This is a genomic window from Alteromonas sp. I10 (assembly GCF_003201515.1).
GTDB classification, from domain to species: domain Bacteria; phylum Pseudomonadota; class Gammaproteobacteria; order Enterobacterales; family Alteromonadaceae; genus Alteromonas; species Alteromonas macleodii.
The window spans coordinates 796,500-854,170 of the sequence record NZ_QJJN01000001.1; the positions used below are offsets into that span (position 1 = coordinate 796,500).

The window sequence follows — 57,671 nt, forward strand, 5'->3', positions numbered from 1 at the left end:
TCGCTGATCTAGGTAAAAACCGGTTTTATGGCCGTTCTCGATATCAACCACTATGTTGATGCCGTTTTCTTTTACTGTAACTTGCATAGGTGGTTCACCATGCAGTACACCAGTTACAGGCTCTAAACCTTCTTTCTTGCGCACGTCCACGTCGCTTCGCTCGTATATGTGTACATTAGGCATTAGCTTAGTAATTGCCCACACTATCTTATCTCTGTGTTTTTCGCCGCCCGCGCTCAAAAGCTGAAGTACTGCAACATTGTCGTACAGGTCTATAGTGATCCCTGGAAGGCCATCACTTTCAGACGCTATCCAGCGAAACGCGTTGGTTTTGTTTGGGTCAAACAAGCGTTTGCGAAGGGCTAGTGCAGTTTCTAAACGGCGTAGGAAAAATCCGTTATCAATGCTTTCGTCTTTCTTGAATGTCCACATACGAACGCGAATTTTTGAATTTGGAGAGTAAGCGCCTCGCCCTAACCAGTCGCCTTCAGAGTCAAATACGTCTACCGTATCGCCAACTCGCGCGCGGCCCTTTAGTTCAGCCACAGCGCTTTCGAATACCCAAGGGTGTTTGCGGCGAAGTGATTTGTCTCTGGATGGCTGTAATATGACCTGTGCTGACATGAAGGCTCTCGTACTAATTTAATAAATGTGAAACAGAGTTAAGCGATTTTACTCGCTTATGAGAATGGTCGCGATTATACGCAATTTCATAAGTTCTGTGTTAATAATACCAATCTGCATAGATAATTACCCACTCAGCGAGAGTTAAAATGCTCTATCCGGACTGGTATAAACACAAAACAAACCCAAACTGTTTGATATAAAAGTACGTAGCCAAATTACGATTAAAATTTAAGACTAGGATTGGATGTAAATTATGCGATATGTCGATTTTGAAAAAGGATGCGGCCCAAGCGAACTTGTTGTAAAGGAATGTGAAGGGCTGTCGCTAGCACCAGGGAAAGTAAAAGTTGACGTAAAAGCGTTTGGGGTGAATCGTGCGGATACCTTGCAACGCCAGGGGAATTACCCACCTCCACCAGGCGAGAGCGGTATTCTTGGATTAGAGGTAGCTGGCGTGGTGTCAGAGGTTGCCAGTGACGTCACTGCATTTAAAGAAGGTGACGAAGTATTTGGTTTGGTTGCAGGTGGCGGCTATGCCACTGAAGTGATGGTTAATCCAGCCCATTTAATGCCCATTCCCAAAGGCATGCCGTTTTTTGAAGCCGCGGGTTTGGCCGAAGTGTTTCTTACGGCATTTCAGTGTTTGCGTACAATCGCGCATGTAAAGCCGGCTGAACGGGCGTTAATTCATGGCGGTGCAAGCGGTGTAGGGCTGGCTGCCACGCAACTTTGTCGATATTGGGGCGTACACAGTGCGGTAACGGCTTCAAGTCAAGATAAGCTTTCGTTGTGTGAAAGCAATGGCGCAGAGCATCTTATCAATTATAAGCAGCAACAGTTTGATGATGTGCTTAAAAAAGTCTGGCCTGAAGGGGTTGATATGGTGCTTGATATGGTAGGTGGCGACTACCTCAACCGTAACCTTAAAATACTGAAGCAAGATGGAAAAGTGGTTTACTTAGCGATGCTGGCAGGGAGATATGCTGATAACCTCGATATGGCTATGCTGTTAGGTAAAAGGGCGTCCATTATTGGCACGACACTTAGAAATCGAAGCGACGATTATAAAGCTGATCTAATTCGTGACTTTACTACCGTATGCTTGCCCGCTTTTGAGAATAAAGAGCTTAGGGTAAATATCGATACTCACTATAGCATTGAAGATATCGGCGAACCCCACGTGCGTTTGGAAAACAACGATACGCAGGGCAAGTTGGTTCTTTCTTGGTAAATGAGCTTTGCAGTAAGCTTATCTAATTGCCAACGAAGCCTTCGTCGGGTTTCGTTGGATTGGCTTCTGCCGCATTGCGGGCCAAGTCGTCACAGCGCTCATTTTCAGGGTGCCCCGAATGGCCTTTTACCCAATGCCAGTTTACCTGATGCTTTTTTACCGCTTCATCTAGTCGCTTCCACAAATCTGCGTTCTTGACGGGTTTTTTATCTGCCGTGCGCCAACCGTTCTTGCGCCAGTTATGGATCCACTGATTAATACCGTTTTTTACGTACTGGCTGTCGGTAGTTAATTCAACGTTGCACGGTTCGTTTAAACTATTAAGCGCTTCGATAGGGGCTAATAGTTCCATACGGTTATTAGTTGTGTGGGCAAAGCCGTCGCTCAACTCTTTTCTATGCTGCTTGTAAATCAGTACAGCTCCGTACCCGCCCGGTCCAGGGTTGCCTAAGCACGAGCCGTCGGTGTATATATGAATGGTCTTTTGAGCCACAGCGTTTCCTTTGATTTAACTGGCTTAATTTATATTGTCTTTTCCCTTAGCGGATTGCGAAGGGGTTGATATACTATCAAAAAATGAAAGTGTAATTATAGTAGAGGTTCCATGCGCCAAATTGTTCTCGATACTGAAACCACAGGTATTGACCCCAAAGAAGGCCACCGCATTATCGAAATAGGGTGTGTTGAAGTTGTTAACCGCCGATTGACGGGGAATCACTTTCACGTTTACATCAATCCGGGCCGTCACATTGAACAAGAGGCAATTGAAGTCCACGGTATAACCAATGAATTTCTTGCCGACAAGCCTACATTTTCTCAAGTGGCTCAGGAGTTTGTGAGCTTTATCAAAGGGGCACAGTTAGTCATTCACAACGCGCCCTTCGACGTTGGGTTTATGGATCACGAGTTTGGCATGGAAGCGTCTACCAAAGGCGTTATTACTAACCAAATTTGCGATGTTCTAGATACACTTACTCTTGCTCGCCAAATGCACCCAGGCCAAAAGAACAACCTTGATGCCTTGTGTAAGCGTTATGGTATAGACAATAGTCATCGTACCCTTCACGGCGCTTTGCTGGATGCGGAAATCCTGGCAGATGTTTACCTGTTGATGACCGGTGGGCAAACTAAGCTAAAATTGGCATCTAGTTCGGGCAGCGACGCAGACTCCACGGCAATTCGCAGGATTCAGCGAAGCGCAAATAAATTAAAGGTTATTAAAGCTACCGCCGATGAGATAACACAGCATGAGGCTCGCCTGGATATTGTTGAAAAGGCAGGAGGCAAATGCTTATGGCGCCCTCAACCTGAAGAGGTGTCTTAGCAGAACATAATCAAACAGAACTAAAATAGCCAAACAATGCAGGAGCAGCGTAGCGTGAGAGTGTGGTTTTATTGGGTAATTTTTTTATCATTGTTTATACACTTAAGCGCTGGCGCTCAGTCGCAAGAAGACGAACGCGACGCTGCAAGGCAGCTTGCTGATAGCGCTGTACAAAATGCTCAATCAAGCAACACAACAATAGATACATCTCCTCTTACAGAGCTTGGTGATGAATACACCAACTCCATTCAACTGTTACAAAACCGCTTTCGCGTTGACTATAACGTTAAAGAAATCACCATGGTTTTCTTTAGGGAGTACGGTTCTGCCCCTGTAGTGCTGGTTAGACCCGATGGTTCAAAGCTATTTCAAGGGCGCGTCGACGAAGAAAAGGTGCAGTGGTACGACGCTGATACCTTTGACATGATCACCATCAAAGATCCTGTGCCAGGGCCTTGGCAAGCTGTAGGTCAAGTATTACCGCAAAGCCGTGTAATGGTTTTGTCTAATGTTGAACTTCATGCTGAGCCGTTACCGAATGTGCTGTTTGCAGGCGAAATACTTAAATCCACAGCCTATTTAACCAACAACGGCAAGCCTATAGAAAACAAACAGTTCAGAGATGTCGTTGACTTAGAAATTGAGTTTAAGAGTACCAATAACCCTAACTACGGCAACTTTGGTACAAATGACCAGCGCATAGCGACATTTAAAGACGATGGGCGAGGGATGGATGAGCGACCAGCAGACGGCGTTTTTACTGGCCAGTTTAACTTGAAAATACCGGCTGGTGAATGGAAGCCTATTTTTCGCGTAAGCACACCAATGTACACCCGCGAGCAAATAGGCGAACTTATTGTCTTACATGAAAATCCCGTGTCTATTGATGTTGAAATGGATGGAGGCGGAGAGGGCTATCATAAAATTATTATTGATGTAGACCGTGAATTAGTCGACATCGAGTCACTGCTAGTCGATGGCAAAGTGAAGTTTCCTAATTCCGATATGCAGAATTTTTCGCTAACAGAAGGCGGTGTGGATCCTCGAGAGCACTTAATTGTCGCCTACGAAGAAGGAATTTTTAGGGTAAAACTCACTGCTTACGGCACGACAATGGATGGGCGCGATTTTATATTAGATGTCCCCGAATATAGTTTTGTGGCAGAGGGACCAGCCGAGCCTGAGGTTGAAGACCCTTTAATCAATGGAAAAGATCCTATCGTTGATGGCAGTGCACCCTTAATAACGCAATCTGAAGTGCCACAAGACGATATGCAGCCAAATTCGGTAGAAGATGAAATGGATGATGGGACGCTAACCCTCATTCTGGTGGCCGTAAATGGGTCTATAGTGCTCATCGGAGTAATCGCTGCTGCTGTAATTATTATTATGCGAAAAAAGGCGTCTGCGCCTAAGCAAGCAAATAGTACTGCAAAGCCATCGGGAGAAACCACCGATGCTGACCTTACTATGGAATCTGAACCTAAGGGGTTTAAAAAACTGCTAGGGCTATTCAAAAAGCGTGAAAAAGCTGACAAGGAATAGCAGGGAGACCAGCGCTTCAGTTTAAGGCGTCGCTAATTTGTTCAGTTTGAATTTTATTTCGACATAATGCCTATTTAACAGGCAAACAAACCGCAGATGACAATTTTATTAATAAAAAGCGTTGACTCCACATAGGGGAATACGTATTATCTGCGCCGCAGTCAGGGGACAGGGCAACAACAGTCAAGTCAACTCACTGATAACATTGAAGATGTGGAGCGGTAGTTCAGTTGGTTAGAATACCGGCCTGTCACGCCGGGGGTCGCGGGTTCGAGTCCCGTCCGCTCCGCCACTCTTTCAATGGTATAACTAAAAGGTCTTCGGAGCGGTAGTTCAGTTGGTTAGAATACCGGCCTGTCACGCCGGGGGTCGCGGGTTCGAGTCCCGTCCGCTCCGCCATTTAGTTATACAGCGCAATCTCGATTATGTGGAGCGGTAGTTCAGTTGGTTAGAATACCGGCCTGTCACGCCGGGGGTCGCGGGTTCGAGTCCCGTCCGCTCCGCCATTAATCGAATAAAGCGCGCTTCCCATTATGCGGAGCGGTAGTTCAGTTGGTTAGAATACCGGCCTGTCACGCCGGGGGTCGCGGGTTCGAGTCCCGTCCGCTCCGCCATTAATGATAAGCTTTTCTTCTTAGATAATTCCCCCTTCTGGGGACACTCAAAAAGTTCTTTTTTACTCTGCAGTTAAAATTGCTGTTCTCGCAATCGCACTTTATTTATTCTTACCCTCTTGTCAGTTAGCCATTCAAGAAATTGCTCCATTTCCCAATTGCACAATGTGACACTAGAAACATTATTCCTCTTCGATTAATAGTCTTCTATAAAGTAAAAAACACCCAACAAACAGTAACATGCCCTAAAGTCGTAGTGTCTTTTTTTTAATTTGTACTAAAGTTAGGTCGTTCACGCTAAAAAAACACGGAAATTATGAATAAAAGCGACCAAAAACAGTACTTTCTTGCTGATAATTTAAAAGCAATTGGTGTGTCATTGCTAAGCGTAGTGGGTGTGACCCTATTACTCGCTATCGTTATGTTTGTGTTTATTCGAGAACAAGAGGAGAGTCGCGCTACAGAAATACTAGATAATGTGCGCGTAGTATTTAGAGATGCAGAGATCACGCTCGATTACCTAAATGCGCTGCCGTATCAAACCTGTGAAATGGATAACTTAGCGGAAATGCGAAAAACCTTGTTTCGCTCTCGATTTGTAAAAGAGATAGGTTTTTATCAAAATAACGAGCTATTGTGCAGTACTTATTTGGGCATTCTAGAAGAGCCCATGAAAGAGGTTAAGCCTGATTTTTATACTCAGCTTGGCGACGCTTTTTGGATAAATACCCCTCTTCAGCTTTTCGATAAACAAGCTACCGGTACTATAGTACAGCGCGGACGTTACAACGCTGTATTGGATATGGATAGCGTCATTGGTTACAGCTACACGCAAGATTGGCAGCTGTTCTACAATGGCGATCAGTTTTATCATATGGCAGGTAATCCTAGCCTTGTCGGTTCTACCCTCAGCCAAGATGACATGGACGCACGCACTGGCTACTTTTCCTTACAATTTATCCAGTGTGATGAACGCTACAATCATACCTGCCTAAAAGTGAAATCTGATCACGGTCGCGTATTAGATTTGCACATGGGCAAGCTGGTGTTGTTTGTGTTTGCTATGTTAATGACAGCAGCGTTGACGCATATGCTTACCTTTAACTATTTAAGACGACGACGTTCACTTGAGTCTCGCGTCAGTAAAGGGCTAAAAGAACATAAGTTCTATTGCTTGTACCAACCTTTTGTAAACTTGGAATCGGGAAAGGTCATTGGGTGCGAAGTATTGAGTCGATTTGAGGATGAATTTGGGCCGATTTACCCTGACGAATTTATTCCTCAGGTAAAAGAGCAGGATATGACCTGGGAATTTACGGTTGATATGATTACCACCGCCATGAGAGAACTCAACGAAAACCCAGAGATCCCCGAAGGCTTTAAGGTATCGTTTAATCTATTCCCCTTCGATTTTACCCGCGAAGGTTGTTTGGACCTAGACTTTGTACTAGATATGAACGTAAAGAACTTCAAGTTAGTTTTAGAGATCACTGAAGATGAGCAAATCGCCACTCATAGTGCGGTGAAGCATATTAAGTCACTGAAGAGCAAAGGCTTCTTATTTGCAATTGACGACTTTGGAGTGGGTTATTCAAATTTAAGCCAGCTTAAAACGCTAAACTGTGATTACCTTAAAATTGACCGCAGCTTTGTTATGGATATGGAAGATAACAGCATTCGTTCATCACTCATCCCTCACATTGTGAGTATTGCCGAAGGACTTAATGTTGATTTGATTGCAGAAGGGGTTGAAAACATTGATCAATGCAATGAACTGAAAGGATTAACCATCGGCTTTGGTCAAGGGTGGTTATTTGGCAAGCCACAGTCTGCGGATGCGTTGGCCAAAAGCGTTCAAGGCACGCAATAATACAGATTGATATTTACGTTTTAGCGCTGTTATTTTTCAGTTGGTGTTGGTAGTGTTTAACGCTACCATTCACCGTCTGGAAATTAAAGAAGAATACTCGCATGCAGGACGTGCTAATTTGCCGCAATATTAATAAAACCTATCAAGATGGCAGTAATGCTACCCCCGTTTTACACGATGTCTCTCTTTCAATAAAAGCTGGCGAACATGTTGCTATTTTAGGTAGCTCCGGCTCAGGTAAAAGCACCCTTTTACATATTCTTGGAGGGTTAGATAAACCTTCTAGTGGTGAAGTCGAATTCAATGGAAAATCACTCGGTCAATTATCTGGAAATGCATTAGCAAAGCTTCGCAATGACGAAATGGGCTTTATCTATCAATTTCATCATTTACTCGGTGAATTCACAGCGTTAGAAAATGTAGCAATGCCGCTAAGAATTAGAGGGCTCTCGACCAAATTGGCCCACGGCAAGGCTCGTGAAATGTTAGATGAAGTTGGGCTTTCTCACCGCGTCGACCATTTACCATCGACCATGTCAGGCGGTGAACGACAGCGTGTGGCAATAGCACGAGCTTTAGTTACCGAGCCATCAGTGGTACTGGCCGACGAACCTACAGGAAATCTTGATGACTCGACGGGTGAGCAAATTTATAAACTGCTTACTAGCTTAAGTGATAAAAAAGGGACAGCGTTTGTTGTCGTTACCCATGATATTACCTTGGCCGGGAAAATGGACAGGGTACTGAAGATAAAGGACGGCAGATTAGCGAGCGATACGTTATTCAAGGAGAACCAAGATGCTCGCCTTTGAATTGGCCCAACGCTTCAGAAAAACACGTTCAGAACAGCGTTTCATCTCTTTTATTTCTATGTCATCCACCATTGGGATTGCCCTTGGTTGCTTTGTACTAATTGTGTTGCTGAGCGTAATGAACGGGTTTGAAAAAGAGCTTACAAGTCGTATTTTGAGTGTGGTCCCTCATGGTGAATTATATAGCAAGAGCGAAAGCGGAATAGAAAATTTAGACGCGCAGCTCTATCGTTTGTCTCAAGATAGCCGTATTGCCTCTGTCACGCCATACACAGGGATAACCGGAATGTTGCAGTCAAAGGGGGAGTTGAAGGCGATTAGCGTTACTGGTATTCCGGTAAACAGTGTTAGAGACAAATATGCTGAAAGAGTCACAAGTGACGATTGGCAACGTTTTTCGATGCAAAAAAATGGTCTCATCGTAGGAAAGGGTATTTTCGCTTCCATGGACCTTAATATTGGTGACATTGTTCAAATACTCATTCCCCAAACAACACAGGATCTAACCTTCAAAGCCCCACGTTCAATTACGCTTTCTATTTCTGGAGTGCTATCTGTTGGCGGTGAACTCGATAACCAACTGGGTTTAATGCACTTGGAAACAGCGTCTGAAGCTATTGGTATTTCATCTAAGTCACAAGGAATTCAGTTTACACTTAACGACCCATTTTCATCTTACGACACGATGCGAGATATAGGTTACAGCTACCCACAGGGTGTTTACATGTCTGACTGGACACGTACCCAGGGCCACTTATATAAAGATATTCAGCTAGTTAGAGCTGTGGTGTATATCGCCTTGACGCTGGTCATTGCCGTTGCTTGTTTTAACATTGTGTCGTCACTGGTTATGGCGGTTAGAGACAAACAGGCTGCCATCGCAATATTAAAAACCATGGGAGCGACGGATCGTTTAATTCGCAATACCTTCGTGTTGCAGGGCGTTATCAATGGCGTTATAGGCATTACTGTAGGTGTGGTTTTAGCGCTACTGGTAGCACCTAACCTCTCTGAGATTGTTCGCTTTATTGAGGTGGCGATAGGCATAGAAATTCTATCAGGCGATATATATTTCATCGATTTCCTACCATCTGATCTACATTGGCAAGACGTTGTTGTAACCGTGGTTGTTGCTATGTTCTTGAGTGTGGGCGCTACTATTTATCCAGCGCAAAAGGCAGCCAAAGTATCACCTTCATCAGCGCTTCACTAACTTTAAGCTCAATAGGGTAAGCAATACCAATCCGCATAGATCATTACCCACTCAGCGAGAGTTAAAATGTTCGTAATCGCGGCGTGTTACCGCAGGTATAGTGGTTCTACATCAAGGTGACACAACAAAGAGTACGGACATTTTAAACTCGCCCTTCGGGAAGCTTGCCAGCGCCTTCTGAGTGGGCAATTATCTATGCGGATTGGTATAACGGAGCAAGCAACTAACTAAAAAGGCCAGCAATTGATGCTGGCCTTTTTTAGTATGCGACTGCTTCTGTAAACTCATATGTAAATCGAGCTAAAGAAGCTTTTGTAGTCGTTATTTATTCTTTTCAAAATGTTCGAAATCCACATCTTCCTGCTTCAAACCGGCTTTAGGATCGTTATAAACGCTTTCGTCCAATGCTCCTTCGCTTTTAGCTACAATGCACGACACCATACAGTCGCCTGTAATGTTTACCGCAGTGCGTGTCATATCCAGCAGTCTGTCTACACCGATAATAAGTGCGATCCCTTCAACCGGTAGGTTCACTTGCTGCAATACCATAGCTAGCATGATAAGCCCCACACCTGGCACACCGGCGGTTCCGATAGAAGCAAGGGTGGCGGTAAGTACTACCATCATATAGTCGCCAAGGCTTAAATCGACAGCGTAAACCTGAGCAATAAAGACCGTGGCAACACCTTGCATTATGGCCGTGCCGTCCATGTTAATTGTTGCGCCTAGCGGCAGGGTGAACGACGATACCGAGTTACCTACGCCAAGCTTGTTTTTCGCCGTTTCCATAGTGACGGGCAAGGTAGCGCTACTGCTTGAGGTACTAAATGCGAATAGCGCAGCGTCACGCATTTTTTTCATTAAGATAACAGGGTTTAATCCCGATAAAGCTTTTAGCAGCACTGAGTAGGTTACCAGGCCGTGAAGGATTAACACGCCAAATACTAAGAAGAAATATTTCGCCAGGCTCAGAATTGTTTCGCCACCAATAGTGGAGAAGAGTTTCGCCATCAACACGTACACGCCGTATGGCGCTAAGTTCATGATGATGGTAACAAGACGCATGATTACCGTATTAATATCTTCAAAGATAGCGGTAAGACGCTTGCCCGCATCACCTGTCATCGCCATAGCTATACCAAACAGTACGGCAAACACAATGATCTGTAGCATGTTGCCCTGTGCCATTGAGTTAATTGGGTTGCTTGGGAACATGTTAACGATAACGTCAGACAGGCTAGGGGCCTCTTTCGCTTGGAAGGTAGTTTCTGTTGTTAGATTTAGCCCGTCACCCGGAGACACCACTAAAGCTATACTCATGGCTAGTGTTATGGCAATGGCGGTTGTGACAACATAGAGTCCGACTGACTTTGCGCCAAGTCTTCCCAATTTACTAGGGTCAGACAGTGTGCTGGTTCCGCAAATTAAGGAAACAAACACAAGAGGAACCACAAGCATTTTTAAGCTGGCAATAAATATTTGGCCGAGAGTGGAAAATATACCTTCTACAAGAATGTTATACGTTGAGAACTCTAAACCGAATATCGAAAAAGTAAAATCTCCGCTATCATCAAACAATAATTGGAGAAAGACACCAGTCAAGATACCGGCAGCCATGCCGATAAAGATGCGGGCGGTTAAACTATATTTATGTGCAGATGAAGACATTAATGTTCCCTGTGCATTTTTATATTTTTAATCTTTCGTAGTGTGCCAGATTCAGTTGATTTTTAAACATAAAAAACGACGCAATTGTCAATAAAAGAGGTTCAGGAACGAATTATGTCGACATTAGCGAAAACGCTAAGCCTAATTAGCGCATTATTTATGCTAACAGCATGTGGTGGGGGCGGTTCATCAGTCTCTCGAGATAACACGGATAACGGAAGCGGAGACGGCGGTACCACATCACCAACCTATTCAATCGCTTTAACACTGGAAAATGAAAGTGGAGCAAGCGACAACAGCCTTTCTGAAGACAATAGTCTGTTTGTTGTTGCGACCGTGTCAGATCAAGATGGCAATCCGCATGCAGACGCGTTACTAACCTTTACGCTAAGCAACGAACAACTAGCCGAGTTTGGCAACGACACGGGAACGGCGCGTACAAATTCAAATGGTGTAGCCCGATTACGCCTTAATGCCAGCACGGCTTCTGGAGATGGCGAAATTACCGCTGCGCTCGGTAGCGGCGAAACGGGAACTACCACGTTTTCAGCCACAGCGGTGACAAGCACCGACCCAACAACAATAAGTGTATCGCTAGCCCTACAAAATGCAGCTGGGGAAGCAGATAACAGCTTATCTTCTAGCAACGCATTGGTTGCGCTGGCAACCGTGACTAATTCTGAGGGTGAGCCTCAGGCCGATTTGCTCCTAACTTTCTCATTGAGCAATGATGATTTAGCGACGTTTTCTAACGATACTGCCACTGCACTGACTAATGCAGAAGGCGTAGCGTCGATCGGTATGTCGGTGGGAAGCGCATCAGGGGATGGTGAAGTAACGGCTACTTTGTCAACGGGTGAAGCGGATTCAACTACATTCAGCTCTACGGGCAGTACAACGGTAAGTGAAGAGCCCGCGTCACTGGAGCTTTATGCTAACAGCATTCAGCTCGCCTCAAGCGGTAGTGATGAAGTTGAGTTGATAGCACTGGTTAAAAATGAACAAAGTGTGCTGATGGAAGGGGTAGAAGTAAGCTTCTCTGCCGCATCAGGCGATGGGGTTGAACTTCAATTAACTCAACCAGAAACCGCCGCAGATGGTACAGCGCGCGCAATATTAACGTCTCAAAACGATGCGTCAAACCGCACCGTCACCATTACAGCAGGTGCAGGCAGCCTTACGCAAACAGTTGAAATTACCATTGCTGGTACAGAAGTCACCATCAACGGTGCATCGTCAGTTATTTTGAACGACAGCGTAGATTATACAATTCGTGTTCAGGACTCTGACGGAACATCAATTCTCAACCAAGACCTAGTGCTAAGTGCGGTTAACGGAACGCTTAGCAGCACGACTGTTAATACGGGCGCAAACGGACAAGCGACAGTGTCTTACACTGCATCAACGTCTGGCGAAGATACTATCACTGCGGCAGCACTTAACGCTGAGACAAGCTTTACGGTGCAAGTTCAGCAAGACGAATTTAACTTTGTCAACTTGCCTACAGAGGAAGTGCCGCTAGGGCAGCCTCAAACTATTACGGTCCAGTGGCGTCAAGACAACACGCCTGTGGTAGGTCAAAATGTTACCTTTAGCGCGTCACGTGGTGTTATTGCGGGCAACGCAACTGTAGTGACCGATGCAGAAGGGCAAGCGAGTATTGATATCAGTGCGAATAATGCTGGTATCTCTTCAATCACTGCATCAGCGAGTGACGGAAGTGGGAATGTGTTGGTTTCAGCACTCACTCAGATTGAGTTTATTGCTACCACACCTCACACACTGATTGCCGATGCATCACCTGATATCATTGGCCCTGACGGTCAAACCAGTACCATCAGTGCAGTTGTTCGCGACGTTGATGGAAACTTGGTGAAGAACAGTGTGGTTAACTTCTCTGTATCTGACGTATCGACCGGATTTGTATCACCTTCTCAGGCAACCACCGACAGCAAGGGGATAGCGACCACCGTCTTTACTTCAGGATCGGTATCGACTCAAGACGCGGTAGTGGTTACTGCTTTTGTTGCTGACGACCCAGCCATTGACGACGAGGTTGTGTTAACAGTGGGCGCACGTGCTTTTGATATCTCGCTAGGAACGGGTAATGAGCTAGAAGAAGCCACTTCGACTTCTTACCTAAAGCGCTTTGGTGTGTTTGTATCAGATTCTGCAGGTCAACCAGTCAGTGGCGTTAACCTGACTGCGTCAGTTGCGCCGGTAAAATACGTAAATGGCGGTGAGTATAGAACCGGCTTTTGGGTATTCGACGATGATGCTTCTCAATGGGTTGCAATAGTAAATCAAAACTGTGAAACCGAAGACGTTAACGACAATGGTATTTTGGATACAACACCAAGAGATGAAGATACTAATGAAGATGGTATGTTAACTCCTGGATTAATTGGGACCATCGCGTTTGCCAACGGTGCAGCGGTGACAGATGAGAATGGCTACGCGGAATTGGAATACCGTTATCCTCGCAGCTATGCAATCTGGTATGACGCTGTCATTTCAGTGTTCGGACAGTCTACAGGCAGTGAAGCAAGTGCGAAGATGCGTTACACCCTAAGTATCTCTGCTGACGACGTGACGGATGAAGGGGCGTCACCGCCGGCTAATCCATTCGGCGTAACTGATCAGTGTACGCTGGTCACACCATAAAGAGTTTATACTTAACAAGTAACAAAAAGCCGGCTTATAGCCGGCTTTCTTTTTCGCTTAATTTTAATCAGACTTAACTTACGACTGTTGGAATGGGTAAACCGAACCAATTTTAAGGATTTGTGTAAGCTCATCAAGCGCAGTACGAGATTCAATGAGAAGCTGCGGATCGCGCAAGTCATCTTCACCTAATTCATCGCGATAGTGCTTGTCGACCCAAGCGTTTAGGCGAGCGAACTGTGTATCGTTGATTAACGTATTTTGATTAACTGCGGCAAGTTCTTGGTCATTCATCGCAACGCGCAAACGCAAACATGCCGGACCACCGCCATTACGCATGCTTTGTTTAACATCAAAATAATTAACCGACTTAATGGGCGTACCCAGAGTTACCAGCTTGTCTAAATAGCGCTTAACGGCTTCATTTTCCTCACACTCAGTTGGCGCGATGATGGTCATATCACCACCTGGAAGCGTTATAATTTGCGTGTTGAACAAGTAGGTTTTTACTGCGTCTTGTACAGAGACTTCAGCAGTCGGTACTTCGATAAAGTGAAGCGGTTCGCTACCAAATTTAGCTTGAAGCTCTTTAAATCCAGCGTCTTTTTGATAAAACGCTTGCTCGTGGAAAAACAACACATTTTGGTTACCAACAGCGATCACATCGTTGTGGAATACGCCCTGGTCGATAACGTCTGGGTTTTGCTGCATGTAAACTACGCCATCGTCGTCTAGACCGTGTAAGCGAGCTACTGCTTGGCATGCTTCTAGCGTTTGGCGAGCAGGATATTTTTTCGGTGCTGGTTTGCTGGTATCAAATGCATGACGACCATAAACAAACAACTCTACGCCTGCCTGACCATAGTTGCGGCAAAGTCGCGTGTGGTTGGCTGCACCTTCGTCACCAAAATGCTCGTTATCTGGCAGGTGCTGGTGATGAGCAAAGTGCTTTTCATTGGCAAATGTACCGCGCAGGATATTGCCTGTAACCTGAGGCTCTAGTGAACGATGGAACTTATTAGTTAAGTTTGCAGGGGTAAAGTGAACGCGACCATCGGCAGTATCGGCACTAGGAGACACAGTGGCGGCATTTGCAGTCCACATGCTACTGGCAGAACAACAAGCAAGGAAAATCTCGCGAGATTGCTTTGCAGCGCTTTCTAGCACGCGAGCATCAGAGCCTGTGAAGCCTAAACGGCGCAGTGCGGCGATGTCAGGACGCTCTTGTGGGGCCAACACACCTTGAACCATTCCCATATCGGCCAACGCCTTTGCTTTGGCTAAGCCTTGCTTTGCAGCTTGTTTTGGACTGCTCTTTGCGTTTGCGTTGTTCAGGGAAGCGACATTGCCAAACGACAAACCGGCATAGTTATGGGTAGGTCCTACAAGACCATCAAAGTTAACTTCAAACTGCTTCATACTTTCCCTCATTCTTGGAGTTTTGGCGCTTGACCCTATATGTTACTTTTCCATACGCACTGCGATTAATTTAATAGCAGCGGCAACGCTTTCGTTCTTTTACAGGGGCAAACGATGCACTTCTTCACACCTGAACATGTTGTCAGGCTAGGTTGGAATGGCTGGCATTATACGGCTTTTAAGGCCAATGCCAATCGCGCTGTTTATTTATTGTACAGTTTTTGCGCGTGTTTAAAGCAAAGGAAAGAATAAGTATGAAGAAGATCTTGTTTTCCATTCACTTTGTAGATATATGTTAAAAAAGAGCGAGTACCCTATATATAGTGCAAGGTTGCTCCAATTTTCAGAATTTGACGTAAATAGTCATTAAAAATCAATAGGTTTAGTTCAATTATATGGCAAAATCACTGGTCATAGTCGAGTCACCAGCCAAAGCGAAAACGATAAATAAATATCTCGGTAAAAATTTTATCGTAAAAAGTTCGGTTGGCCACGTGCGAGATCTTCCGACGAAGGCTTTAGGCAAAGTAGAGCCTAAAAAACCGGCTAAAGAACTCAAAACTTTAAGCGAAGAAGAGCGTCAAGAATATCTTCGCCGTCACGAATATTTGAAGCTTGTAGACAGAATGGGTGTGGATCCAGAGAAAGACTGGAAAGCCCACTATCAAGTGCTACAGGGTAAAGAGAAAGTCGTTAACGAACTTAAAAAGCTTGCTAAAGATGCTGACACTATCTATCTCGCGACCGATTTGGACCGCGAAGGGGAAGCGATTGCATGGCATTTACAAGAGCTGCTAGGTAAAAAAGACAAAACTTACCAGCGAGTGGTGTTTAACGAAATTACTAAAAACGCGATTCAAGATGCGTTCTCAGATCCGGGCGAACTAAACATTTCTCGCGTCAACGCCCAGCAAGCTCGTCGATTCCTAGACCGTGTTGTAGGCTTCATGGTATCGCCACTTCTGTGGAAAAAAATTGCGCGAGGCCTCTCAGCAGGGCGCGTTCAATCGGTAGCGGTTAGGCTTGTTGTAGAGCGTGAGCGAGAAATTAAAGCGTTTGTACCTGAAGAGTTTTGGGACGTACACGCAGATTTAACTAGTCAGCAAAAAGCGGCACTACGCATGCTGGTAGCAAAGCACCAGGGCAATGCGTTCAAGCCTAAAAACAAGGCCGAAACTGATAAAGCGCTTGCTGACTTAGAAGGGGCTAACTACACGGTAGAAAGCCGCGAGTCAAAGCCTACGCAAAGTCGTCCTTCTGCACCATTTATTACCTCAACGCTACAACAAGCGGCAAGTACTCGATTGGGCTTTGGTGTTAAGAAAACCATGATGATGGCACAGCGCCTTTATGAAGCGGGCTACATCACCTATATGCGTACGGATTCAACCAATTTAAGCCAAGAGGCGTTGGACAGTGCTCGTGCGTATATTTCAGATAATTTTGGTGACAAGTACCTGCCTGATTCGCCAAATCGCTACGGCAGTAAAGAAGGTGCGCAAGAGGCGCACGAAGCGATCCGTCCTTCAAACGTGAGCATAAGTGCTGCAAGTTTGGGCGATATGGAGCGCGATGCACAGCGACTTTATGAGCTTATTTGGCGCCAGTTTGTGGCCTGTCAAATGACTCCAGCTAAGTACGATGCAACCACTATCAAAGTGGCGGCGGGTGATTACGAGCTGACGGCGAAAGGCCGCGTACTTAAGTTCGATGGTTGGACTCGCGTTCAACCTCAGCTTCGCAAAAAAGGCGAAGAAGAGCTCATGTTGCCTGATGTACAAAAAGGCGATGTGCTTGACTTAAAAGCGCTTGATCCTAAACAGCACTTCACCAAGCCTGTAGCGCGATTTAATGAAGCTTCGTTGGTAAAAGAGCTTGAAAAACGCGGTATTGGTCGTCCATCGACCTACGCCAGTATTATTTCGACGATTCAAGATCGCGGCTATGTGCGCTTAGAGAACAAGCGTTTTTATGCCGAGAAAATGGGCGAAATAGTAAACGATCGTCTGATGGAAAACTTTGACGATTTAATGAGCTATGACTTTACTGCCAACATGGAGCAGCATCTTGATGATATTGCTGAAGGCAAGAAAGATTGGAAGGACGTGCTCAACGACTTTTACAGCGGCTTCTACGGAAAACTGTTAAACGCTGAGAAAGACCCTGAAGAGGGCGGTATGCGCTTGAATCAGGCAGTGCCTGCAGGTGTTGAGTGCGATAAATGCGGCCGTGAAATGAACGTGAGAACCGCGTCAACTGGCGTATTCTTGGGCTGTTCAGGCTACAATTTACCGCCGAAAGAGCGCTGCACAAACACCATGAATTTAACGCCTGGTGACGAAGTCGTGAAAGTGGACGATGAAGAAGAGCTCGAAACAGAAGCGCTTCGTTCTAAAAAGCGTTGTCCTAAGTGCGGCACGGCGATGGACAGTTACTTGGTTGACGAAACCCGTAAACTTCATGTGTGTGGTAACACGCCAACATGTGATGGCACCTTAGTTGAAACAGGCACATTCAAGATAAAAGGCTATGACGGCCCCATTATTGAGTGTGACAAATGTGGCAGCGATATGGAGCTTAAAAACGGTCGATTTGGTAAATACTTCGGCTGCACCAACGAAGAGTGTAAGAATACTCGTAAGCTACTTAGAAACGGTGAAGCTGCGCCGCCAAAAGAAGATCCGGTAGATTTACCTGAGCTTCCGTGTGAAAAGTCTGACGCGCACTTTATGCTACGTGATGGCGCTTCGGGAATTTTCTTAGCGGCGCATAACTTTCCAAAGTCGCGTGAAACTCGTGCACCGAAAGTGGAAGAACTTGCTCGCTTTAGAGATAGAATTTCGCCGAAATTCTACTATCTTGCTGATGCGCCACAAACAGACCCTGATGGTAACCCTGCAATAGTTCGATACAGCAGGAAGACCAAACAGCAATACGTGATGTCTGAGAATGACAACGGTAAAGCAACAGGATGGTCTGCGTGGTACGACAATGGCAAATGGCAGGAGCAAGCCGCTAAAAAGCCAGCGACTAAAGCCAAGAAGAAGTAACGCCTTTAATTCGGAAAAGGTAAAAATAGACCTTTAATTGAAATTCACAAGCCCGACATTGCTCGGGCTTGTTACGTAGTTAAAAGACGGTAAACGTCTGCAAAGCGTATCAATAGAAACAGAGTAACAGAGAGTAATTATGGCCTCCTTACAAGACCAACTACTGAAAGCCGGTTTGGCCGATAAAGCGTCTGCAAAGCAAGCGCGTGCAGATAAACGCAAAAAACAAAAGCAAAAGAATAAGCAAAAACAACCTGTCGTTGATGAAGCGACTATTGCTGCTCAACAAGCAGCTGAAGAGAAAAAAGCGCGCTCACGCGAGCTAAACCAGCTTCAACAGCAGGAGCGAGAGAAGCGCTCAATTATTGCGCAGGTAAGGCAGCTTATTACGGTAAACAAACAACCGCGCAATGGCGAAACCTTACTTAACTTTACACACGACAACGTAGTAAAGCGTCTGTATGTGAGTGAAGAGATGCACAAGCAAGTGACAAAAGGTCGTTTGGCTGTTGTATTGCTAGATGACGCTTATGAACTAGTACCAGCCCCCGTTGCTGACAAAATTGCGCAGCGCGACGAGGCTTCAGTTATTTACCGTGCTGATTTAGATAAGAGCGGAGCCGACGGTAAAGATGAAGAAGAAGATGATTGGTACGCCGATTATGAAATTCCAGATGATTTAACCTGGTAGGCCCTCTAATTCATTCTCGCAGCCGCGCTCTGTATCACAGAGCGTGGTAAGCGGGAAAGTCGACGTAAAAAAGTTTCAATAATTCTCCCACTCCCAATACGTCATTGTGCCAATGGCGAACGACTCACCGTTAAGCATTCTCTGTTAAAAAATTCAACACGTTGATCTTTAGTAATTTTTACTTTTGCCGTTAACAAGCAATCTTTCTCATAACTACTTACGGTTTTCTCTACTATAGTTTTTTTAGTCCTTACCCTGTTGAGCTTTGAAATACAGCAAAGATAAACAGGCCTACGTTGCTCATTTTATTTGCATCGAACGTTTTTTCTTAGTTTTGGAGGGGTGCCATGGGTGTCTCAATTAAGTGGTTCTTCAGTGTTGTGGTGTCGTTGTGTGTGTCTTTTTCAGCAAATGCAGGACTATTCAAAATTTCTATTAACGATCTTGGTGGTTTAACACCTTCACAATCCAGCGCTTTTGATGATGCAATCGCTTATTGGGAGTCTTACCTAATAGGCGTTCAAAGCGAGTTTAATCACAATATTGTTATAGATGCGAGTGGCGTTGCACTTGATGGTGTGGGTGGCATATTGGGTAGTGCTGGCCCAACGGGTATCACTCAGCTACCAGACAGCACTTTTGTTTATGCAAATAAAGGCCGCATGCGTTTTGATACGGCAGACCTTGCTAGCTTAGAAAATCGCGGTACCCTTTTTGATGTCATCGTACACGAGATGGCCCATGTAATTGGATTTGGAACATTGTGGACGACCGACTTTTTTATTGCGGGCAGCCAATCTAACTACGTCAGCGGTTCAGGGCGTTACACCGGAGAGTACGCTTTGGAAATTTATCGCCGCGAGTTTGTGGAAAACGCCACATTTATTCCTGTAGAACTGGGGGGAGGAGCCGGCACTGCCAACAGTCACTGGGACGAACCTTGGCCTGGTGGTTCATCAGATTTAATGACAGGGTATTTGGGGCCATATCCAATTTCGTTAAGTGATACCACTGTAGCGTCGTTTGCTGATATTGGCTATTTGACTACGGTTACTCATGCAGTAAGTGAAGCCGCAACGGTATGGCTATTTCTATTTTCAATGGGACTTGTTGTAAGAAGGCATCATCAAAGGTCAACAGGCGCTAGTACACGTCGTCTACAAATTTTTCAGGCGATGTCGGTCTAGCAGCGTCGAAGCGCTTGCGCAGAACAAAATGCTAAATCTATGCTGGGCGAATAATCTTGAGTGATAGTTTCTATCAATCAGTATGTGCACATATTTTTGGGATTTTTGGCTTATTCTAAAAACATGCGTTTAATGTACTTACAAGTCAAGCATTCCATTGGTAGAATCATGATAGAAGCTATCTATCATGATTAAGGTATTGGTCTTTGGATATTCGTCAGCTCCGGTTTCTGGTCGCGTTAGATGAGACGCAGCACTTCGGTAAAGCGGCTAAGTCGTGCAATGTTACACAACCCACGCTTTCTTCACGTCTTCATAATTTAGAAGATGAGCTTGGCATTCAGTTGGTGGCTCGCAACCACAGATTCCAAGGCTTTACGCCGGAAGGTGAAAGAATTTTGGCATGGGCAAGGAATATCTTAGCGGCGTGTGACGGATTACAAGCGGAAGCTGCATCGTGCAAAGGTGCCTTAGTTGGCCGACTTCGGATCGGTGCCGTTCCTCTAGCGAGTGTCGATCCTATCGACATTATTGACACCCTCTCAAAACAGCACAGTGCACTACAGTTTTCCTTACAAACACATAGCAGTGAGTATATCGTTAACGCGCTACACCGTAACGAGCTTGACCTGGGTCTTTGTTACCTTGAAGGCATGAGCGCGCAACACTTCCATATTTTGCCGTTTAAAGCTACACCAATGGTGTTGCTGTATCACCCTAATCATTACTGCTTTGAGCAAGATACCCTAAGCTGGCAGTCTCTTTCATCACTGCCACTTGGGTTATTAACACCTTCAATGCATTTTAGGCAGTCAATCACGTTAAACATGGCAAATGTGGGCGTGAACAATGAGCCTGTTATTGAATCAGACTCGGTTCATTGTTTACTGCAAGCAGTGAAAAAGGGGATGTGTTGTACGATCCTTCCAACCAACGTCGCAAAGGCCAATGATGATTTAGGACTCGCCTATGTTACTGTTGACGATGGTAAAACCATTTCGCCTTTAGGGCTCATCATGCGAAAAGGCGAGCCCAGTTCTCCCATCGCCAAGCAATGCTTTGAGTTTTTAAAAGGATATGAGGAGATTTTCAATAAAGGAGGCATATGCAGTGAGTAAAGTGAATACGACACTCATCGGTTTAGTGCTTGCGGGTGGTCAATCGCGTAGAATGGGGCAAGATAAAGCACTTATGCGTTATCAGGGCCGTACTCTCATCGATAATGCTTCGTTACTTTTACAGTCTGCGAGTTGCGATAAAGTGTTAATTAGCCGCAACGCGCCAGGCTTTTTGAATGACAAAATTGAAGATGTAGGTCCGCTTAGCGGAGTACATGCTGTTTTAGACGCACTATCTCAATCTGATAATCACAATGGCAATCCTTGTGAACTACTTGTTCTTCCCGTTGACATGCCGCAGATGACGCCCGAGCTTTTGAGAATATTAGTTTCGCGAGGGCGAGAGGCTGAAAAGGCATGTTATGTGGAAAAACGCTTTTTGCCTTTCTATTTACCCGTTACTCAGGACACCAAAGCCCTCTTAGCCAACTATCTAGTTGAGCAAAGTAAAAGACGAGTGGTAGGATTTTTAGAAATTCTCAATGCAGTTTCTCTTAAAGAAGCCGGCCTCAAAAAAACAGCGCGTAAAGATGAAAGGGATAGCAAAATGCGTCTCGCAAATATGTCCAATGAAGATGGCGTAGAGTGGTTGAATGTAAATACTCCAGGTGATTGGCCACATGAAAAGTAATACTGAACTGCACGCATTAGTTTTAGATGCTACACCCTATACGCAAAAGTTTGCCCTTGCCGAAGAAGTCGCTTTAAGCATTAGTTATAACGGTATTAATTATGCCGTAATGCTGATAACCCCAAACGACATTGAAGATTTCATTGTGGGCTTCAGTTTAAGTAACGACATTATCGAACATCCCCGCCAGCTTTACGGTATTGAATTGACGCATCACAAAGAACACATCAATGCGGAAGTTGAAATTGCCAATCAGGCGTTCTGGAAGTTAAAGGAAAATAAACGGCAATTGGCGGGGGCGTCGGGCTGTGGGCTCTGCGGTGTTGAGGCATTAGACAACGCTTTGCCTCAATTGACGTCTATTGATGTATCGCCTTTGCCTGATGTGAGCTGGTTTAAAGGATTGCGAAGCCTTATATCTAATGCGCAAGCATTAGCTCAGCAGAGCGGTGCGGTGCATGGAGCGCTCTACATTGATGCTAAGCGCAATGTGCTGGCATGCCGAGAAGATATAGGAAGGCATAATGCTTTTGATAAATTAATTGGTGCTATCACCACCAAAAAACTCTTTCAACCTGAAGGTATTGTTGTGCTCACAAGCCGCTGCAGTTTAGAGTTGGTTCAAAAAGCGATAAGAGCTAAATTACCTTTGGTAGTAACGCTATCTGCTCCTACAGCCTTATCAGTAAAGTGGGCAAGCCGTTACGGTCTCACCCTGATCCATGTACCTAAGTATGACCCTCCAAGAGCTTACGCACCGCAAGAAAAGTAGTGCGCAGCGAACCAGTTAGAAACAAAGGGTCTGTACTGATAAGTACCTGATAAGCAGAGAAAAACTTACACCGCAGAGACTGCTATTCGGCCATCTGATTCAGATTTCGAAAGTTTGATCGCGATAAATTTCGATGTTGGTGTGAACGTGCCATCACCGTAACTTTCTAGTGGTACTAACGGATTGGTTTCGGGGTAATATGCTGCTGCTTGACCTTGCGGGATGTCGTAAGCCACCAACATAAACTGTTTAACTTGGCGTGTTTTGCCGTCGTTCCACATTGACGTAATGTCGACTTTATCGCCATCGTTAAAACCCAGCTTCTTAATGTCACGTTCATTGACAAACAGAACGTCCCGCGCGCCAAACACGTTTCTGTAGCGGTCATCCATACCATAAATAGTTGTGTTGTACTGATCATGAGAGCGCAGTGTTTGTAAAATGAGGTCCGGCTCTTCACCTTTCGCAACGAGGTCAGCATTTAACAGTGAATCAGGCAGGGCGTTAGCAGCAAACTCGGCTTTGCCCGATGGTGTTAACCAGCGTCTCTCACCTGCTGCATTACCTAAATGAAAACCACCTGGTTGAGCGAGTTTGGTGTTAAAGTCTTTAAAACCGTCTATGGTGTCGGCAATGAGCTCACGAATATTGTCGTAATCGCTTATTAAGAAGTCCCAGTCTACCGGCGTGTTGCCTAACGTCGCCTTCGCGATACCAGCAATAATAGCGGGTTCAGAGCGAAGTTCTGGAGAGCTTGGCGGAAGTTGGCCATAAGAAATATGGACCATAGAAAACGTATCTTCCACAGTCACGCCTTGTTGCCCGCTAGCCTGCATGTCAATTTCAGTACGTCCCAAGCAGGGTAATATAAGCGCGTCTTTACCTGTGGTTAGGTGAGAACGATTTAATTTGGTGGCGATATGAACGGTTAAGTCGCATTGTGACAGCGCAGCGTGAGTACGCGGCGTATCTGGCGTCGCCTGGGCGAAATTACCGCCTAGGCCGATGAAAACTTTGGATTCACCACTTTCCATAGCCTGGATAGCTTGAATCGTATTGTGACCTCTTTCTCGTGGAACGGCGAAGTTAAACTTGTTCTCTAGTGCGTCAAGCAATGCTTTGGGGGGGACTTCGTTAATACCCACAGTTCTATCCCCCTGCACATTGCTGTGGCCACGAACGGGAGAAAGCCCTGCACCAGGCTTGCCCACGTTTCCTCGTAGTAGTTGAACGTTCACTATTTCCTGAACCGTAGCTACTGAGTGCTTGTGCTGGGTGATCCCCATTGCCCAACACATGATCACCCGCTCTCCACGTTTGTACATGGTTGCCGCGTGACGTATTTCGTCTTTTGATAAACCGCTCTGCGCTTCAATATGCTCCCAGCTCGTCGCTTCAACAGTACTCAAATAGTCGTCCATTCCATTGGTATGTGCGTTAATAAAGTCGTGGTCGAATACGGGAGGAGCATTGTTTGCTTTGGCTTCTTGTTCCCAAGTTAACAGCCATTTTGCGATGCCGCGCATAACCGCCATGTCACCACCAAGAGCAGGCCTGAAATAGGCGGTATTAGTTGGCTCAGAGCCATTGGTAAGCATTTCAACGGGATGCTGCGGGTTTTGAAATCGTTCAAGGCCACGCTCTTTTAACGGGTTGAAGCATACCACTTGCGCCCCTCTTCGTACTGCTTCACGAAGAGGTTCTAGCATGCGAGGGTGGTTAGTTCCCGGATTTTGGCCGATAACAAAAATGGTGTCTGCTTTTGCAAAATCATTGAACGTAACTGTGCCTTTGCCCACGCCTATCGTAGGTTTCATACCTTGCCCCGACGCTTCGTGGCACATATTTGAACAATCGGGAAAATTATTTGTGCCAAATGCGCGCACGAATAACTGATATAAATAGGCGGCTTCATTACTCGCCCGCCCGGAGGTATAAAACTCCGCCTGATGAGGGGAATGTAAACCCTTCAAGTGTTTGGCAATAAGTGCGAAGGCATCGTCCCATGATACTGGTTCGTAATGGTCTGCTTGAGCATTGTAGCGCATAGGGTGGGTGAGTCTCCCTTGTGACTCAAGCCAGTAGTCGGTGTGCTTTTTCAGTGAGCCGACCGAATACTTTGAGAAAAATGTTGGGTCTACATAGCGACCGGTAGACTCCCAGTTCACTGCTTTAGCACCATTTTCACAAAACTTCACTAAACCACTTTCTGGTGATTCACCCCACGCACAGCCTGGGCAGTCAAAGCCTTTGTCTTGGTTCGTCTTGAGCATGGCTCGTAGATTCTTAAGTGGCTTTTCGCTTTGGATCCAGCTCTGGGTTACACTCTTTAGTGCTCCCCATCCGCCAGCGGGTTTGTTGTACGTTTTGATGTTACGCTTATCACTCATGTTCTGCCCCTGTGTCTACGCGGGCATTTGCCCTTGTCTACAAAACCTAACCAAGACTTTTTGTCTAAACAGCGTAACCATTCTGGTTACGGTATTCCAATTGATTACGCTAACTAGATGATAGGGTTCATCAATTAACCGCTTATTTCCAGTCGCCTGTCTTTAGTGCATAGGGGGACATGTCTGTGATCTCATGGGAGTAGGGATACACACCCGAAATATGTGTTACCGAGAGTACCGAAAGAGACACAAAGCGCTCTGCACCTTCAAATGCGGTTATATTCGATTCGAGGGATTCGATACTCGCCTTTGCTTTAATAAACAGAAGGTCACCTGTTTCATTATCCCAAAAACACAGACCGACGCGTGGGTCTAGCAAGATGTTGCCCAAGGTATTAAAGAATTTATTACCGCTAAAATCGGGAAAGATTAACGAATTCCCTTCCACTTTAACAAAGCCTGCTTTGCCCCCCCTGTGAGAAACGTCTAGCCCTTCATTCGCTGCATGGCCTAAAGATTTATGTCGTGAGGCAATAAAAAACGTTTCAGCCCTTGATATCAGCGAGCGTGCGCTTGGGGTGAGCACATTCGATGTTGAAGTAAAAAATGTAGAATCACCGGCACCTACTGTATTTTTCATTGGGGCAGTCTGAACGGCACGTTGTTTTTTGACTGTGGTTCGTTTGTGAATGTATTGGGGGCAGTTACCGAAACTTTGATCTACCAATACCGTAAGGTTTTCATTAGTTGCGTGACTTATCGTACCGTTCAACCGATTTCTTCGCCTTGTAGCGTATTCAATACCGACGATTCCAATTTTGCTGCCTGAAGTCACGTCGAGATTTAACGAGTGTTGCATCATATTCCAAACTTCTACTGGTAGGCTAAAGCGTAATTGGGTAGCAGAGGGACTTTCTATGAAATCTCCTTCTCCCCAAACAGGCGTGGCTACAGGGTGGCCTTTTTCGTCTACCAAGGCGAAAACAGTGAACGGACTGGATGTAAAGAACTGCCTGTGTTGTTCCGGCATAAAGCTACGGATAAAACCATTCGTCCGCTCACCGATTTCCCTGTCAATTTCCAGCTTTTTTTGCAGTGCAATTTCGCCTTGATGAAACGCTGGGTTCAAGGATGATAGCTTAGGTAGAGACATAACGACCTCAATTAACTATGCGGACAGGTATTGCGCGCTGGTGCGATGTCAGACGCTGGCATTGGGACAAAATTATCCAGACTCTCAACCGCATTTATCCAGGCATTGATAAGAGGAAACTTGGACAACGATATTCCTCCTTCAGGGGCATGAGCTATATACGAATACATGGCGATGTCTGCTGCGGTAACATGTTCGCCAACCAAAAAAGCACTTACCGTGTTTTCTAGATGAGCCTCCATGTTTGCAAGTAACGTCTCGCTGGTGGCTAGTACTGTGGGCACATGAATAGTTGCTCCAAATACGTATTCCAATCGCGCGGCGGCCGGCCCTTTAGCAAGTTCACCCGCTGAGACTGATAGCCAGCGTTGAATTAGCGCTTTTTCTTTGGCGTCCTTTCCTAGCCAATAGTCACTGTCTGCGTATGCGTGGATCAAATAAACCAGAATGGCATTGGAGTCAGCCAACGTGATATCACCGTCTGTTATCACGGGAACTTGTTTAAACACGTTAAGTGAGCTGAAGCGATCACTCTTGTGCTCGCCTTTGGCCATGTCAGGCTCAACGGTTGTGAAAGGGATGGCATTCAGTGCCATAAACAATGAAACCTTGTGGCAGTGGCCAGATTTAGGGTTTTGAATCAAAACAATAGGGCTTTTTGGCAATGTATTGCTTGTTGGATTTGTCATAAATTCATCCTCTCAATAGAAATGGTTAGTTGGGTGTTATTATCAACATTGTTTACAGCTCAAGCTCGGACAGTGTGGGAAAATCGTCAGGGCGTCGTTCGCCATCCCACGTGAACTTTCGGTCACTTTCTGAAATAGGATGTTCGTTGATACTGGCAATACGTTTTTCCATAAGGCCATCAAGGTTGAACTGCCAATTTTCATTACCGTAAGCTCTATACCATTGACCAGAATCGTCCTTGTACTCGTATGCAAAGCGCACTGCTATGCGGTTTGCGTTGAATGCCCATAGCTCTTTTACTAATTTATAGTTCAGCTCTTTGTTCCACTTTCTCGTCAAAAAACTCACTATTTGAGCACGTCCTTCAATAAATTCTGCTCGGTTGCGCCAACGGCAGTCAAAGGTATAAGCACCTGCAACTTTTACCGCATCTTTGGTGTTCCATGCGTCTTCAGCAAGGCGCACTTTTTGCGCTGCGGTTTCAGGTGAAAAGGGGGGAAGCGGTGGTCTCATAAATAACTCCTGTAGGCATTGGGCTGTAGTGTAAAAACGTTAACCTGAACGAAAACGTGTAAAAGCTGATAGCGATACTAGAACTTTCCTTTTATTTAATAATTAGCTATTTTTGAAATTTATAATTTCATTGAGTGAAATAATATGGACAAGCTTTTGTGCATGAGAGTGTTTGCAGAGGCTGCTAAGTCGGGAAGCTTTGTAGGAGCTGCAGACGCGATGTCGATGTCAGCGCCTGCGGTTACTCGGTGTATTGCGCATTTAGAGGCACAGTTAAATACTCGACTTTTTCATCGCACAACGCGGCAAGTGAAATTGAGTGAGGTTGGTGAACATTACCTTATTCATGTTTCACGTATACTGGCAGATATTGAGCAATGTGAAGCTGCTGTGTCTGGCATTGATTTAGTGCCCAAAGGTGAGCTTAATATCACGGCCCCCATTTTGTTCGGCGAACGTTATGTAACGCCAATAATATCCCAATTCCTTAAGGACTATCCCGACATTAGGGTTAACGGGCATTTTCACGACGATGTGGTGAATCTAATTGATAGCAATATGGATGTAGCAATACGTATAGGTAACCCGAAAGACTCCTCGCTTTACGGTGTTACGGTAGGATACGTACGGCGTGTAACCTGTGCGGCGCCTAGCTACTTGGCGAGTAGCCCGGCCATAAAAAAGCCAGAAGATTTAAAACGGCATAGTGTGCTTTATCCGACGCGCTTTAACGAGCCAGCGGTATGGACGTATCACAAAAACGGCAGACCTATTGCCATTAAGCTCACACCTCGTTTTCAATCCAACCAAAACAGAGCGGCTATTAACGCCGCCATTGCAGGCGTTGGGGTTGTTCGGTTGATGTCCTATCAGGTTGCAGAAGCACTTAGAAGTGGTGATTTGGTAAGTTTGTTAGAAGATGTGGAAGACAAAAAGTTGCCTATACAGGTGGTAAGTGTTGAAGGGCGTAGGAACCTTACTAAGGTTAAAATGTTCATTGACTATGTCAAGGCAGGGTTGGCGAACAACGAGTACCTTAACCCTAGGGCCTGAATAATCCAGAGTATCTTGGCCTACGCGTGTGGTGCTCAGGCTGCAGCATAAGTTGTGGGTAAAATGGGTTGCGTTACACTAAACCAATCGTTATCGTCGCAGAGATTTTAAAGTTAGCATTTTAAAATTGGCATCTTAAAATTTGTATTTTGACATCTATAACTTTAACAGGATCTGTTAAAGGCGCTACTCAAACGTTAATAATAAAAAATCATCGAGGCAACATGGTTTCCTGGCAATCACTTACATTTAATGAACTGACTAATCATCAACTCTTCGACTTGCTCAAGCTGCGTGTCGATGTTTTTGTCGTTGAGCAAAACTGTGCCTATCCGGAGCTTGACGAAAAAGACCGCCATCCAAAAACTCATCATTTAATGGGGTTTCAAGATAACAAATTGGTAGCGTGTGCACGATTACTTGGCGAAGGGGTTAGTTATCCATCGGTGAGTATCGGTCGAGTAGCTACCAGCGAAGCTTTCAGAGGTAAAGGGGCGGGCAGAGCACTTATGCGTGAAGCCATTGATCATTGTGAGGCGTTATGGCCAGGCTGTGATATTGAAATTGGCGCGCAAGAGTATTTAAAACGGTTTTATGAAGGTTTTGGGTTTGAAGCCACTTCGACTATGTACTTGGAAGACGATATTCCTCACATCGATATGAAAAGAGCAGGCACGGCAACAGCGTAGCTCCGTGCCTAGCTCGAAATATTGGTTTGCATGACCTTTTATGGCCCAGGCGTTTAACCTAGTAATTATGTTTACCCGTGCCAACCTTTAAGCTGTGCTTTTATGTGCACCTAGATACCATCAACCCTAACGCTTATTTGGCATCGGGTAATTGGGAGACTAATTCATCTAGTCCGCTTACCACCGTGTCAGGCGCTATTGCTAACGGGTAAAGTACCTTACCGGGGCGTGCAATGAACGCGGCTTGCCAGCCTGCCTGTTTAGCACCAGCAACATCCCAACCGTGGGCCGCCACTAACATAGCGTCTTCTGCTGCTATACCCATTTTTTCAATAGCCCACTCATACGTGCGTGTATCGGGCTTATATAAGTTAATGTCTTCTACACTTAGTCGCTCGTCGAAATAAGACAAAAGATCAGCATTCTTAAATTGAGTATATACGCCTTGATTAGACGAGTTGGTAAGGCTTACTAGTTTATAACCCTTGTTTTTAAGTGCCTGTAAGCCATCGCGCACGTCAGGATGGGGTGGTAGGCTTCGCAATGGCGTGACAATTGCCGTTTTCGCTTGCGCTTTGGTCAATTCAATACCTTCAATTTCAGCCACCATCAGCAAGGAGGCAACGCCAATTTCTCCAAAGGTATGAAAGCGGCCAGTCGTTGAATCAACCAGTGAATGATGCAGCATAGTAGAGAACCACAGTGGCAACAAATCATCTCGACCGCCCAAGGCTTCGCCTACCGAGCTGCGCATGGCGGTGAGGTCAAGTAAGGTCTCATTAACATCGAAAAAGATAACCTTTGGTGCTCGCAATTCCCGTGCAGACATTGCTGTATTCTTATCAGGCTGCGCGGCACCTCTGGTGTCTGTCTGAGCGAAGACTGGTGATGACAATAGACTAATGCCTACAGCGGTTGCGCAACAGAGCCTTGAGAGTAATGAAGAAGGTGAGCGAGCCATAATTATCCTTTATAAAATTTGAACGAGTGTTCAAATTAGGCGGGATAACACATGAATGCAATAGCTAATGAGACGAAACGACTATTTTCTGGTGGTCAACCGATAGCCGTTGCCTCTCAGAGTTTCAATAAATATGGCATCACTGCTGTGAAGCTTTTGTCGCAGCCTACTGATATACACATCAACAACATTAGTTAACGGATCGCTGTGACTTCGCCATACTCGACTTAATATGCGTTCTCGAGACAGCACTTTTTCAGCATTTTCTGCGAAGTAGTAGAGCATGTCGTATTCTAGTTTGGTGAGTGAAATCTCTTCCCCAGACAATGTCGCAATACGTGACTCGTCATCGATGTTTAACGGTCCGATGGTGAGGCCTAATTGGGCAACCGGTGTATTCGTCACTCTTCGGCTTAAGGCCGTTATGCGCGCAAGTAGTTCGTCAAAGTCAAATGGCTTGCACAAATAGTCATCCGCGCCTTGTTTTAAACCATTCACGCGCTCGCGTACTTCGTCCACCGCGGTTAGTAACAAAACCATAGGGGCATGGGGAAGCGACTTGATTGCGGGCAGCAGCTCTACGCTATCTTCATCACCAAACATGCGATCAAGTACAATAATAGCAGGGGCTTCATGACGAATGCGCGTGACTAAGTTGTGTAATGCCGACTCTTCGATGCACTCAAAACCTTCAGCGCTTAAGCCTCGTGATAGAAAGCGTAGCAAGGGGGCTTCGTCATCAGCAATAAGAATTTTCATTGTTGTTATGATCCTAGTCGTTCGAAGTTACTTAACGGTTGTTATTGGGGCCTGTTGACCGCTGTAAAAATGTACAGCAACGGTCATCAGGCCCTAGTCGCATGGTCTTGTAAAACTGGCAGCGTCAACGTGAACTGCGAGCCTTTACCTAATGTAGAATGCGCACTCAATGTACCGTGGTGGGCTTCTGCTATCGCTTTAGCGATAGACAAACCTAGCCCCATTCCATTGCCTTTGCGCTTTAACCTAACGAAGCGTTCAAAAACGTGCTGCAAATCACTTGAAGAAATGCCTTCACCGCTATCAATGACCGATACGTTGATATTCGGGCCTTCGCTCTCAACGCGCAGCACAATGGGCGTATCGGGATAAGAATATTTGTGCGCGTTTTCTATAAGGATGGTCAGTACCTGCACAATTCTGTCTTTGTCGATGAGCACTTGGACCTCATTATTGGCAAGCCATTTAAGATCTAAGTCTCTTGGCTTTGTGAGCTTTTGCCATAACGCCATATTTTGTGTAAGCAGGTTATGTAAGTCAGATTTAACCAGATCTACAGTAAATTCGTGCATCTCGGCACGCGCTAGCAGCAGCAAATCATCAACCAACTTACTTAAGTTCACGGCTTGCTCAAGTATGGTTTCTAGCGTTTCTTTATAAATCTCGTTGCTAGCCGCAGCCTGCCTAAGGGTTACCTGCGCTTCGCCACGAATAATGGTTAACGGCGTGCGCAATTCGTGACTTACATCAGCCATAAATTGTCGGCGCTTTGCGTCCAGCTGAGTGAGTTTATTGTTGGCTTCTTTTAAAGCCCGGGTTCGGCTCTCCACTTCAAACTCTAAGTGCTTACGATGGGCATCAGCCTGGTCTTCGTGTTCTTGTAGTCGCGCTATCATGGAATTTAGTGCTTTGACCAAGTCAGTAAATTCGCTATCCAGGGTTTCAGGCAATCGATAGTGGTAGTTTCCCGAGGCAATGGCATCGGTACCCGTGCGAATAACTGTAAGCGGCTGATACAGGGCATTAAATAGCCAATAACAACCCAGCAGAATGAAAGGACAGGTGATAAGGCCTAAACTGATAGTAAACCACACAATGCTGCTGTTTAGCGTTTCAATGCTAGCGTTAATGCGCGATACAACGCCTGTTTGGCGGTTTACTGCAGAGTTGATGGCCTCCCTAAACTGGTTGTCGATAGTTACTTCAAGTAATGTTTGAAGGCGCTGCTGTTGATTAAGTGGAGTACTGTCGTTACTTAGCGCAATAGCTCTAAACTCTTCCACGATGCCTTGAATCAGCGCTTCAAGTTCATCGGTATCTTCAACACTTCCTAGTGTTGCCTCAAGCCCTAGTGCTTCGCGTTGAGCAAGTTCCAGAGATTTTATACGGTTCAACGAGTTTTCTATCTGTTGTTGTTTGTTTCTCACTTTCGCTTGGTTCGCATTCTTGCCAAATATAAGCTCATCGGTTAGCTGTTTGAAAAGCCTGTAGGAAATACTTGATAACTGCTGGTGCTCTGACAGCAGGGATTGAGCGAGTTGAGCTTGCGCTAAGTTAGTGCGCGTTAAATGCGCAGATATGGCTGCACTGGCTAAAGCAATCAACAGAATAAAAGTGGAAAGTAGCCCAAAAAGGTAGAGTTTACGTTTGTACATTGGCAGCAGCGTTATGATTATCTGTCACTATATACGCTAAATGTAATTTAATGGTGCAGTTTCACGGCAATAAAATAGTAAGTCAGAGCAGATGGGCTACCAGCGACATGTCGTCTGAATTGGTGTAGAAATAGAACGTAAAAAAGGGCGCGAGAGAGAAAAAAAGCACGTTCATAAAAGTCGTGATCACTATGAAAACGCAATCGTTTAAGCCGTGCGCTCAAGAATAGACAAGGCAATATCTGTTTGATATTGGAGCTCTTCATCTATTTTCCAGTGTTCGGGGCTCCAACCCGCTAAGAACCGATAAAAGTCAGCGCAGGCGAAGGGGTACAGGTACTTCCATTCAGCAATGATAAGCGCAATATCAGCACGCTTGAAACAAGCCGAACTATCATTGTTAGCCAATCGAGTGTGTAGCGCATCTTCGAGCGCTTGAAAGTAGTTATCGAGCAATGCATCACGATGTTTCATGTGGGTTTGGGTTGATAGGGCACTGCCCAAAAAATACGCCACGTCCTTTATGCCTGCGCCATAACCCACGTACTGAAAGTCGACAGCTGCACAGTCAGAAAAATCTTCGGTAAAACAAAAGTTAGCCACTTTAGCATCGCCGTGCACCAAAGTGTGATAGTGAGCGTTGCCTAACGTGGTAGATATATCGACAGCATGTTGCTTTAGTAATCCATCCGACATGGCGTTGAACTCATCTTCACGGGTTGCCAAGTGCCAATAAGTGCCTTCAGGCCATAATTGTAAACTTCGGCTATCAAATTCATCTCTCTTATTGACAAAGCGTGCATGAAAGTTGGCAAGCCATTTTAGAACAGTGATGCATTGCGCAGCGGTAAGTGAAGAGGCCGTGCGAGAATAGCCGCTGTGTGCTAAGTCTTCCATAACAAGAAGGGAGGCTTCGCCCTGTTGGCTGTGCCCTAAGCATTTAGCTGTGCGGCACGACGCATCAGTTTGGACTTGAACGTCGCTATAAAAACAGTTCTCTACCTTAAAAGATTGGCACTTACGGTTGTGGCTAGCTTCACCATTCCAGCCTTTAGGGTGTGAGAGCCTGCGTGGCGGAGTGGCGCATTTCACGACTACTTTTAGCGCTGCTTCGTCTCCACCTTGTTGCGCGCCAAGTGGGTTTTGTTGAGCTTGGTGATACTGGCTTTCTTGGAAAGGGCTACTCTCGTCTTGGTTCTTTGAAAAAGTACTATTGGGATAGCCCAAAGTGGCACGAAAGCACGCACCGTAGCCACTCCAAAGAGGTTGAATCATTTGTGTGTCTAATACTTGCGCGCTACATACTTGGCTTAACCAATCTATATACTGCTGGTTTACCGTATCTGACATTTTATTCTCAACTCGGACTCGATGTTAAACGTACACTAGCAAACAAAAAAGCCGCTCGAAAGCGGCTTTTACATCAATTAGCTAGTAGCGCACTAGCGACTGAAAATTATTCAGCCACTGCTGCTACTTCGGCAACGTCATCTACCGACTGAGGAAGCGTTGTTACTGCTGATGCACGTGACGTTACGTGCGACATCGCTGCAGTTTTACCCGATACTGCGAGTGCAGGTCGTGTGTCGTCAGCTTTAGCGGTAAGCGCTACATCAACAAATGCGTCGTTTACTGCTGCAGGCAATGCCATAGGGTGCGATGCACCACGCTTTCCTTTGCCACTCGCTGCTAGGCTCGAAGAAGGCGCTGCTGTTGGTTCAGCTTCTTCTTTAGCCGCTGGCGTATCTGCTTTCGCTTCTTGCACCTGTGCTTCTGGTTCTGCAACTACAGGTGCGTCAGCCAAGTTTATTTCAACTTGCTCTGGCGATGCTGTTGCTTCGTCTTTAGCTTCTGGCGCCGTATCAGCTTGCGTTGTTTTAGCTTCAACTGCCGGTTCCGCTTGTGCTGCCGGAGCTGTTTCTTCAACGTTGCTTTCTTGCACTGAAGTTTGAGCTTCTTTAGCCGGTTTAGCTTCAGTTGTCGCGTTATCGTCTGCTGACGTTACTTCATCAGTTGAGTCTACAGCTTCCGAAGGTTTATCGTTCGCTGACGGCTCTGCATCCGCTGAAGGCTTATTTCCCGCTGAAGGCTCTGCATCCGCTGAAGGTTCTTTACTCGCTGAAGGCTCTGCATCCGCTGAAGGCTCTTTACCCGCTAAAGGCTCTGCATCAAACTGAAGTTCGTCCTGAACGGCTTCAACGTCAAGTTTTGCTTTCTCTTGCTTAGAAACAGGTTGCTCTTCAGCTGGCGCTAGTTGGCCAGGCTCTTTTGCTTGTGTTTCTTCGACAACAGGCGCATATGTCTTAGCTGTCGCTTCAACTTCTGCTCCTGGCTGCTGCGGTGACAACTCACCAGGCTGTTTAGCTTGCGTGTCTGAATCGTCAACTTGCTGCGACTCTTTCTTACGACGTTGACCAGCCGCACGAACGTGACGTGGAGAGCGGCGTGAACGGCCACGGCCTTCACGTTTTTGACCATGCTCTTCACTGTTAGCGTCGGTATTTGCATCAGTGCCGTCAACGGCATCACTAGTTACCGCTGATGAGTCATCTTCACCCTTAACAGCATCCGATACTGGCTTCGCTTCAGCAGGTTTATCCGCTGGCTTTTGCGCGGCTTTGGCTGCTGGCTTTTGCTCATCCTTCTTCTGTTCAGCAGTGTTTTCAACCGGTGACTCTGCTTTCGGCGCTTTAGGCTTGGCGTCAGCTTTAGCTTTGTGCTGCGATGGCGCTTCTTTAACTACTGGCGCAGCCTGGGCTTCGTTTTGTTCAACAGTAGTTGCCCCGTTGTCATCTTTCTTCACACGGACGCTGCGGCGCTTGTCACGACGTTTTCTGCGTTCAGCAACTTCACGCTTCTTCTGCGCTTGGTTTTCTTGCTGCTCGCCGTCTTGCTTCTCGTGCTTAGGCTTTTGTTGCTCATCGCGAGGTTGTTGTGCCTTACGAGGCTTACGACCTTTGTTATTGCGCTTATCATCTTGATCTTGGCGCTGGTCTCGCTGCTGATCGCCGCGCGGTTTGCGATTATCATTCTGCTCACCATCGCGATTTTGGTCTTTACCTTGGTCTCTGTTTTGAGACTGATTGCCACGACGATTGTTCTTGTTGCGCGGCTTGCGGCGACGATCGTCGTTATTGCGGCTGCGGTTGTTTCTATTTTTATTACCAGACTGTGGCTTCTTGTCTTTATTGGTTTCTTCTTCGCTTTCGCTACCGAATAAATCACTAATCCATTTGCCAAATCGGGCAAATAGTGAAGGCACATCGTCGGCTTTCTTTGCTGTTTCTTTTTTTGGCGCAACTACAGGTGCAGCCGTTGGTGCAACAAGGCCTTTCAGTGCTGGCTCTTCACGCTTAACCGGTGCAGAAGTCGTTGTTTCCGTCTCAGCTTCTACCGCAGGCATTAACTCTACGTCGTAACTCGCTTCAGATATAACGTCATCTGGACGTCTGCGTAATACCTGGTAGTGCGGTGTATCTAGGTTTGCATTAGGAATAAGCAGTAAATCTACGCCGTGACGCTTTTCGAGAAGCTGAATTGACTTACGCTTTTCGTTAAGTAGATAGGTCGCAACTGGAACAGGCAACTGCGCTTCAATTTGCCCCGTGTTTTCTTTAATGCTCTCTTCTTCCAAAATACGAAGAATAGACAGTGCCAAAGACTCAGTGCCACGAATGGTACCGTGACCAGAACAGCGAGGACACACGTGATGCGCTGATTCGCCTAAAGAAGGGCGTAAACGCTGGCGAGACATTTCCAAAAGGCCAAAGCGAGAAATACGACCCAATTGTACTCGTGCTCTGTCGCTTCTCACCGCGTCTTTCATGCGGTTTTCAACTTCACGTTGGTGACGTACTGGCGTCATATCAATGAAGTCGATTACAACCAATCCACCTAGGTCACGAAGACGCAGTTGACGGGCAATCTCGTCTGCCGCTTCTAGGTTTGTGTTAAGCGCTGTCTCTTCAATATCACCACCTTTTGTTGCACGGGCAGAGTTAATATCTATAGAGGTTAGTGCTTCTGTTGGGTCGATAACAATTGAGCCGCCAGAAGGCAAACGCACTTCGCGTTGGAATGCAGACTCAATTTGGCTTTCGATTTGGTAGTGACTAAATAACGGCACTTCACCACGATAGAGCTTTACGCGGTTTGCAAAGTCAGGGCGCACTAATTGAATGTGCTGTAAAGCTTGCTCATAAATACTGGTTTTATCGATAAGGATTTCGCCAATATCGCGACGTAGGTAGTCGCGGATAGCACGAACAATTACGTTACTTTCCTGGTGAATCAAGAAAGGGGCTTCACGTTCTTCAGCAACGCTAGAGATAGCTTCCCAATGGGTAAGCAAGACTTTTAAATCCCATTCTAGCTCTTCGTAAGATTTGCCAACGCCCGCAGTGCGAACAATCAAACCCATACCTTCAGGAAGGTCCAATTTGCTTAGTGACTCTTTAAGCTCTGTACGCTCGTCGCCCTCTATTCGGCGTGAAATACCGCCAGCGCGAGGGTTGTTTGGCATAAGTACTAGGTAACTGCCTGCAAGCGATAAGAATGTAGTTAATGCAGCGCCTTTTTGGCCGCGCTCTTCTTTATCAATTTGAACAATTACTTCTTGGCCTTCTTTAATCACATCTTTGATGTTAGGGCGGCCTTCGAATTTGTAACCTTTAGGGAAGTAAGTGCGGGCAATTTCTTTGAGGGGTAGGAAGCCATGGCGCTCTGCACCGTAGTCAACAAAAGCAGCTTCTAAGCTGGGTTCAACGCGGGTAATTTTACCTTTGTAGATGTTCGCTTTTTTCTGCTCGTGTCCTGGACTTTCTATATCTAAATCATACAACCGTTGCCCATCGACAAGAGCAACGCGCAACTCTTCTTGCTGAGTTGCATTAATTAACATTCTTTTCATTGTATCTAACTCTGTTTTCGTACAGCCGTTAAGACACAAAATTAAAGTGACATGTGCAAACCCTCACCGCGCAACCTCACGGCTGGACGGGGACCTTGTTGTAACGTCGCATTATCCCTGGTGGGCAAACACTCACGCGAATAAACAAGCGCCTTTATCTTAAGCGCAAACCCATACGATCGTGAATTGACACGTATAATCGTACAGATGCATTCATGTTCACACTGCTTTAAGGATGTCGGGAGCGACTAGCCCTTATTACTCATTTCATTTTTTCAAGCGGCATCATTTTTGCCACTCAATTGTCATTTAATTCTGTTAGCTAAACGGCAAACTTATTTTATGTTCGCAAGCATGGCCTCGCTTTTTACGGCAGTGTAGTCGTTGCCTCTCTCGCGGGGTCGGTATGAATGTGTTATTTCATCGAACACTTATCATTGCTGATGTCACCGACGCTCAAACCATGCTTTTATCGTTTACAAGTTAAAACAACACACTCAGATGCGTGCTGATTTTCGGTCTTGTTGTTGTTTTTATAACGCTGTGTTTCACATTGTTAAAGTGCGGCAACGAAATGCCTGTTCCACACCTTTTTTTTTACGTGAATTTCATCGTGTTAAAAACATCGATAATTATCGCACTAAAAGTCAAATTTTAGCAAGGAAAGCGAATGAATAAATCCCATAAATTGAGATGTTAAATACAGAAAACATGCGCTTTGGATAAAAAGTATGCGCAAAGGTGGGTTTTCTAAGTCCTAGCTAAGCGCTGATATAATAATTATTTAGTAAAACGTAACTTTCAGTATGTTGGGCACTTTGCAATAGGGTATAATGCTTCTATGAAAGAAGAAGCTCCCCAAAAAGTACGTTTTGTAACGGTTGAAGCCGACTTGGCTGGTCAACGTATCGATAATTTTTTGCGCACCCAGCTAAAAGGTGTGCCGAAAAGCATGATTTATCGCATTTTACGCAAAGGTGAAGTGCGGGTGAATAAAGGTCGTGTTAAGCCTGAATATAAGTTACAAGCCGACGATTTAATCAGAATTCCACCGGTTCGCGTGTCGGAAGGTGCGCCTGCGCCATCGCCAAAGCTCGATAAAATTGCATCATTAGAGTCGCATATCCTTTTCGAGGACGACCGTATACTTGTTATCAACAAGCCATCGGGAATGGCAGTTCACGGAGGAAGTGGCTTGAGTTTTGGTTTAATCGAAGGCTTAAGAGCCTTGCGTCCCGATGCCAAATTTATGGAATTGGTACACCGATTAGACCGTGACACGTCGGGCTGCATTTTAATTGCTAAAAAACGTTCTGCCCTTCGCCACATGCATGAGCAGCTTCGCACTGGCAAAATGGACAAGCGATATAATGCGCTAGTTGCAGGTGAGTGGCCTAAAACTCGATTTAAAGTTAAAGCGCCGCTTCGTAAAAATGTGCTGCAATCGGGTGAGCGCATGGTAAGTGTAAGCGACGATGGTAAACCGTCAGAAACTCGCTATCGCATATTAGAGGAATACGCGGGTGCAACCTTGGTTGAAGCGTCGCCTATTACAGGTAGAACCCACCAAATTCGCGTTCACTGTTTGCATGCGGGTCATCCTATTGCTTGTGACCCAAAATACGGTGATGCGGATTTCGACGCGGCAATGCGCCAAAAAGGACTGAACAGACTGTTCCTTCACGCTCGCAGTATTTCACTGCTGCACCCAGCGACTGAAGAGCGCGTAACATTTACCGCGCCATTAGACGACACTCTCTCAAATACACTTAAAGCGCTGTAAGTTATGCATTCAAAAAAACAGGCTGTGGAAACACAGCCTTTCATTTCGTTAGATAAAACACTGCCTAAGTACAAACTTGTTATCTTCGATTGGGATGGCACGCTCATGGATTCGGCGGCAAAAATTGTTAGCTGCATGCAGCTTGCTGCAAAGCAGTGTGATATGCCTGTTCCTACCTACGACGAAGTAGGTCACATTATTGGTATAAGTTTAAAGCCTGCCATTAAACAGCTTTTTAATATCAAAGACGATGAGTTAGCCGAGCGTTTAGTCGCCGCCTATAAAGAGGCATTTGTCACTCGCGATATAACGCCGTGTCCTTTGTTTGATGGCGTTGAACAGTTACTTAGCAATTTGAAAGAAGCGGGATGCACATTGGCCGTTGCGACAGGTAAAGCGCGCCGCGGTCTTGATCGAGCGTGGGCACAAACAGGGACGGGACCTTTCTTTAGTGCGTCACGTACCGCCGATGAGGCAGAATCAAAGCCTTCGCCCGACATGCTGCTACAGTTACTTGATGAACTTAGTGTAAAAATAGAAGACGCCGTGATGATTGGTGACACAACCTACGACATGCAAATGGCGAAAACGATTGGTATGGATAGGATAGGTGTGTCATATGGCGTTCACGCGCAGGTTCATTTAGAAGCGTTGTTACCTGTAGCACTTGTACACTCTATAAGTGAACTAGAAACAGCGCTATTCAAATAGCGCTGGTTTGTAGCACTGCTTTGATACAACTGCTCTGACAGAATTAGTGGCTTACTGTGCAGCCATTGCTAATAAATCGACATCGAAGTGTGCGCTCAGTAATTCATTTAGCAGCATTATCGGAAGACCGATTAAACTGTTAGGGTCGCGGCTTTCTATTTTATCGAACAGTAATACACCCAAACCTTCGCTTTTAAAACTGCCGGCGCAATCGAGTGGTTGCTCTTTATCTACATAGGCGCGAATGGCAGTTTCACTGTTATGCCGAAAGAAAACGCGTGTTTCATCTACCTGCGTTATCGTTTTATTGGCGCTAGGTTGGTGAAGGCAAAGTGCAGTATAAAATGACACTTGCTTACCTTGGCATGCCATTAGCTGGTTTACTGCATTTTCAAACGTGCCAGGCTTGCCAAGTAGCTGCGGGCCCGCATCGGCTTGGACCAAAGCTACTTGATCACTACCTATAATAATGGTGTCGTTAATTACCTTTTCTAATTCAGCGGCAACCTTGTGCGCCTTTTGTTCGGCTAAACGTAAACTCAATGCAGTAGGGCTTTCGTTCGCAAAGGGCGTTTCGTCAATATCTGGTGCGTGGGTGTCTACCTGAATACCAATGTTGGCGAGCAACATTTTTCGGTATTGCGATGATGAGGCAAGAACAAGGGAGGCCACAATTACTCCTTTTATAAAATCAATATGTTGCGTACTTTCAGTTAGTAGTACAATGTTACATTATCACTGCGTACCACATACAGAGTTTTATTGTAGGTTAAAACGCAATTTTGCTTTGACAGGAAGGGGTTGACCCTATATCATGCGCGCCCTATGCAGAAAGTGAAACTCCCTCATTCGGTTGAACCGACTAAAAGTGCCATGAAACGTTCCGATTACCGGGGCGTGATTGCGTCTAAAGATATGGAACGATTGAGTGAAGCAGTTGTCCGATGCAATGACTATGTGGACGCAGAAGTACAGTTCGAAAAAGACGCGCAGGGTCTTACTGTCTTTCACGGCCATCTAGCCACGCAGGTAACACTTATCTGTCAAAGGTGTAATGGTGAACTCGATTATCCCGTGGAAGCGGAATTCTGTTTTACTCCAGTGCAGGGAGACGAACAGGAAAGCGATGACATCATTCCCGAGGCTTACGAACCGGTAGAGGTCAACGACCACGGAGAAGTTAATCTGCTTCAAATTTTTGAAGACGAGCTACTGTTATCTTTGCCAATTGTGCCCCTTCATGCAGAGTCGGAGTGTACAGTGAAGCAGGACGATATGTCGTTTGGAAAGATTGAACCGGAACAAGAGCGACAAAACCCTTTCGCGGTTTTGAAAGAACTTAAGCGAGACCAGGAGTAAGTTATGGCAGTACAACAAAATCGTAAAACGCGTTCTAAGCGCGGTATGCGTCGCTCACACGATGCATTGACAGGCGCGACTTTGTCTGTCGATTCAACGTCGGGCGAAACTCACCGTCGTCACCACGTGACCGCTGACGGTTATTACAAAGGCAAGAAAGTAATCGGCGCGTAATACGGCGACTACATTTTGTCTAAACTAACCATCGCGTTAGATATCATGGGGGGCGATCATGGTCCCCCTGTTATCCTTCCCGCAGCCGTAAAGGCTATTCAACTTCACCCAGACGTGCACTTCACGCTATGCGGTGATGAAGATACCATCAAAGCAGGTATACAGCCCCTTACTGATTCTGAGCGCAACCGCGTTACTATTGTGCATTGCTCACAAGTCGTTGAGATGGGCGAAGCGCCTACGTCAGCGCTACGAAATAAGAAAGATTCTTCCATGCGTCGCGTTATTGAGCTTGTCGAAAGTGGCGAGGCTAACGCGTGTGTAAGCGCAGGTAATACCGGTGCATTGCTTACCTTATCGTTCTATTTGCTTAAAACCTTATCAGGTATTGATAGGCCCGCACTTATTAATATGATGCCTACGACAGGGCACCATAACGTTTTTCTTTTGGATTTAGGCGCAAACGTGAACTGTACGCCTGAAATACTTTTCCAGTACGGTGTTATGGGTTCAGTGCTTGCGCAAGAGGTGGCGGGCATAGCATCGCCACGGGTTGCCTTGTTGAACGTAGGCGAAGAAGATATTAAAGGTAACGCGCAGGTAAAATCTGCCGACCAGCTTTTTAAAGACGCGCCAGGCATAAACTATATTGGTTATGTAGAAGGCGATGACATTTTCACCGATCATGCCGATGTAGTGGTAACAGACGGTTTTACCGGAAATGTAGCGCTTAAATCGAGCGAAGGGCTGGCTAAGTTAGTGATAAACGAAGTAAAACGCCAGTCACAGAAGAACTTTTATACCCGATTATTGGCAAAAATTGCCTTCCCATTACTGAAATCTATCTATAACAGCGTGAACCCCGACCAGTATAACGGTGCGAGTCTGATAGGATTGCGCGGCATTGTTATCAAGAGTCACGGAAATGCACAAAAAGACGCCTTTTATTACGCCATCGTGCAAGCAATGAAAGAAGCAAAGATGCATTTACCTGAAAAGATAAAGACAAAGATAGAAACGGTATTGTTGGAGCAGCTTTGAGCAAATATTCACGCTTTATAGGAACAGGTAGCTATTATCCCAGCGACGTGCGTACAAACGCAGATTTAGAGCAAATGGTGGACACCAGTGACGAATGGATCACTGACCGTACCGGGATAAAAGAGCGACGTATTATTGGAGCAGATGAAACCGCTGCTACCATGGGGGCAGAAGCCAGTAAGAAAGCCATTGAGATGGCTGGCATTGACCCGAAATCTATCGACATGATTGTGTGTGCCACCACGAGTGGTCGCTATGCGCTTCCAAGCACAGCATGTGAAATTCAACGCATTCTTGATATTGACGGTATCCCTGCATTTGATGTAGCTGCTGCATGTGCAGGCTATTGCTACGCATTAAGTGTTGCCGATCAATACATTAAGTCTGGCATGGCGAAACGTATTCTTGTAGTCGGTACCGACTGTTTGAGCCGCTTGATAAACCCTGAAGACAGAACCATGGTTATCTTATTTGGCGATGCAGCAGGCGCGACGATTATTGAAGCAAGTGATGAACCTGGCATTCTTTCCACACATATCAACGCATCAGGCTCTCATGGCGATTTGCTGTACGTGGGTAATCCAACCCGTGGTGACGAGCAGTCGGTTCACGAGAACTGGGGTGTGATGCGTGGTAATGAAGTCTTTAAGGTTGCGGTAACCAAGCTTTCAGAAGTGGTAGAACAAACCCTTGCTGCCAACGGTATGCAAAAATCTGATCTTGACTGGTTAGTACCTCACCAAGCAAACTTTAGAATTATTAAAGCGACAGCTAAAAAGCTGAATATGTCTCTTGATCAAGTAGTGCTTACGTTAGAGCAGTATGGTAATACCTCTGCTGCTACTGTGCCTACAGCGCTTGATACAGCTATCAGAGACGGGCGCATTCAACGCGGACAGCATTTATTACTAGAAGCATTCGGAGGCGGATTTGCTTGGGCATCGGCGCTTGTACGCTATTAGCCTTGCAGATATTTGCCTCGTTAAGGGGCACTCCAACTCCGACGTTTTCTCGCTTCTAGTAAATTAAAAATAATAAGGAATCGACATGACAAAGACAGCCTGTGTATTTCCAGGACAAGGTTCTCAAAGCGTAGGTATGCTAAAGGAACTTGCTGAGACTTCTCCGATTATCGAAGCAACGTTTAAAGAAGCCTCTGACGCGCTCGGCTACGATCTGTGGGATTTAGTCCAAAATGATACAGACGGTAAACTTAACGAAACCCATATCACTCAACCAGCGTTGCTTGCTGCTAGCGTAGCAATTTGGCGTGTTATTCGCGAGCAGGGCATAGACGTAGATTACCTAGCGGGTCACAGCCTTGGTGAGTACTCAGCATTAGTATGTGGCGGCGCCATGGATTTTGCTGATGCTATCAAGCTTGTGGAAGCCCGTGGTAAATACATGCAAGAAGCTGTACCAGCAGGTGCGGGTGCCATGTATGCCATTATCGGATTAGACGATGCCGCCATTGCGGATATTTGTCAGCAAACTGCTATTGCTACAGGCGATGTGGTTGCACCAGTTAACTTCAACTCTCCAGGCCAAGTGGTTATTGCAGGGGAAAAGAACGCCGCCGAGCAAGCTGCTAATGCGTGTAAAGAAGCGGGCGCTAAGCGCGCACTTCCTCTTGCGGTAAGCGTTCCTTCACACTGTGAGTTAATGCGTCCTGCAGCAGACAAGTTAGAAGACGCGTTATCGTCATTGAACGTTAATGAGCCTGCAATCAATATCGTGAATAATGTTGATGTCACTATTGAAACCCAAGGTGATGCAATCAAGAACGCATTAGTGAGACAACTATATTGCCCCGTTCAATGGACGCGTACTGTTGAATACTTGGCGGCAGCGGGCGTTGAGCGCGTTATTGAAGTAGGTCCTGGTAAAGTACTTACTGGATTGAACAAACGTATCGACAAGAGCCTAGAATCTCTTGCAGTTAATACACCTGATGGTGTTGAAGCATTAAAACAATAAGGAAACGCAATGAGTCAATTAGACGGTAAAATTGCGCTTGTTACCGGCGCAAGCCGAGGTATAGGCAAAGCGATTGCTACGCAGCTTGCACAGCAAGGTGCTACGGTTATCGGCACAGCAACCAGTGAAAATGGTGCACAAGCAATTAGCGATTATCTTTCTGAATTCGGCGGCAAGGGCTTTGCGCTAAATGTCACCGACAAAGAAAGCGTAGATACCACGATTAAAGCGATCAATGAAGCACATGGTGGTATCGATATCTTGGTCAATAATGCCGGTATCACACGTGATAATCTGCTAATGCGCATGAAAGATGACGAGTGGCAGGATATTATCGACACTAACTTAACCTCAATTTTCACACTGTCAAAAGCGGTACTTCGCGGTATGATGAAGAAGCGTTTTGGTCGCATCGTGAACATTGGTTCAGTGGTGGGCAGTGCAGGTAATGCCGGACAGGCAAACTACGCTGCAGCGAAAGCAGGGGTCATTGGTTTTTCTAAATCTATGGCGCGTGAAGTGGCTTCTCGTGGTATTACCATCAACGTTGTAGCGCCTGGTTTTATCGATACCGATATGACAAAAGCGCTGACGGATGACCAAAAAGAAGCCATTTTCAAAGATATTCCGGCTAACCGATTAGGCGAGCCTGATGAAATTGCAGCCACTGTTGCCTTTTTAGTAAGCGATGGTGCAGCCTATATTACAGGCGAAACTATCCATGTAAATGGTGGTATGTATATGGGGTAAATTCGCAAAAATTGCGAATTTTCCTTAGTTTGGGGTGGTATTTACCCGAACTTGGATGTAAAAATAGTATTTTACGAATTTCGAATGTCGCTGGTTTGACCAGAAAATTTGTTTAAACTGGTGCTTGCAAGGATGCACCTTGCAAAATAAACTAGCGGCACTTTTATTATCTAGTGACGTTTAAGGGAAACCTAGAATTATGAGTAACATTGAAGAACGCGTTAAGAAAATCATCGTTGAACAACTTGGCGTGAAAGAAGAAGAAGTAAAAGCAGAAGCTTCATTCGTTGACGATTTAGGCGCTGATTCACTTGACACTGTTGAGCTAGTAATGGCTTTGGAAGAAGAATTCGATACTGAAATTCCTGACGAAGAAGCAGAAAAAATTACTACTGTTCAATCAGCAATTGATTACATCAACGCTAACAAAGACGCTTAAGTCTTAAGTAGCGACAAAACGGCTCTTCTAACAGAGCCGTTTTTGTATCTCCTACCTTAGTTCCAAAGCGAGGGCTTTTTGTGACAAAACGTCGCGTAGTGGTTACTGGTCTTGGAATGCTTTCACCATTAGGTCTTAATAGCGAAGACACATGGCGCAAATTGCTCGCGGGCGAAAGCGGCATCGGTGAAATCACCCATTTCGATTGTAGTAACTATTCAACCCGTTTCGCAGGTCAAATTAATGATTTTGATCCGCAGGAATACATTGAAAAGAAAGAAACCAAGAAAATGGACCGCTTTATCCAGCTGGGTATAGCAGCAGGCAAGCAAGCCTTGGTCGATTCTGGTTTAACTATTTCACAAGATAATGCGCATCGTGTAGGTGTAGCTATTGGTTCAGGTATTGGTGGTTTAGAACAAATTGAACAAAACCATTTGAAACTGACAAATAGCGGTCCTAAGCGCGTATCGCCATTTTTTGTACCTTCAACCATTACCAACATGATCTCAGGCTTTTTGTCTATCATGGAAGGGTTGAAAGGACCGAATTTAAACGTTGTGACTGCTTGTACAACAGGCGTTCATAACATTGGTATTGCCGCAAGAACAATTGCTTATGGCGATGCTGATGCCATGTTGGCCGGAGGCGCAGAAGCGTCTATTACTCCGCTAGGCATGGCTGGTTTTGCCGCAGCACGTGCGTTGTCATCTCGCAACGACAACCCACAAGCAGCAAGCCGCCCATGGGATAAAGACCGCGATGGTTTTGTCATGGGTGAGGGCGCTGGCGTGGTAATGCTAGAAGAATACGAAGCTGCAAAAGCGCGTGGCGCGACCATTTATGCAGAACTGGTTGGTTTTGGCATGAGCGGCGACGCATACCACATGACTTCTCCACCTGAAGATGGCGAAGGTGCGGCAGCGTCTATGCAAAACGCGATAAATGATGCGAAGTTGGATGCAAGCGAAATCGGCTATGTTAACGCACATGGTACGTCTACGCCTGCAGGTGACATTGCGGAAGTGGCAGCAGTAAAACGCGTGTTCAATGACCATGCTCACAAGCTACTTGTTAGCTCTACCAAGTCAATGACAGGCCATTTGCTAGGGGCCGCCGGTTCAGTTGAGGCAATTTTCACTATTTTGGCACTGCGTGACAAAATGGCGCCGCCAACCATTAACTTGGATGAACCAGGTGAAGGCTGCGACTTAGACTTTGTTGCACACAAAGCGAAAGCATTCAATGAAGACTACGCACTGTGTAACTCATTCGGGTTTGGCGGTACGAACGGCTCATTGATTTTCAAGCGTATCTAATACGGCGTATCTAATATAGCGTGATTATCGCTGATTAAGTGAACTTCACACAAAGTTAAAAGGCAGCTTCGGCTGCCTTTTGTTGTTTATACAGTTAAATCTCGCAGTAAATATCATAAAACTCAGGTCTCTTTGAGCACAGCTACAGCCAAATCAATTCAGCTAGACGTTGTCTGACCAACGCAAGTTGGTATACTTCCAACAACCACAATAACGGCGAACAAGAGTAGGCAGTGAGAATTATTCCTAGCGCTACGCCTATTTCATCAAGTGACAGGGCGTTTAATTATGGCGACGGTGTGTTTACCACATTGTTGGTAAGTGAACATCAAGTAGAATTATTGCCTTATCATATTTCACGTTTAGAGCACGATGCGGCAGCCATCAAGCTCAATATTGATATCCGCGCGCTTGAAGCCGCAATTGCTGAACAGGTTAAGACGATAAAGAGCGGTTCAGGTGATAACGCTTCTCCAAAATATGTGCTAAAAGTTCACGTGTCGGGAGGTCAAGCCGGAAGGGGGTATGCGCGAAGCGAAGACAGTGAAGCATTAGTCAGATTTAGCCAGCACCCTTACCCTGTCCATTACGATAGTCTTGCGAAGGAAGGTGCAACGGTAATATGCGCACAAACGCGGTTAGCCATTCAACCATTGCTTGCGGGTGTAAAGCATATGAACAGGCTAGAACAAGTCTTAATTAAGCACGAAGTAGACGACGCTGGCGTACACGATGCTATTGTTTGCGATACCCAAGATAACATTATTGAAGCGAGTGCTGGCAATGTATTTTTCTACCTCAATGAACAATGGTATACCCCGTCTTTGAAGGGAAGCGGTGTCAATGGCGTAGTCAGGCAGTGTCTTATTGATTCGCTGTTAAACGACAATTGTTCGCTTCACGTGGGGGAATATGACCTTTCTTATTTGCGAAAAGCGAGTGCAGTGGTAATTACCAATGCACTAATGGGCGTAATGCCGGTACAGAAAATACAAATGCCGGATTTCTCTTATGTCGATTTTGATGTAAGAAGCGATGCGATTGTAGCGCTAAAGACACGGCTTCAGACTGCGCTTCAAAATTAACTAAAACGCACTTCTCACAACGGGGTTCGTCAACGTTTTACGAGCTTCACCAGATTAGTAGTAAAAAGAAATAAAATGGAATGTAAAGCAATGAAGAAAGGGGAAGTTCAAGCATGAAGCGGGTAATTGTTATTCTATTATCTCTTTTCATGCTTGCCGTTGTTGGGGCAGCCTCTGGCGTAATGTATGTCTCGAGCAAGGTTACCGATGAACTAGCATTAAAAAGTGAAACCTTATTTACGATAGAGAGCGGCAGTAACGCTTATCGTACGGTGAAACACTTGCGTAAAATAGGCATGACCGATGTGTCGCCCTTTGTTGCTAAGGTGTGGCTCAAATTCTTTGCAGGCAGTACGTCTGTTAAGTCTGGCACCTACATGCTGCGCCCAGGGCAGTCACTAGTAGATGTGTTTACCTTGTTTACTGAGGGCGATGAGCATCTCTTCGCAGTGAGTCTAGTTGAAGGGCTAACTCTTGCACAGTGGCTTGAGGCGCTTAAACAAAACACAGATTTGGTGTTTGATTTAAATGAAGGGAAATTAAACCAGCTCACTCAGGATAATAGTGTAGATTGGTGTTGCGAAAACGTTTCGCAGACAGAGGGCGTATATTTGGCTGATACGTATTTCTTTACCAAAGGCACAACCGCAAGCGAGGTATTGAAAAGAGCACACCGCGCGCTAATTGACTTTGTCTCTAGCGAATGGGAATTACGGGATGCCGAACTGCCGTTAGCCACACCTTACGAGGCTCTTATCTTAGCGAGTATCATTGAAAAAGAAACGGCTGTGCCTGCGGAACGTGACATGATTTCAGGCGTTTTCGTCAATAGGCTAAACAGAAATATGCGTCTTCAAACTGATCCCACCGTGATTTATGGTATCGGTCCTACGTTTGACGGAAACATTACCCGTAAGCACTTGCGAACAGCAACGCCTTACAATACCTATGTTATTAAAGGGCTCCCACCTACGCCTATCGCGATGGCAGGCAAGGCCGCCATTCACGCTGCGTTGCACCCACTGACAACGGATGCACTCTATTTTGTGGCGAAGGGCGATGGCAGCCATCAATTTTCTACGACACTAGCTGAACACAATGCAGCTGTGCGAAAATACCAGTTAAAACGATAGCCGTATTGATGCAGACAACCGATACGTTATAGCTAAATAAAAACAGAGTTTAAAAAGTAATGCGCGGAAAGTTTATTGTAGTTGAAGGCCTTGAAGGGGCAGGAAAAAGCTCAGTGATTGGGCTGATTGTTCAAGCATTAAAAGGTGCAGGAAAGCGCGTTGAGCAAACTCGTGAGCCAGGCGGCACACCGATGGCAGAAGCCATTCGAGAATGTGTAAAACACGACTGGGATGAGACCGTGAGTGAGGAGACTGAACTACTTCTTATGTATGCGGCGCGTGTGCAATTACTTACCAATAAAATCTTACCATCACTTGATGCTGGTGCGTGGGTGGTAGGTGACAGACACGACCTGTCATCTCAAGCCTATCAAGGCGGTGGTCGGGGCGTCAGTGGAAAAACAATGTCGGCCATCAGCGATATCGCCCTTAAAGGGTTTAAGCCAGATTTAACTTTATATCTGGATGTCGAGCCTGCGGTTGGACTAGAGCGCGCCCGCGGGCGAGGGGAGCTTGACCGCATTGAGCAAGCGGGGCTCGCCTTTTTCGAACGAACTCGTGCAAAATACTTGTCTCTTGCTAAGCAAGATGAATCTATCGTCGTGGTCAGTGCAATGCAGCCTATGGAAAAGGTTCATCAAGACGTGATTGCGATTATCAATGACTATGTGAAGAACACAAGTAGCGAAAGCCAGCAGGGGAAAGGTTAATGCAAGTAATGCCTTGGTTTGCTACAACGTTCTCGACGTTACTGTCGCGATATATGGCAAAGAAACTACACCATGGTTTATTGCTGACAGGGCCAAAGGGAATTGGAAAATACCAACTCGCGTTAGGGTTAAGCAATGCGCTATTGTGTAAGCAGCCAAGCATAAATGGGCCATGTGAACAGTGTCAAAGTTGCCATTTGAGGCAAGCTGGAAACCACCCAGACTTTCATGTTTTAGAAAGTGAAAAGCAGTTAGGTGTGGATAAAATTCGCGAGGGCATTGGTAAGCTATCAGGTACTGCGCAAATGGGGGGCAATAAAGTGTTGTTGATTCCCCGTGCCGATACCATGACGGAAGCGGCAGCTAATGCACTGTTGAAAACCTTAGAAGAACCCACAAATAATACCTTCTTGCTGCTGATCACTGACAGTATCAATAAAATTATGCCGACCATATTAAGTCGATGTGAACGGCAGATACTCTCACTCCCGTCAGTGTCAGATAGTTTGAACTACTTAAACGCTAAGGGCGTAGAAGATGCAAGCGAAGCGTTACTGGCAGCTTATGGCTATGCTCCTCTTCGCGTAGAAGAGGCCCTCAGTGGTGAAGAAGACATTAGCTATCGCAATTTTAGCGATGGTATGCAAGCGCTCTTAGCAGGCGATGCAAATTTGCAAGTACAAACGCTTGCGAATAAGTGGCAGGACAATGCGCCTCAAATCGCATTGTGGTGTCAACAGATGGCCCATGACGAATACATAAAACGTCAACAGGCTGTTGATTTTAAACGCTATGAAGCGTGTGTTGATGCGGTAAGAACGCTGCAGCACGCAGGTGTTAACAAATCAATGGTACTTTTTGGGTTACTAAAGCAATTTCAACGTTAATAGGCAAACGCTGGCTTGTCGAAGCCCTTTTGTCTAACAGCAATTTTTTAAAACAGGTGTAGTTTGTTCGTAGATTCTCATTGTCACTTAGACCGACTTAAGCAAGGGCCAGAAGAGCTGGCTGAAACCTTAAATTTCGCAAGAACCCGAGGTGTTGAACACTTCCTTTGTGTGTGCGTATCTGTTGGTGATTACGACAGCATGTTAGCAGCTGTAAGTCAGTTTGAAGATGTATCAGTATCTTGTGGTGTGCACCCACTACATCAAGATGAAGCGTGTAGCTATGAAGAACTGTTAGAGAAGGCGCAGCGTGAAGAAGTGGTAGCCATTGGCGAAACTGGGCTGGACTATTTTTATAGTCCGGAAAGTAAAGAAGTCCAGCTAACGTCTTTCGTCGACCACATCAAAGTAGCTAACGAAACTAAAAAGCCGTTAATTATTCATACGCGGGATGCACGGGAAGACACCATTAACTTACTCCGCCAACACAAAGCTGCGCACACTAAAGGTGTTTTGCATTGCTTTACTGAGTCATTAGACATGGCGCTGGCAGCAATAGAGATGGACTTCTATATCTCTATTTCAGGCATCGTAACCTTTAATTCAGCAGATGAATTGCGTGAAGTGGTAAAAGCGATCCCTTTAGAGCGACTACTTATTGAAACTGACTCACCATGGCTTGCGCCAGTTCCTCATCGAGGTAAACAAAACCAGCCAGGTTACGTGGTAGAAGTGGCAGAATTTATTGCTGAGCTTAAAGGCGTGACGGTAAAAGAATTAGCTGAAATTACCACGCAAAACTTCTACACGCTGTTTTCTTTAGCTGCGAAGAAGAAAGCCGCGTTGCGGTAAGTATAGGCGATTTTACTCTCGGAGGTGGTTATGCCCCAGTGGCGACAAGGGTTGACAAAGAGTCTTCACCAAACTCGCAGTATGCCAGAAAGTCGTTACTTTCAGTTAGCTACTGTGGACGGTAGTGGTGTACCGTACTGCCGTACCGTGGTTTTTAGAGGGATCACCGACGACAACCAACTGGTGGTTATTTCTGACACCCGCTCAGATAAATATGACCAGCTTGGCCAGAATCCTCACTCGCAGGTTTGTTGGTATTTTTCTAAAACCAGGGAGCAATATCGCTTCTCTTGTACTGCAACAATAAAAACGTTACATCAAGATGCTGACTTAGTTACTCAGCACTGGAATAAATTGTCAGATGCAGGCAAAAAGCAGTTTTTGTGGGGCGAGCCCGGCACGCCAAGAAACGATGGTTCGGCACTACAGGTTGAAGGGGATTTTGGTGTAGTTCCACCTTACTTTTGCGTGATCATGCTAGCTATTGATAGCGTAGATTACCTGAATTTGAGAGGTAACCCTCAAAGTCGAGAGTGGCATCAAAAAGACGGAAATGGCAACTGGGTTAGCCAGTCATTGATACCGTAGGTAACCACCTCTAGTCTCTAAGTAGGCACATATTGAGTGCATGATACTGCCTATTCTGGGCACCACCTAAGTCAGCAGTATACAAACCGGCGACCTAAGCAAAAAGTAAGCCCTCTCTAGCTTGAATAGACGCGATAACGCGTTGGCAAATGAGAGGGCGTCGATCACCTAGAAAAGTCGCTCACCTAGAAAATATGGGAAATTGGTGTATCACCTTTAAATAAATAGGTGATCAAGTCAGCATTACTTTCTCTTGCAACGCTTTCGACAATAGCTGTCGCTACATCTTCTCTTGGTATTACAGCATCGTCCCTATTGCTTGGCATATCGGTTCGTACTAAATGCGTGCCCGGTTCATTTAATAAAGTGCCAGGTCGAAGAATTACGTGATGTAAGCCGCTATTAATTAAATGCTCGTCGGCCATGTGTTTGGCAACCAAATATGGTTTTATTGCTGACTCCACGGCGTCAGGATCGTCTGCACCAATAGAACTAACCATAACAAATTTGGGTGTCCCCGCCGCTTTTGCATAGTTAACCGCGTTGCGGGCCGCCCAAAGATCAATCATAAGTGTTTTATCTGCGCCAGTGCTACCGCCTGAACCTGCTGTGAATACCGCAACGTCCACACCTTCAAAGTGTGCTGAAAAATCTTTTTCTAAATCCTGCTCAACCACTGTGAGGTTGGCATTTTGGATATCTGACAGTTTGTCTGGGCTTCTTACTGGCGCTACGACTTTGTGACCAGCATCCAACAATTTCACTGTTGCTTGCTTACCAATTTGGCCTGAAGCGCCGATTACTAATACATTTGCCATGTTTTCATCCTCCTTGTGGGTGATTTCGCTCATCTTAAGCTACTTAAGAATTCACAATACATAGGCGGGTAAAAAGGAAAGCGATCAATTACTGCGATAAAATGCATGACAAAACGTTTGCCTGCATGCATTGCCATTTAAACGGCAATGCAATGGGGGGAAGAGAAACTAAAGGGTACGTTGATCAGCCAGCGGCTATTTTATCACCGCATTTCGGCCTGATTCTTTGCCGACATATAGCTTTTTATCGATGGCGTGGATGCAAGCCTCGACGCTATCGTAATCTCGTATATCCGCTACACCACAGGTTATGGTAGCCGATACAGAGTAGGGGGGAGCATCGATTTCGTAATCCGCGACAGTTTTACGTAGCTTTTCTGCCACCCAAAACGCTTCTTGTACCTTTAATGAAGGCAGCAATATAAGAAACTCCTCACCGCCCCATCGCGCAATAACATCACTTTCTCTTAAACTATCTTCCAGGATCCTAGCTATTTTGACCAGTACTGTGTCACCCACATGATGACCGTATTCATCGTTAATACGCTTAAAGAAATCAATATCAACAATTAGCAAGGAGAAAGTATGATTGTGGCGTTTATAATTTTGCCATGCTGCCTTGGCTCTTTGTGTAAAGTAGCGACGATTTTTGAGACCCGTCAATGCGTCCTGAGTTGAAAGCTGCGTCAACTTTTCTACGACCGCTTCTAAGTCTCGGGTTTTTTCCTCAACTTTTAGTGCAAGTTCAGCAGAGCGCTTTTTCAACGATGCTATCCTCAGCCACACCATCGATGAAATCAACAGCATGCCTAGCAGGGTAATCGCCACACGCCATATAGGCTTATCCCACCACGGTGGAACTACAACTATTTCAAGTTGCGCTGCATTGGTGCTCCATTCATTCTCTTGATTTATAGCTTTAACAGTGAAGCGGTAGCGTCCTGGGTCCAAGTTGGTGTAGGTGGCCGTTCTTGTCTTGTAGTCAGTAAAGCGCCAGCTGTTCTCAAAGTCTGCGAGTTTATAGGCATACCTAAGTTCGTTTGCATTCATATAATCAGTGGCGGCAAATTCTATAGTGAGTGCAATATCGTTATGTTTAAGTTCGATTACCTCGTCTAGGCGCTGTCTTTGCTGATAGGTTGTTCCGTTTTGCTCGTTCCTACTCACCGTTTCAACGTTTGTGAGGTGCACTCCAGGTGACCACTTTACATTTGCCACTTGTGAAGGGGTAAATTGTGTTACGCCTTCCGCTCCACCAAACATTATTGTGTTATTTTCAGTTACGGTAACAGAGCCAATATAGTAACCCGTAGACAGTGCGCCGTTTTCTGCACCGAAATAAGAAAGGGTAGACAAGTCAGGTGCTAAATACGCAATCCCCTCAATTGTAGAGATCCAAAGCCCATATTCATCATCTTCAACAATTGCCCCGATGGATACATTGCTCAATCGACTTTCAGGCTTAATTTGTGTCACTTTAATCGTTGACAAATCACTGCCTTCTTTAGACATAAAGAAGAGTCCAGCTGCTTGCGTTCCTATCCAATAACCACCGCGTTTCGACTGAGAAATCCACGTCACTACAGTTTGATCTGAAATCTTGTCCGTAAACTCACTGACGCTGGTTAAGTCTCCAGTCAGTTTATTCGCAACAAATAAACCGGATACCGTACTTAACCATGCGTTTTCATTGTCGTCCAAAACAATTCTCGTTGTCAGCGACAATGGCCATTGCTTTATTACCCTATCTTCTGACGGGCGATATACAAACAATCCATCGCTGTAGCCGCCATACCAAATGTCTCCGTCATCATCGATATTAATGCTGTAACCTGACTTACCATTCAGCGCAACAAATTCTAGGTTTCTGGTCTGGGGGTTCAGTTTGGCGAGGCCTGTGCGTGTGGTTACCCATAATGCATCGCTCTTTGTATGATAAAACACGCTCAACAGCTTATCGTTAGTGTCTTCGCTACTCGCAAATGCACCATTGGAAGTAAATGGGCCTTCTTGAGTTTTACTTATCGTGTCGTAAAGCCAAAGGCCCTTTTCGTTCGCTACCCATACTTGGTTTTCTTTGTAATTCGATAAAGAGGAGATGATTCGTCCTTCGCCTATTTCCTGAGAGTAGAAGTTGCTAAGCAGAGGGTTACTGATCGCGAACCCATCGTCTCTGGTGCCAACGACAACCAGCCCAGCTTTCGTTTGATAAAGGCTTGAAATTCTCTCTTTGGCCGCATCTTTCTCGTTAATCGGTGCACGCAGCACAGAGTTAGGGTTATGTGACGTTAAAATATTCAGCCCACGCTGAGTAGAAACCCATATATCACCGTTGTCCTTTAATAAGATGTCTGTAACGTAGTTATCAGATAATCCGTGAGTTTCAGAGGTACAGCTTTTGTCGATGATAGTGCTTTGCTCGTCGGGATTGAACAAACATGCGCCGTGGGTAGCGGTACCCAACCAGAATTGAGATTTTTCTGCTGCCACCAGTCGAGTAAAGTTCATGTTTTCAAAAGCCACTAACTCAAGAGACTTCTTAAACGGATCAAGTTTATACAGGCCCGAGGTGGAAGTGACATAAAGCGTGTTACCGATAAGTTCTATGTCTGTCAGCGTACTCGTGGTACTGGGAAGGTAGCTGACCAGCTCTACACTGTCTGAGTCTGGAGAGTAAGTGTAAAGGTTTCGTTCAGAGACAATCCAAAGCTGGCCATTGTGGGTGGTCTTGATCCTATTAATTACCTGTTTATTGAAAGGCTCTGACGCTGGTAACGTGTAGTGCTTGAACGACTCAGTATCAACATCTATACGGCTCAGCCCGCTATATGTCCCCACCCAAAGGTATTGACCGTCTAAGCTTGCCTCTATCTGGAGGGCGAACAGGGTCTGGAGGCCTGTTGACTTGTCTTCTCCCCACAAGCCGAAGTTTCGAAATGTATAGCCGTCAAATTTATCGACACCAGACTGTGATGCCAACCACAGAAAACCATACTTATCTTCCGCAATATCTGAAATGGATACGTGGGCGATACCACTATCCATATTGTAGGAGTGAAACGCTGGGGCAATAGGTTTCGCGCGTGCAGGTAGGCTGCAAGTTGCAGTAAAAACTATGAAAAGCGAAAGTACCAACAAGGTGCGCATAATATAATCAAAAATTACATAAAATTTATACACTAACGTTACGCTAATCTACCGCTCTTACAATGGTACAAAAGTTTAAATTCAACAAAAAAAGCCTCGAAATTCGAGGCTTTTTGGACTGCATGAATTATGTTAGCCAGTGGCTAATCATAACGGATATAGTTACCAGCCACACTGGCGTGTAGCATTTTGCTCATCTAACCACGTTTTTAGTGGCGCAAAGTAGTCAGCGATAGTACTGGCATCCATTTGCGGTGAGCCTGTCAGTGTTTCTAACGCATTTTGCCAAGGTTGGCTCATACCCATCTCTAGCATTTCGTTAAGTGCTTTACCGGCTTCTTCACTGCCGTAGATAGAACAACGGTTAAGCGGGCCCTCATCACCTGCAATGTCACACAGTGCTTTATGGAACTGGAATTGAAGGATATGCGCTAGAAAATAGCGTGTATAAGGTACGTTAGCAGGCACGTGATATTTTGCACCCGGATCAAATGCGTCGGCGCTGCGCTCAACAGGCGCCATCACACCCTGATACTTTTCTCTCAATTCCCACCATAGTTGATTGTATTGTTCAGGTGTTACTTCACCTGACATCACTTTCCAGCGCCATTGGTCAACCATCAGACCAAAGGGAATGAAGGCAATCTTGTCTAACGCAACTTGCATTAACATACCGATATCGTTTGATGCGTCTGGGATCTCATCAATTAACTCGATTTGCTTAAGGTACTTAGGTGTTATTGATAAAGCGATGGTGTCGCCAATAGCCTCGTGGAAGCCGTCGTTTGCCGAACCACGGTAAAGAAGTGGTTGGTCTTTATAAGCGCGTTGATAGTAGTTGTGACCTAATTCGTGGTGAATAACGTTAAATTCTTCGCCAGTCTTTTGAATACACATCTTTATACGAAGATCGTCTTTGTCATCTAAATCCCACGCAGAGGCATGACACTGAACGTCACGGCCTTCAGGCTTTTGAAACATAGAGCGTTCCCAAAAGGTATCTGGAAGTTCTTCAAAGCCAAGTGATGAGAAAAATGACTCTGCTTGTTTAACCATGGCGATTTCGTCATACCCCTGTTCAGCTAATGCGCCTGTAACATCAGGAACTTTCATTTCTTGCTGAGGTTTAACGATATCGTAAATATTCCCCCACGACTGTGCCCACATGTTACCTAATAAATGGGCTGGGATTGGTTTGTCTTGAGGTACTACGTCTTCGCCATAGTGTTCACCTAGCTTAGCGCGCACATGGCAATGTAGTGACTCGTAGAAAGGCTCTACTTGCGTCCATAAGCGATCCAATTCCTTGGGAAATTCATCTGCTGGCATATCGTACTTTCCACGCCACAAGGCGCTGACGTTTTCAAAACCTAGCTCTGCAGCGCCTTCATTGGCAAGCGATACTTGTTCTGCATAGAGTCCTGCCATTGGTTTAGATACTTCACGCCAGCCTGTCCAATATTCTAGTAGCTTGTCAGCATCGCGTAGGGTGGCCATTTCAGAGCTCATTTCAACCAAGCTTTTGCACGTACCATCTTCGCTGCAATACTCACCAGAGCCGTACATGGCACTTAAGTCAGAACCAATTTTTGCAAGCCGCTCTGCTTTTTCGGCATCTGCCGGCGGCGGCATTGTTAAACTGTTTTTAAGTAGATCAAGCTGTCTGCGGGTGTCGGCATCTACGTCTACA

General features: G+C 45.6%; 48 protein-coding genes and 4 tRNA genes (2 of these 52 cut by a window edge). 35 read left to right on the plus strand and 17 right to left on the minus strand.

Annotated features, from left to right (window positions below; genetic code table 11):
- A protein-coding gene (locus BZA03_RS03410) for a class I SAM-dependent rRNA methyltransferase (protein ID WP_110287979.1) crosses the window boundary here: on the minus strand, positions 1-624 show its 5' portion. 570 nt of this gene lie to the left of the window's left edge; 624 of the gene's 1,194 nt are visible here — the first part of the coding sequence; the start codon lies at positions 622-624; the stop codon falls past the left edge of the window.
- 256 nt (positions 625-880) lie between these two features.
- Here BZA03_RS03410 and BZA03_RS03415 point away from each other — a divergent pair, with 256 nt between their 5' ends.
- Positions 881-1,858, plus strand: coding sequence for an NAD(P)H-quinone oxidoreductase (locus BZA03_RS03415; RefSeq protein WP_110287980.1), 978 nt, complete (start codon positions 881-883; stop codon positions 1,856-1,858).
- A 22-nt stretch (positions 1,859-1,880) separates the two neighbouring features.
- Here BZA03_RS03415 and rnhA read toward each other — a convergent pair whose 3' ends face one another.
- Positions 1,881-2,351, minus strand: a complete 471-nt coding sequence (gene rnhA / locus BZA03_RS03420) for a ribonuclease HI (RefSeq protein ID WP_014979088.1) — start codon at positions 2,349-2,351, stop codon at positions 1,881-1,883.
- Between the two features lie 111 nt (positions 2,352-2,462).
- Here rnhA and dnaQ point away from each other — a divergent pair, with 111 nt between their 5' ends.
- The 9 genes from dnaQ to BZA03_RS03465 all read left to right on the plus strand — a co-directional run bounded on the left by dnaQ (position 2,463) and on the right by BZA03_RS03465 (position 9,236).
- The gene (dnaQ, locus tag BZA03_RS03425; RefSeq protein ID WP_075176405.1) at positions 2,463-3,182 is read left to right on the plus strand and encodes a DNA polymerase III subunit epsilon; all 720 of its coding nucleotides are present in this window, start codon (positions 2,463-2,465) and stop codon (positions 3,180-3,182) included.
- 54 nt (positions 3,183-3,236) lie between these two features.
- A complete protein-coding gene (locus BZA03_RS03430; protein WP_110288084.1) occupies positions 3,237-4,727 on the plus strand; it encodes a TIGR03503 family protein in 1,491 nt (496 codons plus the stop codon).
- A gap of 215 nt (positions 4,728-4,942) precedes the next feature.
- Positions 4,943-5,019: transfer RNA gene (locus BZA03_RS03435), tRNA-Asp, on the plus strand.
- A 30-nt stretch (positions 5,020-5,049) separates the two neighbouring features.
- Positions 5,050-5,126 (plus strand) — tRNA-Asp (locus BZA03_RS03440).
- Positions 5,127-5,156: 30 nt separating this feature from the next.
- Positions 5,157-5,233: transfer RNA gene (locus tag BZA03_RS03445), tRNA-Asp, on the plus strand.
- A 31-nt stretch (positions 5,234-5,264) separates the two neighbouring features.
- Positions 5,265-5,341 (plus strand) — tRNA-Asp (locus tag BZA03_RS03450).
- Positions 5,342-5,657: 316 nt separating this feature from the next.
- Positions 5,658-7,211 carry an EAL domain-containing protein gene (locus BZA03_RS03455; protein WP_039227048.1) on the plus strand — a complete coding sequence of 518 codons (1,554 nt, stop codon included), beginning with the start codon at positions 5,658-5,660 and terminating at the stop codon, positions 7,209-7,211.
- A gap of 101 nt (positions 7,212-7,312) precedes the next feature.
- The gene (lolD, locus tag BZA03_RS03460) at positions 7,313-8,023 is read left to right on the plus strand and encodes a lipoprotein-releasing ABC transporter ATP-binding protein LolD (RefSeq protein WP_039227046.1); all 711 of its coding nucleotides are present in this window, start codon (positions 7,313-7,315) and stop codon (positions 8,021-8,023) included.
- Positions 8,010-9,236, plus strand: a complete 1,227-nt coding sequence (locus BZA03_RS03465; protein ID WP_110287981.1) for a lipoprotein-releasing ABC transporter permease subunit — start codon at positions 8,010-8,012, stop codon at positions 9,234-9,236. The genes lolD and BZA03_RS03465 overlap by 14 nt, the downstream gene beginning before the upstream one ends.
- 321 nt (positions 9,237-9,557) lie before the next feature.
- Here the strand turns inward: BZA03_RS03465 and BZA03_RS03470 are convergent, their stop codons facing one another.
- Positions 9,558-10,904 carry a dicarboxylate/amino acid:cation symporter gene (locus tag BZA03_RS03470; protein WP_014949187.1) on the minus strand — a complete coding sequence of 449 codons (1,347 nt, stop codon included), beginning with the start codon at positions 10,902-10,904 and terminating at the stop codon, positions 9,558-9,560.
- A gap of 114 nt (positions 10,905-11,018) precedes the next feature.
- On the opposite strand from BZA03_RS03470, the gene BZA03_RS03475 reads away from it, so the two are divergent.
- Positions 11,019-13,568 (plus strand): Ig-like domain-containing protein, encoded by a 2,550-nt coding sequence (locus BZA03_RS03475; RefSeq protein ID WP_110287982.1) that lies wholly within the window; start codon positions 11,019-11,021, stop codon positions 13,566-13,568.
- 78 nt (positions 13,569-13,646) lie between these two features.
- On the opposite strand, the gene astB is transcribed toward BZA03_RS03475, so the two are convergent.
- Positions 13,647-14,987, minus strand: coding sequence for an N-succinylarginine dihydrolase (gene astB, locus BZA03_RS03480; RefSeq protein WP_110287983.1), 1,341 nt, complete (start codon positions 14,985-14,987; stop codon positions 13,647-13,649).
- Positions 14,988-15,382: 395 nt separating this feature from the next.
- Here astB and topA point away from each other — a divergent pair, with 395 nt between their 5' ends.
- From topA to fdhD, 6 genes are all read left to right on the plus strand, one after another.
- Entirely contained in the window at positions 15,383-18,037 is a 2,655-nt protein-coding gene (topA, locus tag BZA03_RS03485) for a type I DNA topoisomerase (protein WP_039229698.1), read from the plus strand.
- 139 nt (positions 18,038-18,176) lie between these two features.
- Positions 18,177-18,728 (plus strand): DUF2058 domain-containing protein, encoded by a 552-nt coding sequence (locus tag BZA03_RS03490; protein WP_014976306.1) that lies wholly within the window; start codon positions 18,177-18,179, stop codon positions 18,726-18,728.
- A gap of 347 nt (positions 18,729-19,075) precedes the next feature.
- Positions 19,076-19,915 carry a leishmanolysin-related zinc metalloendopeptidase gene (locus BZA03_RS03495; protein WP_110287984.1) on the plus strand — a complete coding sequence of 280 codons (840 nt, stop codon included), beginning with the start codon at positions 19,076-19,078 and terminating at the stop codon, positions 19,913-19,915.
- A 206-nt stretch (positions 19,916-20,121) separates the two neighbouring features.
- A complete protein-coding gene (locus tag BZA03_RS03500) occupies positions 20,122-21,033 on the plus strand; it encodes a LysR family transcriptional regulator (RefSeq protein ID WP_014976308.1) in 912 nt (303 codons plus the stop codon).
- Positions 21,026-21,664, plus strand: coding sequence for a molybdenum cofactor guanylyltransferase (locus tag BZA03_RS03505; RefSeq protein WP_110287985.1), 639 nt, complete (start codon positions 21,026-21,028; stop codon positions 21,662-21,664). The genes BZA03_RS03500 and BZA03_RS03505 overlap by 8 nt, the downstream gene beginning before the upstream one ends.
- Positions 21,654-22,436, plus strand: coding sequence for a formate dehydrogenase accessory sulfurtransferase FdhD (fdhD, locus tag BZA03_RS03510; RefSeq protein WP_039229685.1), 783 nt, complete (start codon positions 21,654-21,656; stop codon positions 22,434-22,436). The genes BZA03_RS03505 and fdhD overlap by 11 nt, the downstream gene beginning before the upstream one ends.
- A gap of 65 nt (positions 22,437-22,501) precedes the next feature.
- Here fdhD and BZA03_RS03515 read toward each other — a convergent pair whose 3' ends face one another.
- The 4 genes from BZA03_RS03515 to BZA03_RS03530 form a co-directional block, all read right to left on the minus strand.
- Positions 22,502-24,826, minus strand: coding sequence for an FdhF/YdeP family oxidoreductase (locus BZA03_RS03515; RefSeq protein ID WP_110287986.1), 2,325 nt, complete (start codon positions 24,824-24,826; stop codon positions 22,502-22,504).
- Positions 24,827-24,968: 142 nt separating this feature from the next.
- The gene (locus BZA03_RS03520) at positions 24,969-25,979 is read right to left on the minus strand and encodes a pyridoxamine 5'-phosphate oxidase family protein (RefSeq protein ID WP_049589099.1); all 1,011 of its coding nucleotides are present in this window, start codon (positions 25,977-25,979) and stop codon (positions 24,969-24,971) included.
- Positions 25,980-25,990: 11 nt separating this feature from the next.
- Positions 25,991-26,668: a glutathione S-transferase family protein gene (locus BZA03_RS03525; protein WP_110287987.1), complete on the minus strand. Its 678-nt coding sequence runs from the start codon at positions 26,666-26,668 to the stop codon at positions 25,991-25,993.
- Positions 26,669-26,720: 52 nt separating this feature from the next.
- Positions 26,721-27,182, minus strand: coding sequence for a nuclear transport factor 2 family protein (locus BZA03_RS03530; protein ID WP_014979105.1), 462 nt, complete (start codon positions 27,180-27,182; stop codon positions 26,721-26,723).
- Between the two features lie 162 nt (positions 27,183-27,344).
- Here BZA03_RS03530 and BZA03_RS03535 point away from each other — a divergent pair, with 162 nt between their 5' ends.
- Together BZA03_RS03535 and BZA03_RS03540 are read left to right on the plus strand one after the other, a co-directional pair.
- Positions 27,345-28,235 (plus strand): LysR family transcriptional regulator, encoded by an 891-nt coding sequence (locus BZA03_RS03535; RefSeq protein WP_110287988.1) that lies wholly within the window; start codon positions 27,345-27,347, stop codon positions 28,233-28,235.
- Between the two features lie 224 nt (positions 28,236-28,459).
- Entirely contained in the window at positions 28,460-28,924 is a 465-nt protein-coding gene (locus BZA03_RS03540; RefSeq protein WP_039229671.1) for a GNAT family N-acetyltransferase, read from the plus strand.
- A 133-nt stretch (positions 28,925-29,057) separates the two neighbouring features.
- On the opposite strand, the gene BZA03_RS03545 is transcribed toward BZA03_RS03540, so the two are convergent.
- From BZA03_RS03545 to rne, 5 genes are all read right to left on the minus strand, one after another.
- Positions 29,058-29,885: a haloacid dehalogenase type II gene (locus tag BZA03_RS03545; protein ID WP_110287989.1), complete on the minus strand. Its 828-nt coding sequence runs from the start codon at positions 29,883-29,885 to the stop codon at positions 29,058-29,060.
- An 81-nt stretch (positions 29,886-29,966) separates the two neighbouring features.
- Positions 29,967-30,644 (minus strand): response regulator transcription factor, encoded by a 678-nt coding sequence (locus tag BZA03_RS03550; RefSeq protein WP_110287990.1) that lies wholly within the window; start codon positions 30,642-30,644, stop codon positions 29,967-29,969.
- Between the two features lie 86 nt (positions 30,645-30,730).
- On the minus strand, positions 30,731-32,299 hold the full coding sequence (locus BZA03_RS03555; RefSeq protein WP_110287991.1) for a cell wall metabolism sensor histidine kinase WalK: 1,569 nt from the start codon (positions 32,297-32,299) through the stop codon (positions 30,731-30,733).
- A 207-nt stretch (positions 32,300-32,506) separates the two neighbouring features.
- Positions 32,507-33,649, minus strand: a complete 1,143-nt coding sequence (locus tag BZA03_RS03560) for an oxidoreductase family protein (RefSeq protein WP_110287992.1) — start codon at positions 33,647-33,649, stop codon at positions 32,507-32,509.
- Positions 33,650-33,755: 106 nt separating this feature from the next.
- Positions 33,756-37,208 (minus strand): ribonuclease E, encoded by a 3,453-nt coding sequence (gene rne, locus BZA03_RS03565; RefSeq protein ID WP_110287993.1) that lies wholly within the window; start codon positions 37,206-37,208, stop codon positions 33,756-33,758.
- 841 nt (positions 37,209-38,049) lie between these two features.
- Here rne and rluC point away from each other — a divergent pair.
- Positions 38,050-38,991 carry a 23S rRNA pseudouridine(955/2504/2580) synthase RluC gene (gene rluC / locus BZA03_RS03570; protein WP_014979112.1) on the plus strand — a complete coding sequence of 314 codons (942 nt, stop codon included), beginning with the start codon at positions 38,050-38,052 and terminating at the stop codon, positions 38,989-38,991.
- A 3-nt stretch (positions 38,992-38,994) separates the two neighbouring features.
- Positions 38,995-39,702 (plus strand): HAD family hydrolase, encoded by a 708-nt coding sequence (locus BZA03_RS03575; RefSeq protein ID WP_039232479.1) that lies wholly within the window; start codon positions 38,995-38,997, stop codon positions 39,700-39,702.
- Positions 39,703-39,753: 51 nt separating this feature from the next.
- Here BZA03_RS03575 and BZA03_RS03580 read toward each other — a convergent pair whose 3' ends face one another.
- The gene (locus tag BZA03_RS03580; protein ID WP_110287994.1) at positions 39,754-40,374 is read right to left on the minus strand and encodes a nucleoside triphosphate pyrophosphatase; all 621 of its coding nucleotides are present in this window, start codon (positions 40,372-40,374) and stop codon (positions 39,754-39,756) included.
- A gap of 153 nt (positions 40,375-40,527) precedes the next feature.
- On the opposite strand from BZA03_RS03580, the gene yceD reads away from it, so the two are divergent.
- From yceD to BZA03_RS03650, 14 genes are all read left to right on the plus strand, one after another.
- The gene (yceD, locus tag BZA03_RS03585; protein ID WP_049588743.1) at positions 40,528-41,061 is read left to right on the plus strand and encodes a 23S rRNA accumulation protein YceD; all 534 of its coding nucleotides are present in this window, start codon (positions 40,528-40,530) and stop codon (positions 41,059-41,061) included.
- A 3-nt stretch (positions 41,062-41,064) separates the two neighbouring features.
- Positions 41,065-41,235 carry a 50S ribosomal protein L32 gene (gene rpmF / locus BZA03_RS03590; RefSeq protein WP_012518206.1) on the plus strand — a complete coding sequence of 57 codons (171 nt, stop codon included), beginning with the start codon at positions 41,065-41,067 and terminating at the stop codon, positions 41,233-41,235.
- 15 nt (positions 41,236-41,250) lie between these two features.
- Positions 41,251-42,276 (plus strand): phosphate acyltransferase PlsX, encoded by a 1,026-nt coding sequence (plsX, locus tag BZA03_RS03595; RefSeq protein ID WP_039232484.1) that lies wholly within the window; start codon positions 41,251-41,253, stop codon positions 42,274-42,276.
- Entirely contained in the window at positions 42,273-43,238 is a 966-nt protein-coding gene (locus BZA03_RS03600; protein ID WP_014949212.1) for a beta-ketoacyl-ACP synthase III, read from the plus strand. The genes plsX and BZA03_RS03600 overlap by 4 nt, the downstream gene beginning before the upstream one ends.
- Positions 43,239-43,323: 85 nt before the next feature.
- On the plus strand, positions 43,324-44,253 hold the full coding sequence (gene fabD / locus BZA03_RS03605; RefSeq protein WP_014949213.1) for an ACP S-malonyltransferase: 930 nt from the start codon (positions 43,324-43,326) through the stop codon (positions 44,251-44,253).
- Positions 44,254-44,262: 9 nt separating this feature from the next.
- Positions 44,263-45,003 (plus strand): 3-oxoacyl-ACP reductase FabG, encoded by a 741-nt coding sequence (fabG, locus tag BZA03_RS03610; RefSeq protein ID WP_014976326.1) that lies wholly within the window; start codon positions 44,263-44,265, stop codon positions 45,001-45,003.
- 199 nt (positions 45,004-45,202) lie between these two features.
- Positions 45,203-45,442: an acyl carrier protein gene (gene acpP, locus BZA03_RS03615; protein ID WP_012518211.1), complete on the plus strand. Its 240-nt coding sequence runs from the start codon at positions 45,203-45,205 to the stop codon at positions 45,440-45,442.
- Between the two features lie 80 nt (positions 45,443-45,522).
- Entirely contained in the window at positions 45,523-46,761 is a 1,239-nt protein-coding gene (gene fabF, locus BZA03_RS03620) for a beta-ketoacyl-ACP synthase II (protein WP_014949215.1), read from the plus strand.
- A gap of 233 nt (positions 46,762-46,994) precedes the next feature.
- Positions 46,995-47,846, plus strand: a complete 852-nt coding sequence (gene pabC, locus BZA03_RS03625; RefSeq protein WP_110287995.1) for an aminodeoxychorismate lyase — start codon at positions 46,995-46,997, stop codon at positions 47,844-47,846.
- A gap of 113 nt (positions 47,847-47,959) precedes the next feature.
- On the plus strand, positions 47,960-48,979 hold the full coding sequence (gene mltG / locus BZA03_RS03630; RefSeq protein ID WP_110287996.1) for an endolytic transglycosylase MltG: 1,020 nt from the start codon (positions 47,960-47,962) through the stop codon (positions 48,977-48,979).
- A gap of 59 nt (positions 48,980-49,038) precedes the next feature.
- Positions 49,039-49,689 carry a dTMP kinase gene (gene tmk / locus BZA03_RS03635; protein WP_110287997.1) on the plus strand — a complete coding sequence of 217 codons (651 nt, stop codon included), beginning with the start codon at positions 49,039-49,041 and terminating at the stop codon, positions 49,687-49,689.
- Complete coding sequence (gene holB, locus BZA03_RS03640; RefSeq protein ID WP_014979119.1) at positions 49,689-50,576, plus strand: DNA polymerase III subunit delta'; 888 nt, start codon at positions 49,689-49,691, stop codon at positions 50,574-50,576. Before tmk ends, holB begins: the two co-directional genes overlap by 1 nt.
- Before the next feature lie 63 nt (positions 50,577-50,639).
- On the plus strand, positions 50,640-51,428 hold the full coding sequence (locus BZA03_RS03645; RefSeq protein WP_110287998.1) for a TatD family hydrolase: 789 nt from the start codon (positions 50,640-50,642) through the stop codon (positions 51,426-51,428).
- Between the two features lie 30 nt (positions 51,429-51,458).
- Positions 51,459-52,016 (plus strand): pyridoxamine 5'-phosphate oxidase family protein, encoded by a 558-nt coding sequence (locus tag BZA03_RS03650; protein WP_110287999.1) that lies wholly within the window; start codon positions 51,459-51,461, stop codon positions 52,014-52,016.
- Positions 52,017-52,201: 185 nt separating this feature from the next.
- Here the strand turns inward: BZA03_RS03650 and BZA03_RS03655 are convergent, their stop codons facing one another.
- The 3 genes from BZA03_RS03655 to BZA03_RS03665 form a co-directional block, all read right to left on the minus strand.
- Complete coding sequence (locus BZA03_RS03655; protein ID WP_014949222.1) at positions 52,202-52,834, minus strand: SDR family oxidoreductase; 633 nt, start codon at positions 52,832-52,834, stop codon at positions 52,202-52,204.
- 195 nt (positions 52,835-53,029) lie between these two features.
- Positions 53,030-55,981: a ligand-binding sensor domain-containing diguanylate cyclase gene (locus tag BZA03_RS03660; protein ID WP_258364572.1), complete on the minus strand. Its 2,952-nt coding sequence runs from the start codon at positions 55,979-55,981 to the stop codon at positions 53,030-53,032.
- Positions 55,982-56,143: 162 nt separating this feature from the next.
- A protein-coding gene (locus BZA03_RS03665) for a M2 family metallopeptidase (RefSeq protein ID WP_014976329.1) crosses the window boundary here: on the minus strand, positions 56,144-57,671 show its 3' portion. Its footprint extends 293 nt past the window's final position; only the last 1,528 of its 1,821 coding nucleotides appear in the window; its start codon lies off the right edge, out of view; its stop codon occupies positions 56,144-56,146.

What these genes read in the sequence shown, in the direction of transcription:
- yceD (WP_049588743.1), top strand. Translation starts at nt 40,528, where the DNA reads ATGCAGAAAGTGAAACTCCCTCATTCGGTTGAACCGACTAAAAGTGCC.
- astB (WP_110287983.1), bottom strand. Translation starts at nt 14,987, where the DNA reads ATGAAGCAGTTTGAAGTTAACTTTGATGGTCTTGTAGGACCTACCCAT.
- BZA03_RS03515 (WP_110287986.1), bottom strand. Translation starts at nt 24,826, where the DNA reads ATGAGTGATAAGCGTAACATCAAAACGTACAACAAACCCGCTGGCGGA.
- BZA03_RS03520 (WP_049589099.1), bottom strand. Translation starts at nt 25,979, where the DNA reads ATGTCTCTACCTAAGCTATCATCCTTGAACCCAGCGTTTCATCAAGGC.
- fabG (WP_014976326.1), top strand. Translation starts at nt 44,263, where the DNA reads ATGAGTCAATTAGACGGTAAAATTGCGCTTGTTACCGGCGCAAGCCGA.
- BZA03_RS03475 (WP_110287982.1), top strand. Translation starts at nt 11,019, where the DNA reads ATGTCGACATTAGCGAAAACGCTAAGCCTAATTAGCGCATTATTTATG.
- mltG (WP_110287996.1), top strand. Translation starts at nt 47,960, where the DNA reads ATGAAGCGGGTAATTGTTATTCTATTATCTCTTTTCATGCTTGCCGTT.
- lolD (WP_039227046.1), top strand. Translation starts at nt 7,313, where the DNA reads ATGCAGGACGTGCTAATTTGCCGCAATATTAATAAAACCTATCAAGAT.
- BZA03_RS03465 (WP_110287981.1), top strand. Translation starts at nt 8,010, where the DNA reads ATGCTCGCCTTTGAATTGGCCCAACGCTTCAGAAAAACACGTTCAGAA.
- BZA03_RS03550 (WP_110287990.1), bottom strand. Translation starts at nt 30,644, where the DNA reads ATGAAAATTCTTATTGCTGATGACGAAGCCCCCTTGCTACGCTTTCTA.
- rluC (WP_014979112.1), top strand. Translation starts at nt 38,050, where the DNA reads ATGAAAGAAGAAGCTCCCCAAAAAGTACGTTTTGTAACGGTTGAAGCC.
- BZA03_RS03545 (WP_110287989.1), bottom strand. Translation starts at nt 29,885, where the DNA reads ATGGCTCGCTCACCTTCTTCATTACTCTCAAGGCTCTGTTGCGCAACC.
- BZA03_RS03655 (WP_014949222.1), bottom strand. Translation starts at nt 52,834, where the DNA reads ATGGCAAATGTATTAGTAATCGGCGCTTCAGGCCAAATTGGTAAGCAA.
- BZA03_RS03530 (WP_014979105.1), bottom strand. Translation starts at nt 27,182, where the DNA reads ATGAGACCACCGCTTCCCCCCTTTTCACCTGAAACCGCAGCGCAAAAA.
- fdhD (WP_039229685.1), top strand. Translation starts at nt 21,654, where the DNA reads ATGAAAAGTAATACTGAACTGCACGCATTAGTTTTAGATGCTACACCC.
- BZA03_RS03660 (WP_258364572.1), bottom strand. Translation starts at nt 55,981, where the DNA reads ATGCGCACCTTGTTGGTACTTTCGCTTTTCATAGTTTTTACTGCAACT.
- BZA03_RS03455 (WP_039227048.1), top strand. Translation starts at nt 5,658, where the DNA reads ATGAATAAAAGCGACCAAAAACAGTACTTTCTTGCTGATAATTTAAAA.
- BZA03_RS03555 (WP_110287991.1), bottom strand. Translation starts at nt 32,299, where the DNA reads ATGTACAAACGTAAACTCTACCTTTTTGGGCTACTTTCCACTTTTATT.
- BZA03_RS03490 (WP_014976306.1), top strand. Translation starts at nt 18,177, where the DNA reads ATGGCCTCCTTACAAGACCAACTACTGAAAGCCGGTTTGGCCGATAAA.
- BZA03_RS03470 (WP_014949187.1), bottom strand. Translation starts at nt 10,904, where the DNA reads ATGTCTTCATCTGCACATAAATATAGTTTAACCGCCCGCATCTTTATC.
- BZA03_RS03415 (WP_110287980.1), top strand. Translation starts at nt 881, where the DNA reads ATGCGATATGTCGATTTTGAAAAAGGATGCGGCCCAAGCGAACTTGTT.
- BZA03_RS03540 (WP_039229671.1), top strand. Translation starts at nt 28,460, where the DNA reads ATGGTTTCCTGGCAATCACTTACATTTAATGAACTGACTAATCATCAA.
- tmk (WP_110287997.1), top strand. Translation starts at nt 49,039, where the DNA reads ATGCGCGGAAAGTTTATTGTAGTTGAAGGCCTTGAAGGGGCAGGAAAA.
- BZA03_RS03525 (WP_110287987.1), bottom strand. Translation starts at nt 26,668, where the DNA reads ATGACAAATCCAACAAGCAATACATTGCCAAAAAGCCCTATTGTTTTG.
- fabD (WP_014949213.1), top strand. Translation starts at nt 43,324, where the DNA reads ATGACAAAGACAGCCTGTGTATTTCCAGGACAAGGTTCTCAAAGCGTA.
- dnaQ (WP_075176405.1), top strand. Translation starts at nt 2,463, where the DNA reads ATGCGCCAAATTGTTCTCGATACTGAAACCACAGGTATTGACCCCAAA.
- BZA03_RS03535 (WP_110287988.1), top strand. Translation starts at nt 27,345, where the DNA reads ATGAGAGTGTTTGCAGAGGCTGCTAAGTCGGGAAGCTTTGTAGGAGCT.
- acpP (WP_012518211.1), top strand. Translation starts at nt 45,203, where the DNA reads ATGAGTAACATTGAAGAACGCGTTAAGAAAATCATCGTTGAACAACTT.
- BZA03_RS03650 (WP_110287999.1), top strand. Translation starts at nt 51,459, where the DNA reads ATGCCCCAGTGGCGACAAGGGTTGACAAAGAGTCTTCACCAAACTCGC.
- BZA03_RS03495 (WP_110287984.1), top strand. Translation starts at nt 19,076, where the DNA reads ATGGGTGTCTCAATTAAGTGGTTCTTCAGTGTTGTGGTGTCGTTGTGT.
- rpmF (WP_012518206.1), top strand. Translation starts at nt 41,065, where the DNA reads ATGGCAGTACAACAAAATCGTAAAACGCGTTCTAAGCGCGGTATGCGT.
- BZA03_RS03560 (WP_110287992.1), bottom strand. Translation starts at nt 33,649, where the DNA reads ATGTCAGATACGGTAAACCAGCAGTATATAGATTGGTTAAGCCAAGTA.
- BZA03_RS03575 (WP_039232479.1), top strand. Translation starts at nt 38,995, where the DNA reads ATGCATTCAAAAAAACAGGCTGTGGAAACACAGCCTTTCATTTCGTTA.
- rne (WP_110287993.1), bottom strand. Translation starts at nt 37,208, where the DNA reads ATGAAAAGAATGTTAATTAATGCAACTCAGCAAGAAGAGTTGCGCGTT.
- holB (WP_014979119.1), top strand. Translation starts at nt 49,689, where the DNA reads ATGCAAGTAATGCCTTGGTTTGCTACAACGTTCTCGACGTTACTGTCG.
- topA (WP_039229698.1), top strand. Translation starts at nt 15,383, where the DNA reads ATGGCAAAATCACTGGTCATAGTCGAGTCACCAGCCAAAGCGAAAACG.